General features: G+C 48.5%; 63 protein-coding genes, 2 pseudogenes and 2 riboswitches (1 of these 67 cut by a window edge). Of the genes and pseudogenes, 62 read left to right on the top strand and 3 right to left on the bottom strand.

Annotated features, from left to right (window positions below; all coding sequences use genetic code 11):
* The 7 genes and pseudogenes from JDF658_RS14600 to JDF658_RS08230 form a co-directional block, all read left to right on the top strand.
* A partial coding sequence (locus JDF658_RS14600; protein ID WP_200805659.1) for a hypothetical protein occupies positions 1-196 on the top strand: 196 nt, incomplete at its 5' end.
* A 238-nt stretch (positions 197-434) separates the two neighbouring features.
* Positions 435-1,964 (top strand): IPT/TIG domain-containing protein, encoded by a 1,530-nt coding sequence (locus JDF658_RS08205; RefSeq protein ID WP_079907161.1) that lies wholly within the window; start codon positions 435-437, stop codon positions 1,962-1,964.
* 70 nt (positions 1,965-2,034) lie between these two features.
* On the top strand, positions 2,035-4,053 hold the full coding sequence (locus JDF658_RS08210) for an IPT/TIG domain-containing protein (RefSeq protein ID WP_079907163.1): 2,019 nt from the start codon (positions 2,035-2,037) through the stop codon (positions 4,051-4,053).
* A 74-nt stretch (positions 4,054-4,127) separates the two neighbouring features.
* Positions 4,128-5,279 carry a homocitrate synthase gene (gene nifV / locus JDF658_RS08215; RefSeq protein WP_078666109.1) on the top strand — a complete coding sequence of 384 codons (1,152 nt, stop codon included), beginning with the start codon at positions 4,128-4,130 and terminating at the stop codon, positions 5,277-5,279.
* Entirely contained in the window at positions 5,269-6,270 is a 1,002-nt protein-coding gene (locus tag JDF658_RS08220) for an isocitrate/isopropylmalate dehydrogenase family protein (RefSeq protein ID WP_078666108.1), read from the top strand. The genes nifV and JDF658_RS08220 overlap by 11 nt, the downstream gene beginning before the upstream one ends.
* Before the next feature lie 102 nt (positions 6,271-6,372).
* A complete protein-coding gene (locus tag JDF658_RS08225) occupies positions 6,373-6,588 on the top strand; it encodes a hypothetical protein (RefSeq protein WP_078666107.1) in 216 nt (71 codons plus the stop codon).
* Between the two features lie 12 nt (positions 6,589-6,600).
* Positions 6,601-6,828, top strand: a pseudogene (locus tag JDF658_RS08230) (thioredoxin family protein); the annotation flags it as partial.
* Here JDF658_RS08230 and spoIIR read toward each other — a convergent pair.
* A complete protein-coding gene (gene spoIIR, locus JDF658_RS08235; protein ID WP_078666105.1) occupies positions 6,825-7,418 on the bottom strand; it encodes a stage II sporulation protein R in 594 nt (197 codons plus the stop codon). The pseudogene JDF658_RS08230 and the gene spoIIR sit on opposite strands and share 4 nt — an antisense overlap.
* 43 nt (positions 7,419-7,461) lie before the next feature.
* On the opposite strand from spoIIR, the gene JDF658_RS08240 reads away from it, so the two are divergent.
* The 54 genes and pseudogenes from JDF658_RS08240 (at position 7,462) to nikC (ending at position 54,799) form a co-directional block, all read left to right on the top strand.
* On the top strand, positions 7,462-8,172 hold the full coding sequence (locus JDF658_RS08240; RefSeq protein WP_078666104.1) for a tyrosine-protein phosphatase: 711 nt from the start codon (positions 7,462-7,464) through the stop codon (positions 8,170-8,172).
* A gap of 200 nt (positions 8,173-8,372) precedes the next feature.
* Positions 8,373-9,563, top strand: a complete 1,191-nt coding sequence (gene metK / locus JDF658_RS08245) for a methionine adenosyltransferase (RefSeq protein ID WP_078666103.1) — start codon at positions 8,373-8,375, stop codon at positions 9,561-9,563.
* 143 nt (positions 9,564-9,706) lie between these two features.
* On the top strand, positions 9,707-10,846 hold the full coding sequence (locus tag JDF658_RS08250; RefSeq protein WP_079907165.1) for a sensor histidine kinase: 1,140 nt from the start codon (positions 9,707-9,709) through the stop codon (positions 10,844-10,846).
* Positions 10,847-10,858: 12 nt separating this feature from the next.
* On the top strand, positions 10,859-11,506 hold the full coding sequence (locus JDF658_RS08255; RefSeq protein ID WP_078666101.1) for a response regulator transcription factor: 648 nt from the start codon (positions 10,859-10,861) through the stop codon (positions 11,504-11,506).
* 49 nt (positions 11,507-11,555) lie between these two features.
* On the top strand, positions 11,556-12,005 hold the full coding sequence (locus JDF658_RS08260) for a glycosyltransferase family A protein (RefSeq protein WP_079907167.1): 450 nt from the start codon (positions 11,556-11,558) through the stop codon (positions 12,003-12,005).
* Positions 12,006-12,082: 77 nt separating this feature from the next.
* Positions 12,083-12,244, top strand: a complete 162-nt coding sequence (locus JDF658_RS14235) for a Flp family type IVb pilin (RefSeq protein WP_107754147.1) — start codon at positions 12,083-12,085, stop codon at positions 12,242-12,244.
* 83 nt (positions 12,245-12,327) lie between these two features.
* Positions 12,328-12,414: riboswitch (cyclic di-GMP riboswitch) on the top strand.
* A 119-nt stretch (positions 12,415-12,533) separates the two neighbouring features.
* Positions 12,534-12,695 carry a Flp family type IVb pilin gene (locus JDF658_RS08265; protein ID WP_078666099.1) on the top strand — a complete coding sequence of 54 codons (162 nt, stop codon included), beginning with the start codon at positions 12,534-12,536 and terminating at the stop codon, positions 12,693-12,695.
* 76 nt (positions 12,696-12,771) lie between these two features.
* A complete protein-coding gene (locus JDF658_RS08270) occupies positions 12,772-13,275 on the top strand; it encodes a prepilin peptidase (protein ID WP_159071977.1) in 504 nt (167 codons plus the stop codon).
* 11 nt (positions 13,276-13,286) lie between these two features.
* A complete protein-coding gene (locus JDF658_RS08275; RefSeq protein WP_200803498.1) occupies positions 13,287-13,676 on the top strand; it encodes a TadE/TadG family type IV pilus assembly protein in 390 nt (129 codons plus the stop codon).
* A 12-nt stretch (positions 13,677-13,688) separates the two neighbouring features.
* Entirely contained in the window at positions 13,689-14,603 is a 915-nt protein-coding gene (locus tag JDF658_RS08280; protein ID WP_078666096.1) for a TadE/TadG family type IV pilus assembly protein, read from the top strand.
* 11 nt (positions 14,604-14,614) lie between these two features.
* Positions 14,615-15,358, top strand: coding sequence for a Flp pilus assembly protein CpaB (cpaB, locus tag JDF658_RS08285; RefSeq protein WP_078666095.1), 744 nt, complete (start codon positions 14,615-14,617; stop codon positions 15,356-15,358).
* 17 nt (positions 15,359-15,375) lie between these two features.
* Positions 15,376-16,584: a response regulator gene (locus tag JDF658_RS08290; RefSeq protein WP_078666094.1), complete on the top strand. Its 1,209-nt coding sequence runs from the start codon at positions 15,376-15,378 to the stop codon at positions 16,582-16,584.
* Between the two features lie 16 nt (positions 16,585-16,600).
* Positions 16,601-17,341 (top strand): annotated as a pseudogene (locus tag JDF658_RS14795) (CpaF family protein); the annotation flags it as partial.
* A 3-nt stretch (positions 17,342-17,344) separates the two neighbouring features.
* Positions 17,345-19,357: an ATPase, T2SS/T4P/T4SS family gene (locus JDF658_RS14800; protein ID WP_278308111.1), complete on the top strand. Its 2,013-nt coding sequence runs from the start codon at positions 17,345-17,347 to the stop codon at positions 19,355-19,357.
* A gap of 15 nt (positions 19,358-19,372) precedes the next feature.
* Positions 19,373-20,332 (top strand): type II secretion system F family protein, encoded by a 960-nt coding sequence (locus JDF658_RS08300; protein ID WP_079907171.1) that lies wholly within the window; start codon positions 19,373-19,375, stop codon positions 20,330-20,332.
* 12 nt (positions 20,333-20,344) lie between these two features.
* Positions 20,345-21,280, top strand: coding sequence for a type II secretion system F family protein (locus JDF658_RS08305; protein WP_079907173.1), 936 nt, complete (start codon positions 20,345-20,347; stop codon positions 21,278-21,280).
* 16 nt (positions 21,281-21,296) lie between these two features.
* Positions 21,297-21,650 (top strand): DUF192 domain-containing protein, encoded by a 354-nt coding sequence (locus tag JDF658_RS08310; protein ID WP_079907174.1) that lies wholly within the window; start codon positions 21,297-21,299, stop codon positions 21,648-21,650.
* A 75-nt stretch (positions 21,651-21,725) separates the two neighbouring features.
* On the top strand, positions 21,726-23,444 hold the full coding sequence (locus JDF658_RS08315) for a diguanylate cyclase (RefSeq protein ID WP_159446592.1): 1,719 nt from the start codon (positions 21,726-21,728) through the stop codon (positions 23,442-23,444).
* A gap of 1 nt (position 23,445) precedes the next feature.
* On the top strand, positions 23,446-24,204 hold the full coding sequence (gene codY, locus JDF658_RS08320; protein ID WP_078666088.1) for a GTP-sensing pleiotropic transcriptional regulator CodY: 759 nt from the start codon (positions 23,446-23,448) through the stop codon (positions 24,202-24,204).
* Positions 24,205-24,207: 3 nt separating this feature from the next.
* Positions 24,208-25,329 (top strand): GGDEF domain-containing protein, encoded by a 1,122-nt coding sequence (locus JDF658_RS08325; RefSeq protein WP_078666087.1) that lies wholly within the window; start codon positions 24,208-24,210, stop codon positions 25,327-25,329.
* Between the two features lie 65 nt (positions 25,330-25,394).
* Positions 25,395-26,699 carry a DEAD/DEAH box helicase gene (locus JDF658_RS08330; protein WP_078666086.1) on the top strand — a complete coding sequence of 435 codons (1,305 nt, stop codon included), beginning with the start codon at positions 25,395-25,397 and terminating at the stop codon, positions 26,697-26,699.
* Complete coding sequence (locus JDF658_RS08335) at positions 26,692-27,438, top strand: ComF family protein (RefSeq protein ID WP_078666085.1); 747 nt, start codon at positions 26,692-26,694, stop codon at positions 27,436-27,438. The genes JDF658_RS08330 and JDF658_RS08335 overlap by 8 nt, the downstream gene beginning before the upstream one ends.
* Complete coding sequence (locus tag JDF658_RS08340) at positions 27,413-27,787, top strand: hypothetical protein (RefSeq protein WP_078666084.1); 375 nt, start codon at positions 27,413-27,415, stop codon at positions 27,785-27,787. Before JDF658_RS08335 ends, JDF658_RS08340 begins: the two co-directional genes overlap by 26 nt.
* Before the next feature lie 119 nt (positions 27,788-27,906).
* Positions 27,907-28,206: a flagellar biosynthesis anti-sigma factor FlgM gene (flgM, locus tag JDF658_RS08345; RefSeq protein ID WP_079907177.1), complete on the top strand. Its 300-nt coding sequence runs from the start codon at positions 27,907-27,909 to the stop codon at positions 28,204-28,206.
* Between the two features lie 16 nt (positions 28,207-28,222).
* Entirely contained in the window at positions 28,223-28,729 is a 507-nt protein-coding gene (locus JDF658_RS08350) for a flagellar protein FlgN (RefSeq protein ID WP_078666082.1), read from the top strand.
* 4 nt (positions 28,730-28,733) lie between these two features.
* Positions 28,734-30,641 carry a flagellar hook-associated protein FlgK gene (gene flgK / locus JDF658_RS08355; RefSeq protein WP_159446593.1) on the top strand — a complete coding sequence of 636 codons (1,908 nt, stop codon included), beginning with the start codon at positions 28,734-28,736 and terminating at the stop codon, positions 30,639-30,641.
* Between the two features lie 13 nt (positions 30,642-30,654).
* Positions 30,655-31,530, top strand: coding sequence for a flagellar hook-associated protein FlgL (gene flgL / locus JDF658_RS08360; RefSeq protein WP_078666080.1), 876 nt, complete (start codon positions 30,655-30,657; stop codon positions 31,528-31,530).
* Positions 31,531-31,579: 49 nt separating this feature from the next.
* A complete protein-coding gene (locus tag JDF658_RS08365) occupies positions 31,580-32,140 on the top strand; it encodes a DUF6470 family protein (RefSeq protein ID WP_078665878.1) in 561 nt (186 codons plus the stop codon).
* Positions 32,141-32,151: 11 nt separating this feature from the next.
* Positions 32,152-32,625 carry a flagellar assembly protein FliW gene (fliW, locus tag JDF658_RS08370; protein ID WP_079907181.1) on the top strand — a complete coding sequence of 158 codons (474 nt, stop codon included), beginning with the start codon at positions 32,152-32,154 and terminating at the stop codon, positions 32,623-32,625.
* Positions 32,597-32,821: a carbon storage regulator CsrA gene (gene csrA, locus JDF658_RS08375; RefSeq protein ID WP_078665876.1), complete on the top strand. Its 225-nt coding sequence runs from the start codon at positions 32,597-32,599 to the stop codon at positions 32,819-32,821. Before fliW ends, csrA begins: the two co-directional genes overlap by 29 nt.
* Positions 32,822-33,021: 200 nt before the next feature.
* On the top strand, positions 33,022-33,846 hold the full coding sequence (gene hag / locus JDF658_RS08380) for a flagellin Hag (protein ID WP_079907183.1): 825 nt from the start codon (positions 33,022-33,024) through the stop codon (positions 33,844-33,846).
* A 77-nt stretch (positions 33,847-33,923) separates the two neighbouring features.
* Complete coding sequence (locus JDF658_RS08385) at positions 33,924-35,708, top strand: motility associated factor glycosyltransferase family protein (RefSeq protein ID WP_159446594.1); 1,785 nt, start codon at positions 33,924-33,926, stop codon at positions 35,706-35,708.
* Positions 35,701-36,039 (top strand): hypothetical protein, encoded by a 339-nt coding sequence (locus JDF658_RS08390; RefSeq protein ID WP_078665873.1) that lies wholly within the window; start codon positions 35,701-35,703, stop codon positions 36,037-36,039. Before JDF658_RS08385 ends, JDF658_RS08390 begins: the two co-directional genes overlap by 8 nt.
* Complete coding sequence (locus JDF658_RS08395; protein ID WP_079907186.1) at positions 36,039-37,343, top strand: motility associated factor glycosyltransferase family protein; 1,305 nt, start codon at positions 36,039-36,041, stop codon at positions 37,341-37,343. Before JDF658_RS08390 ends, JDF658_RS08395 begins: the two co-directional genes overlap by 1 nt.
* Positions 37,336-38,346 (top strand): UDP-N-acetylglucosamine 4,6-dehydratase family protein, encoded by a 1,011-nt coding sequence (locus JDF658_RS08400; RefSeq protein ID WP_078665880.1) that lies wholly within the window; start codon positions 37,336-37,338, stop codon positions 38,344-38,346. Before JDF658_RS08395 ends, JDF658_RS08400 begins: the two co-directional genes overlap by 8 nt.
* A gap of 19 nt (positions 38,347-38,365) precedes the next feature.
* Positions 38,366-39,400: an N-acetylneuraminate synthase gene (gene neuB / locus JDF658_RS08405; protein ID WP_200805660.1), complete on the top strand. Its 1,035-nt coding sequence runs from the start codon at positions 38,366-38,368 to the stop codon at positions 39,398-39,400.
* A gap of 14 nt (positions 39,401-39,414) precedes the next feature.
* Positions 39,415-40,545, top strand: a complete 1,131-nt coding sequence (gene neuC / locus JDF658_RS08410) for a UDP-N-acetylglucosamine 2-epimerase (protein ID WP_242946635.1) — start codon at positions 39,415-39,417, stop codon at positions 40,543-40,545.
* Between the two features lie 14 nt (positions 40,546-40,559).
* The gene (locus JDF658_RS08415; RefSeq protein ID WP_159071973.1) at positions 40,560-41,198 is read left to right on the top strand and encodes an acetyltransferase; all 639 of its coding nucleotides are present in this window, start codon (positions 40,560-40,562) and stop codon (positions 41,196-41,198) included.
* A 5-nt stretch (positions 41,199-41,203) separates the two neighbouring features.
* Positions 41,204-42,319, top strand: a complete 1,116-nt coding sequence (locus JDF658_RS08420) for a DegT/DnrJ/EryC1/StrS aminotransferase family protein (protein ID WP_078665868.1) — start codon at positions 41,204-41,206, stop codon at positions 42,317-42,319.
* 92 nt (positions 42,320-42,411) lie between these two features.
* Positions 42,412-42,756, top strand: a complete 345-nt coding sequence (locus JDF658_RS08425) for a flagellar protein FlaG (protein WP_079907189.1) — start codon at positions 42,412-42,414, stop codon at positions 42,754-42,756.
* A 20-nt stretch (positions 42,757-42,776) separates the two neighbouring features.
* On the top strand, positions 42,777-44,270 hold the full coding sequence (gene fliD, locus JDF658_RS08430; RefSeq protein WP_079907191.1) for a flagellar filament capping protein FliD: 1,494 nt from the start codon (positions 42,777-42,779) through the stop codon (positions 44,268-44,270).
* An 18-nt stretch (positions 44,271-44,288) separates the two neighbouring features.
* On the top strand, positions 44,289-44,705 hold the full coding sequence (fliS, locus tag JDF658_RS08435) for a flagellar export chaperone FliS (RefSeq protein ID WP_079907193.1): 417 nt from the start codon (positions 44,289-44,291) through the stop codon (positions 44,703-44,705).
* The gene (locus JDF658_RS08440) at positions 44,692-45,042 is read left to right on the top strand and encodes a hypothetical protein (RefSeq protein ID WP_078665864.1); all 351 of its coding nucleotides are present in this window, start codon (positions 44,692-44,694) and stop codon (positions 45,040-45,042) included. Before fliS ends, JDF658_RS08440 begins: the two co-directional genes overlap by 14 nt.
* 123 nt (positions 45,043-45,165) lie before the next feature.
* Positions 45,166-45,450, top strand: coding sequence for a zinc-ribbon domain containing protein (locus JDF658_RS08445; RefSeq protein ID WP_078665863.1), 285 nt, complete (start codon positions 45,166-45,168; stop codon positions 45,448-45,450).
* A 264-nt stretch (positions 45,451-45,714) separates the two neighbouring features.
* Positions 45,715-46,299: a DUF6305 family protein gene (locus JDF658_RS08450; protein WP_078665862.1), complete on the top strand. Its 585-nt coding sequence runs from the start codon at positions 45,715-45,717 to the stop codon at positions 46,297-46,299.
* Positions 46,300-46,311: 12 nt separating this feature from the next.
* A complete protein-coding gene (locus JDF658_RS08455; protein WP_079907194.1) occupies positions 46,312-47,640 on the top strand; it encodes a HAMP domain-containing sensor histidine kinase in 1,329 nt (442 codons plus the stop codon).
* Positions 47,615-48,226 carry a two-component system response regulator gene (locus JDF658_RS08460; protein WP_079907196.1) on the top strand — a complete coding sequence of 204 codons (612 nt, stop codon included), beginning with the start codon at positions 47,615-47,617 and terminating at the stop codon, positions 48,224-48,226. Before JDF658_RS08455 ends, JDF658_RS08460 begins: the two co-directional genes overlap by 26 nt.
* Positions 48,227-48,269: 43 nt before the next feature.
* Positions 48,270-48,620, top strand: coding sequence for a nucleotidyltransferase family protein (locus tag JDF658_RS08465; RefSeq protein WP_159446595.1), 351 nt, complete (start codon positions 48,270-48,272; stop codon positions 48,618-48,620).
* The gene (locus JDF658_RS08470) at positions 48,617-49,093 is read left to right on the top strand and encodes a hypothetical protein (RefSeq protein WP_079907200.1); all 477 of its coding nucleotides are present in this window, start codon (positions 48,617-48,619) and stop codon (positions 49,091-49,093) included. Before JDF658_RS08465 ends, JDF658_RS08470 begins: the two co-directional genes overlap by 4 nt.
* Before the next feature lie 128 nt (positions 49,094-49,221).
* Positions 49,222-50,217, top strand: a complete 996-nt coding sequence (locus tag JDF658_RS08475) for an ABC transporter ATP-binding protein (protein ID WP_079907201.1) — start codon at positions 49,222-49,224, stop codon at positions 50,215-50,217.
* A gap of 3 nt (positions 50,218-50,220) precedes the next feature.
* Positions 50,221-51,201: an ABC transporter ATP-binding protein gene (locus JDF658_RS08480; RefSeq protein WP_079907203.1), complete on the top strand. Its 981-nt coding sequence runs from the start codon at positions 50,221-50,223 to the stop codon at positions 51,199-51,201.
* A gap of 42 nt (positions 51,202-51,243) precedes the next feature.
* Complete coding sequence (locus JDF658_RS08485; protein ID WP_079907265.1) at positions 51,244-52,857, top strand: ABC transporter substrate-binding protein; 1,614 nt, start codon at positions 51,244-51,246, stop codon at positions 52,855-52,857.
* Between the two features lie 68 nt (positions 52,858-52,925).
* On the top strand, positions 52,926-53,930 hold the full coding sequence (locus JDF658_RS08490) for an ABC transporter permease (protein ID WP_079907205.1): 1,005 nt from the start codon (positions 52,926-52,928) through the stop codon (positions 53,928-53,930).
* A gap of 11 nt (positions 53,931-53,941) precedes the next feature.
* The gene (nikC, locus tag JDF658_RS08495) at positions 53,942-54,799 is read left to right on the top strand and encodes a nickel transporter permease (RefSeq protein WP_079907206.1); all 858 of its coding nucleotides are present in this window, start codon (positions 53,942-53,944) and stop codon (positions 54,797-54,799) included.
* A gap of 61 nt (positions 54,800-54,860) precedes the next feature.
* On the opposite strand, the gene JDF658_RS08500 is transcribed toward nikC, so the two are convergent.
* A complete protein-coding gene (locus JDF658_RS08500; protein ID WP_078665853.1) occupies positions 54,861-55,532 on the bottom strand; it encodes a hypothetical protein in 672 nt (223 codons plus the stop codon).
* A 68-nt stretch (positions 55,533-55,600) separates the two neighbouring features.
* Positions 55,601-55,688, bottom strand: a riboswitch (cyclic di-GMP riboswitch).
* A gap of 130 nt (positions 55,689-55,818) precedes the next feature.
* Here JDF658_RS08500 and JDF658_RS08505 point away from each other — a divergent pair.
* A complete protein-coding gene (locus JDF658_RS08505; protein ID WP_078665852.1) occupies positions 55,819-56,289 on the top strand; it encodes a peroxiredoxin in 471 nt (156 codons plus the stop codon).
* On the opposite strand, the gene JDF658_RS08510 is transcribed toward JDF658_RS08505, so the two are convergent.
* Positions 56,278-56,831, bottom strand: the 3' portion of a protein-coding gene (locus tag JDF658_RS08510; RefSeq protein WP_078665851.1) for an inorganic phosphate transporter. Its footprint extends 439 nt past the window's final position; the window shows 554 of its 993 coding nt (coding positions 440-993); the start codon falls outside the window, past its right edge; its stop codon occupies positions 56,278-56,280. The two genes, JDF658_RS08505 and JDF658_RS08510, sit on opposite strands and share 12 nt — an antisense overlap.

Here is a 56,831-nt window from a genome sequence, read left to right on the forward strand (position 1 = left end):
GTTGCCTGTTAATCCCCGGTCGAAAAACAGAGCTCGCATCCATTTCACTGATCCCTATTTACCGGATGGACTTTATCCGGTTACCATTATCGCTGCTGGTGCTGGCGATGATGGTAACCTTTCGGCCCGCACGGTGATAAAGGTGGTGATTAAGGGCAGTATACTGGAAGGAATTAAGAGCAGATTGACATATTGAGAGTTAAGGGACAGGTTTCGACAGTATATCGACAACCTGTCCCTTATTATTCGGTATAGGTTGGGAGAGCAAAGGCAATGATGGTGAAAAATGTCGCAAGAAAAAATGTCATCTCATACCAACTTCGACAAAGAAAATCAGCCCCGTAAGGTATAATTCCTTATGGGAAGGAGGTGAATAGAGGGAAGTGATTGATTGCATAAACCGGAGTTTTAAAGTTTTGAAAGGAGGAGCGCGGATGAGAAAAGGGTGGATTCTTTTGCTGATGACCGCATTGCTGCTGGTCATTGGCAGTGGCACGGCCTTGGCTGCGGCCTTTACTATGCCTTATGTGCCGCAGAATGAAGGTTTGTATGATACCACCTGGGAGTTTTTGAGCCGTCCTGATTGTGAACAGTGTCACGGCTCCAACCTGGCCGATCGCCACCATAGTATTGACTTTGTTAAAATCGAAGGTAATTGTTATCGCTGTCACGGGTTTGAAAATGGCACCATCCAGCCGGTGCCCCGGGAATGTACAACCTGTCACACCGAAAGCCCTCACCACAAGACCGTAGATGCGATTGAGGGCCGGTGTACTGCTTGTCACGATCCTAATGTAGTTAGTGACTTTGGTTCCAAACCACTGCCTACTTATGATGCATCCTTAATCACTCCGGCCATTGCTGATTGCCGGAATTGCCATGCTACCAATGCTTCGGCTGATTTACCCAAACCGATCTTCAAGCCTGGCCCGGTAGATGACCCGAGTGAAAATAGTACTCACCATTATGTAGCTAATGCGGGTATAGATTGTGCCAAGTGTCATTTCGGCAATGTCAGCGCCCCCGTGCGGGATTGTGAGCAGTGCCATGATATCGGCACTTTGCACACCATTAAAGGCCACACTGTTGATGAAACTGGTAACATGCTGGTGGAAAGATGTCAGGGGTGCCATTCCAATTTGATTGCCGAAATGGCTCCGCCCCAGCCAGTTGCTGTGCCTACTATCGACAGTTTTGATATTTATGAAGGACCGATACTGGCCAAGGTAACTGTAACCGGTACCAACTTTGGTGAATTTATTAAAGGTTATTCCAAAGTAATGTTTGGAAATGCTGAGGCTCCGATTGACTACTGGACTGATGACCAGGTAGTCTTTACTGTGCCCATGGTTAACTCAGGCAAGTATAATGTGCGTCTGGTAAACATGAAAGGTGAAAGTCCGCAGTATCGGGTCTTTACTGTTTGGGCCCGTCCGCAAATCAATAACATCGCTCCGGCAGATGTAGTGTACAAAGCCGGTGGTGAGGTGACTATCACCGGTAAGAACTTCCTGGTTCCGGCAGTGGACAGTGTCAAGCTGAGCTATGGTGCTACTCAGATACCGGTAGAATTTACGGTAGTGGACAATAACACCATCAAGTTCACTGTACCGACTACCTTGAGTCCTGGTTCCTACAGTGTGAGGGTATCCAGCCCGGCCGGAGAAGCTTCCGGGGCTATAGGTGGTACCAATATATTGAATGTCTGGGGTGTGCCTTATCTGGGTTCGATCAGTCCTACTACCGCTAAAGTCGGTTGGACAATATCCGCTATTGGTTACAATTTTGGGGCGCAACAGGGTGCCAGCCAGATCCTGGTTGACGGGGTGCCTGTACCGGCTACCTTCTGGAGTTCTACAAAAATTCAGTTCAAGGTACCCGCTGGGCTTACAGTAGGATATCACAAAGTAAAAATTAAAACTTTTGGTGGCGTAACCGCAGAAAAGACTTTCAAGGTTTACTAAATATTTCAGCCGCACTTCCTCTGTGAAGTGCGGCTTTTCCCCTTAGCTAGTCAGGAAGGCAGGGATTTAAATGAAAAGAGCAATTTTATTTTTATGTACCTTAATTTTATTTCTTCTAACCGGACAAGCCTGGGCCCAAACTACCCAGCAGCTGGGCTTTCCGGATCGTACCTATGGTGCACTCACAGAAATGGACTGCCGCAGTTGTCACGGCAGTACTACGCAGAACCGGCATCATTTGAGCTTGAAAGCACTGGTAGTTACCTGTGATTACTGTCACCAGTCTCAGGAGGGGAAAATAACCGCAGTCAGTGATTGCAAAATCTGCCATGTGAAAGACAGTCACCATCTGACTCAGGAAGCCCAGTTGGGTCAATGCACTGCCTGTCATTACGGGGATGTGGTAGATGACTATGGGTTAGCAACAACAGCAGTCACTGATGCGGATATCAATAAATGCCGGCTGTGTCATACAGAAGGGTTGACTTCTTTACACCATGAGGAGGGATTACAGCAGTGTTCCTGGTGCCACAGCAGCAATTCCGGGGGCATATCAGTAAGTCGCTGTCTTTCCTGCCATCAGTCCAGCAAGCTGCATCTCCTGCACGGTGGGGAATGCAACCAGTGTCATGGTAGTGGCACATCTCTGCCGGACCCGGAATTGCCCCAGCCCCGGCCGGTTCTGGTGCAAATAAGCGCTACCGAAGCCAGTCCTGGAGCAATTCTAAGCCTGAATGGAACCGGTTTTGGTGGTTCAGGCTGGGTACAAATAGGGCCACTAAAGGCAGAACTCTTACAGTGGTCGAATAACTATTTGCAAATCCGCCTGCCTGATCTCAATGCCGGCAATTATCCGGTAACAGTAGTTAACAGCAATGGCAGCAGCAATCAGCTCAATATTACTATCCTTGCGCCTGCGGTAGCAACCCGGCCGGAAATACATGGGATGCCGGATAAAACTTATGAAGAAGTAGGGGAAGAAGAGTGCCGGAACTGTCATGGTACCTCCACTGCGGACCGTCATCATCTGGCGGCAGCAGCTGATCAGCGGGATTGTTCTGCCTGTCATTTGCTGACGGCACCGGGACAGGTAGAAGTGGTAAGGAAGTGCCAGCAGTGTCATGCCAGCAGTCCCCATCACCGGAGAAATGAAGCTTTGAGCGGTCAGTGTACAGCCTGCCACTTGCCGGCACTGGTGCAGGACTGGGATATTAACAGTAATGGGACCATTGTGGAGAATACGGCCATGATACCGGGTTTACGCAGTTGTGAACAATGCCATCCTTATCCCGGGCCAGGGCAAAACCACCATGGTACTGGTCTGGAAAACTGCAACCTTTGCCACGAAATCAAGGATAAATGGGCCATCCGGCGCTGTCAGGCCTGTCATCGGTCAGAATTGTTGCATGGCCAGGTTGGACATAAGCTGGCGGCGGATTGTGGCAAATGCCATGCTGGGGGTCTGGCTTCATCCCTGGCTGAGGCGATTGCACCAAATGCTACACCGGTAGTGCTACAAATAGAACCTGAACAGAGTTACGCAGGAGATACAGTTACAATCAGTGGGGCTGGCTTTGGAACCGGGCCGGGTCAGGTGCAGATTGGCAGCACTCTGGCTGCGGTCACCAGCTGGAATGAGAACAATATCCAGATCACAATCCCGTCCTTGCCTCCTGGTAGTTACCAGCTTACAGTGGTGAAGAACGGCGTAATCAGTAATGCCCGCGGGTTTACGGTACTGGAATGGGCCCAGTTGAGTGGTCAGGTGATGTCAGCCAGCCTTGCGCCCCTGGAAGAGGCGGTGGTTTATGTTGGCACCACCAGGTTGCGTACCAATGAGAAAGGTTATTTCAGTCTCGGCAAGCTGGCACCAGGGGTATATAATGTTACGGCCCGCAAGGAAGGGCTAACTGCCCAGCAAGTTGTCAGCCTGGTCGCAGGGGAGAAAAAATCCATTCAGATGATTGCCAGCAAGAAAGGCTGGACATCAGAAAAAGGAACATATTACAGGGGAACAATCGCCAGGAAAAATACTGTATACACCAATGCACACAACGATGTTTCGACAAAATGGACTATAAAAAAATAGGCCAATCCCTTGATATTCTCCTTCGCTACCATTATAATGTTTGATATACAACAGTTTTACTGGCGAGGGAGGGTATGACGGTGGTAAACAGAAAAATTTACATTGTGGATACCACATTGCGGGACGGGGAGCAGACGGCGGGAGTAGTATTTGCTAACAAGGAAAAAGTACGGATTGCCCGCATGCTGGATGAAATCGGAGTGGACCAGATTGAATGCGGGATTCCGGTTATGGGTGGCGATGAAAAAGAAGCGATTAAGGAAATTTGCCGACTGGGTTTGCGCTGCAGTGTTATGGCCTGGAACCGGGCGGTAGTGCGGGATATTCAGGAATCCATTGATTGCGGTGTGGATGCAGTGGCTATTTCCATTTCCACCTCGGATATTCATATCAAATACAAGTTACAGACCTCCCGGGAATGGGTACTGGAAAACATGGTCAAGGCCGTGGAATATGCCAAAAGTCAGGGAGTTTATATTTCTGTTAATGCTGAGGATGCCTCCCGGACGGACATGGACTTCCTGATTCAGTTCGCCAAACTGGCCAAGGAAGCCGGGGCCAACCGCCTGCGTTACTGTGATACTATCGGCATCCTGGATCCTTTTACTACTTACAATAATGTCAAAACTCTGATCGACTCTGTAGGCATTGATGTGGAAATGCATACCCACAATGACTTTGGCATGGCCACAGCCAATGCCCTGGCCGGGGTGAAGGCGGGAGCCAACTACGTGGGCGTAACGGTAAACGGACTGGGCGAAAGAGCCGGTAATGCCGCTCTGGAAGAAGTGGTTATGGCCTTAAAAATCCTCTATGGAATCGATCTTAATTTTAAAACCGAGCGCTTCCGTGAATTATCCGAGTATGTGGCCATGGCTTCCAACCGGGAATTGCCGGCCTGGAAAGCTATTGTCGGTACCAACATGTTTGCCCATGAATCGGGGATTCACGCTGATGGTGCATTGAAAAACCCCCTGACCTATGAAGTCTTTAAGCCAGAAGATGTGGGTCTGGAACGGCAGATTGTGATAGGCAAACACTCCGGTACTGCTGCCATCAAGAAAAAATTTGCCGAATATGGGGTTAACCTGTCAGAGGAAGATGCCGCTGCTATTCTGGAAAAGGTACGGGCCACGGCGGTGGAACTGAAACGGTCCCTGTTTGATAAGGAATTGATCTTCATCTATGAAGAATATCTGGAAAAGAGGGAGCGCGGTGAGTTATAAAGTTGTTTTGTTACCTGGAGACGGGATAGGTCCCGAAGTAACAGCAGCGGCAGTGGAGGTGCTGGAAGCTACCGGGGTGGATTTTGAGTGGATTGAACTGGAGGCAGGGGCGGCAGTACTTGAACGCGAAGGTACCCCCTTGCCCCAGCGAGTTATCAATCAGATTAAGGAAATTGGTCTGGCCTTGAAAGGGCCAATTACTACCCCGGTGGGAACGGGGTTTCGCAGTGTGAATGTAACCTTGAGGCAGGAACTGGACCTTTATGCCAATGTACGCCCGGCCCGGAATCTCCCGGGGGTACCCAGCCGTTATACCGGGGTTGATATTGTCATCTTCCGGGAGAATACCGAGGACCTTTATGCTGGCGTGGAACACCGGGTGGGCAAGGATGCAGCTGAAAGCATTAAAATCATCACCCGGGAAGCCAGTATCCGCATCTGTGAGGCGGCTTTCAGCTTTGCCCGGCGGGAAGGCAGGCGAAAAGTAACGGCAGTGCATAAGGCCAATATCATGAAATTGAGTGATGGGCTCTTTCTGGAATGCGCCCGCCAGGTGGCGGCCCAGTATCCAGAGATTGAATTTGAAGATGTGATTGTGGATGCGGCCTGTATGAAGCTGGTGCAGGCGCCGGAGCAGTTTGATGTAATGGTGATGCCCAACCTTTACGGGGATATCGTTTCTGACCTCTGTGCTGGTCTGGTAGGCGGTCTGGGAGTGGCTCCCGGAGCTAACCTGGGGGTAAAGGCCGCTGTTTTTGAAGCTGTCCATGGCAGTGCGCCTCAGATTGCTGGCCAGAACCTGGCTAATCCCCTGGCTTTGATTTTAAGTGGCGCCATGCTGCTGGGCCATCTTGGCGAAGTGGAAGCTGCCCAGAGCGTGAGAACAGCAGTAGCCCGGGTCCTGCAGGAGGGCATTAAAACCCCGGATCTGGGCGGGCGAGCCGGAACCAGAGAAGTGGGCCGTGCCATTGCGGAAGCTTTAAAAAAGTAGACTATTAAGTAGACTATTTTTGGACTATTACCCCTCCCTGGACACAATTTCGTAACAGTTTCAGGTTAAAATGAAATTAGTTCAAGGAAGGGAGGGCAAGGCATGAACAAGGAACGCTGGCTGGCCCTGGTGATCGTGCTGGTAGCCATCATCGGCAGTATTGCTTACCTGGAAGACTGGTTTAGTATCGGCGGGCAAAAGCCGGTTGAAAAGCAGAAACTGACAGCCTTTCAGGTAACTTCTAATCCGCTGCAGACCTATGAACGCTGGTACAAGGAAAAACGGCCGATGGTGATCAAATTTCATGCCAACTGGTGACCGGCTTGCAAACAGATGGAGCCCGTGGTTTTGGCTCTGCAGAACAAATATGCAGGTCAGGTGGAATTCCTGATTGTCAATGTGGATGACCCGCAGGGGCAGCAGCTGGCAGCCCAGTTTGGGGTCAGTGCTATTCCAGCCTTTTTCTTCATCAATAGTCAGCAACAGGTAGTTGCTTCAGTAGTGGGGGCCCAGAGTCAGGCTCAAATGGAAGAGTATGTAAAGAAAATCATCCCCTAGCTCATGCGGGCCAGGGGATGATTTTTCTGCCTTTCCTGCCACCATTCCAGGATGCGGGAACGCAAACGGGGTGGAGGAGAGGGGTTTTCGGCAATACTATGACTGAGATCAACAAAACACAAAGGAGGGAAGAGCACACACCACCAGTTTTTACCCTGGGCCTGTCCTAACAAAACCCGGAGAGCCAGATAGCGGCCGGCCGGTAGATTGAAAGTTCCGTAGCTCTTGCTGGGAAAAGGGAAACGGCCGATTTCCACCCGGGCCTGATAAGGAAATTGTTGCGCTGCCAGGGTTTGATTGGCAATCCTGATAATTTCGGGCTCAGCTGCTATGACGATGGCCTGAGCCTGCTCCAGGCTGGTGGCCCTGACCAGGCGAGGAGTAAGATAGGCCAGGATGGCATCACGGACTTTCAGCTTAACTGCCTGGTCGGCAGTCTGATCGCTATTGGCGATAACGTGCAAACGCAAGAGCTGCTGGGGTGGGCCAACGGGGTTAGTTGCTGCAGTATCTGGCTGAAACAGGAAAATCCACGGTATGAGGAAAAAGCTAAGCAGTAAAAGCCAGAGTAAGGTTTTTTGGCTGTACATATTTTTTCCTCCTGTGATAGAATAAGTTCAGGGGGGATAGAGATTGATTGATCTTCACTGTCATTTGCTCCCTGCCTTTGATGATGGCGCCCGGGATTGGACGGAAACTCTGGAAATGTGTCAACTGGCCATTGGAGCCGGAGTGAAAATAATAGTGGCAACTCCCCACTGGCGGGAAGTTAAACGCCATGGCAGCCAGCGCATGTATCAACTGGTGGCAGAATTGAATCAGCGTCTACAGCAGCTGGACTGGCCCCTGGAAATCAAGCCCGGTTGTGAGGCTATGCTGAGTCCGGAATTGCCAGCAGCCTGGCGGCAAGGAAAACTGCCGGGGCTGAATGGAGGAGAGAGACTGTTGCTGGAACTGCCCTGGGATTATTTAGGGCATAACTGGCTGGAACAGATCTATCAATTGCAGCTGGCTGGAGCCAGTTTGGCTATTGCTCATCCGGAACGGACGCCAGCGCTGGCCTGTGATTGGTCCAAAATTCAGCGCCTGGCCGAGCTGGAAGCCGGTTTTCAAATCACCGCGGGCAGCCTGCTGGGGGCCTTTGGCACAGAAGCGGAAAAAATTGCCTGGCGGGTTTTGAAACAGGACTGGCCGGTAGCGGTAGCCGGAGATGCCCATGACGCCAGTTATTATGTCATGGCCCGGGCTTATGAAATGGTAAAGGGAAAACTGGGCCAGGCCAAAGCGGAGGCTGCCTTTATTTTCGTCCCCCGTTCCTGGCTTGGCGGGGCGGATGCTTCCTGAGCAGGCTTTCTAAGGCCTTCAGTTCTTTTTCTACTTCTTTCAGGACAGCGGTTTTTTTCATTTTCAGTTCCTCCTCATGTTCACTTTCTGATGAAATTATTGCCGCTTTAAAAGGGGTTTAAACAAAAATTTTTTAGTTTGACATAAGAGGTAGCATTTGTTATGATAAGTTATTGGAAATGAAAAAGGAGGAATGCACAGTGGCCAAGCGTTTGTTTACTTCTGAGTCCGTTACTGAGGGACACCCGGATAAAATTGCCGACCAGATTTCCGATGCGGTGCTGGATGCCATTCTCGCTCAAGATCCCAATGCCCGGGTGGCCTGTGAGACTTCGGTTACAACCGGTCTGGTACTGGTTTCCGGTGAAATCACTACCAGCTGTTATGTAGATATACCCAAAATTGCCCGGGAAACTATTCGGGAAATCGGCTACACCCGGGCCAAATTCGGTTTTGACTGCGATACCTGTGCTGTAATCACTGCCATTGATGAACAGTCCCCTGATATTGCCATGGGTGTGGACAAGGCTTTAGAAGCTAAAACCGGGGAAATGACCGATGAGCAGATCGAAGCCATCGGTGCTGGCGACCAGGGGATGATGTTCGGTTATGCTACCAATGAAACCCCTGAATTTATGCCTTTGCCCATCAGCCTGGCCCACAAGCTGACCCGGCGGCTGGCAGAAGTGCGCAAGAGCGGGCTTTTGACCTACCTCCGTCCCGATGGCAAAAGCCAGGTTACCGTTGAATATGAAGATGACCGGCCGGTACGGGTGGATACTGTGGTCATCTCCACCCAGCACAGCCCGGATGTGGATCTGGAAACCATCAAACGGGATATGATTGAACATGTTATCAAACCGGTGATCCCGGCCGAATATCTGGATGAAAATACCAAATACTTCATTAACCCTACTGGCCGTTTTGTTATCGGTGGTCCGCAGGGGGATGCCGGTCTGACTGGCCGTAAGATCATCGTTGACACCTATGGCGGTATGGCCCGGCATGGTGGTGGCGCCTTCTCCGGTAAAGATCCCACCAAGGTTGACCGTTCTGGTGCCTATGCTGCCCGTTATGTGGCCAAAAACATCGTAGCTGCCGGGTTGGCGAACAAGTGTGAAGTGCAGCTGGCTTATGCGATTGGTGTGGCCAGGCCAGTATCCATCATGATTGAAACCTTTGGCACGGGCAAATTGCCGGAAGAAAAGCTGATTGAACTGGTGCGCAAGCACTTTGACCTGCGGCCGGCGGGTATTATCAAGACTCTGGATCTGCGGCGGCCCATTTACAAACAGACTGCTGCCTATGGGCACTTTGGCCGCAATGACCTGGATCTGCCCTGGGAGCGCCTGGACAAGGTGGAAGTCCTGCGGGCTGATGCCGGACTCTAGTTATTGCAGAAGAAATTACCCCGGGTGAGGGCCCGGGGTTTTCTTTTGGGACTATGGTCCTAAATTTTTTGGGACTGGTAGCAGGAATCCGTCTTTTTTAAGCGAATCTATTGATTAACACGAAGTAACAGGGGGAATAGCCCATGCCATCCCTGGAGGCACTGGACAAAGTTGTAAAAAATACCCTGCAAGCTATCGAAAACAGCAAACAACAAATCTACGATATTGCGGAAACAGCCCGCAAGGAAGTGGTACGGCTGGAACGGGAACTGGTCCTGCTGGAAAACCAGGTCAATGATGTAATTAAGGCGGTAGATATACTGGAATTGAAAGTCAAGCAGGCCAGGTTACGGCTGGCAGAAGTGGATAGCAGCCTGGGCAAATATTCAGAAGCGGAAGTAAAACGGGCCTATGATACTGCCAGTGAGCTTCAGACCCAATTGCTGCTGTTACGGGAACGGGAAAACCAGCTGCGCTCCAAACGGGACCAGCTGCAGGTGACATTGAAAAACATGCAGCAAACGGTAGCCAAGGCGGAGAATCTGGCTTCCCAGGTGGCTGTGGTCATGGATTTCCTTTCGGGAAGTCTGAATGAGGTCAACAATCAGTTAGAAGGGCTGGCACAAAAACAAAACCTGAGTATCCGGGTGATCAAGGCCCAGGAGGAAGAAAGAAAACGGGTGGCCCGGGAAATCCATGACGGACCGGCTCAGGCCATTGCCAATATTGTTTTGCGCATGGAATTTTGTGAGAAATTGCTCGAACTGAAGCCAGACAAAGTTAAAGGGGAACTGCAGAGTCTGAAAGAGCTGGTACGCAATACCCTGCAGGATATTCGTAAAATCATTTTTGACCTCAGGCCCATGGCTTTAGATGACCTGGGTCTGGTTCCGGCTTTGCGTCGCTATCTGGAGGATTATAAGAGCAAATATAATTTAAACACGGAATTTATCTTCTTTGGTTATGAAAGGCGCCTGGATAATGCGGTGGAAGTAGGACTGTTTCGCGTGGTCCAGGAAGCCCTCAATAATGTCTGGAAACATGCCCGGGCCAGCAAAGTTATAGTGCGGCTGGAAATGGGCCGGGATAGTGTTAACATCCTGATCAAGGATGATGGCCAGGGGTTTGATGTGGAACAAGCCCTGGCCAACAAGCAACGGGAGAGCCTGGGTTTGACCAGTATGCGGGAAAGGGTGGAACTGTTAGGAGGCACTTTCATCCTGCGCAGTCGACCAGGGCAGGGGACGGAGATTCTGCTGAAAGTACCGCTCAACGAAGGATAGGGAGGTTTAGCTATGGGGATAGTGAGGATTTTGCTGGTAGATGACCATCCTCTGATCCGGGAAGGCTTACGCAAGGTACTGGCTCTAGAGCCCAACCTGGAGGTGGTGGGGGAAGCGGGAGATGGGGCGGAGGCAGTGGCGAAGGCCCGGGAATGTCTTCCCGATCTTGTTTTGATGGATATCAACATGCCCCGTACTGATGGTATTCAGGCTATCCGCCAGTTGAAACAGCTGATGCCCCGGGTGAAGATCATCGCTCTAACAGTAGCGGTGGATGAACGGGCACCGGAGGTGATTAAGGCCGGGGTAGCAGGCTACCTGCTCAAGGACATCAGTGCTGATAACTTGCTGGCGGCAGTGGCCACAGTAACCGGGGGTGGAACCGTGATTGCTCCGGAGGTAATGGAAAAAATCAGCCACATGATGACCCGTCTGCAGGAACAACAGCTTTTGCAACAGCTTACCCGACGGGAAAGGGATATTCTGGGCATGGTGGCTCAGGGTTTGACCAACCGGGAAATCGGGGAAAGGTTGTTCATCAGTGAGAAGACTGTAAAAAATCATCTGACCCATCTTTTTAAAAAAATCGGGGTGGAAGACCGGACCCAGGCGGCGCTGTTTGCTGTGCGCATGGGACTGACCGAGGAACCCAATTCCTGAAGGCAGCATATCATGGCATAGACAAAAATCCCGGAGTGGGGTGGATTATATGTCATGGTGGCTGCCCTTTTTCTGTTTGCTGGGCTTAGTGGGCTTGCTGCTGTGGGGACTGTTTTACAGCCGCCGTCAACAACGGCAACCACAAATGAATGGGATTTCCGTGGTGCTATTGACCAGGAATAATGTGACTAATCTGGAAGGGGTGGTACGCTGGCTGCTGCAATACGAGTATCGTTATCACTGGTTGCTGCAGATTATCATCATTGACCAGGGGTCCTGGGATCAGACTCTGGCCATTGCCGATAAACTGGCGCGGGAACATTTTAATCTGCTGGTAGTAGAGCAAAAGTGGTTTCCGCTCATATCGCCTCGCCGTCTGGCCTATCTGGCAGCCCGCTACCAGCGGGTGGTTTTTCTGGATTTGCGGCAGCGGCAACAGGGGAAACGGGAATTGCAGACATTGTTGCGAATTTTTAATGAGCAGGCTTTTGGGACTTAAGATCCATAGACTAATACCCCTTCATTTATGTATACTAAAAGTAGGAGCCTGAAAGGCGAAGCGGAGGAGGGACCGGTATGGGAAAAGTTCAACGGTTTTGGCGGGAGGAGAAGGGGCAGGCTTTAAGTGAGTACACGCTGATTATCTCTCTGGTTGCAGCAGCTCTAGTATTATCTTTAATATTGTTTAAAGATAAAATTAAACCTTTGTACGAAAAAAACCATTTGTCTGGGACCTAAGTCCTAGAAAAATTAAAGCTGCGGTCCCATAGACATTTGTCCTAATTGGGTATATACTAAAATCAGAACAAGGCAATAAGACACAACGATAAAGGCAAACCCGGTGAAAGCCGGGGGCGCAAAGCCATGGGTCTAAGGCGTATAAGCGCTATGACTGCCAGGCTGCCGAATTGTGGAAGGTCGGTTTGTGACCCCCTTTCGCCGGGCAGCCGGTAAAAGGGGGTTTTTAGGTGTTGTGTCTTATGCATAAGGGTGAAAAAGAGCGAAGTTTAGCAAGGAGGGATTTGGTATGAACATCATCAAAAGATTGTGGAAAGAGGAGTCTGGTCAGGCAATGACCGAGTATGGTCTGATTATTGCTTTGGTGGCGGCGGCTCTGGTTGTAACGGTAATAGCTTTCAAGGATAAGATTAAGGCGGTATTTGAAGGACTAAGCTTTAGTGCTAGCTAAAAAAACCCCAAGGCCCTACGCGGTAGGCCGAGTGCCTCGGTGTAGGGCCCTATTTTTCCCGGGCGGAGGGATGAGTTTGTTCTGGGTTATCATCACACTTGCCATTTATTATGACTGGCGCTATCGGCGCATTCCCAACTGGCTGGTACTGTATACCCTGCCTCTGATCTGGGGCTGGCACTATTACCAGGGCGGTTGGCCTGAATTGAAAGGCTCTTTGCTGGGCTGGCTGGTTGGTCTGGGTCTACTAATCCTGCCCTTTCTGGTAGGTGGAATGGGTGCAGGAGATGTGAAATTCCTGGCGGCCATCGGTGCCTGGGCAGGGGGAAAAGTGGCGTTATATACTTTTCTGGCAGGGGCCATTCTAGGGGGACTTTGGCTGTGTGGCCGACTCCTCTGGCAACAGGGCTGGGCCGGGTTTAAACAAACCTGGTCTAAAGCAGGTGCCAGGCTGTTTGTTGGTCTCTTTACCGGCCAGTGGTGGAAGGAAGAAACCAGCCAGACAGATCCGACGGCTATCCCCTATGCCATTCCTCTCAGCCTGGGCTATTTACTGGTGACACTCTGGTTAGGTAGGTGAGGAAAATGGGGATGGGAAGAAAAAGAGGGGAAAGGGGACAGGCACTGGTGGAAATGGCCCTTGTTCTGCCTCTTTTATTAATGTTGCTCTTTGGCATTATTGAATTCGGTCGCATTTTCCATGCCTATCTGACGGTGAACAATGGGGCCCGGGAGGGGGCGCGTCTGGCAGTGGTGGGGGCCCAGGATACAGCTATTATCGCCAGGATTAAAGATACAGCTGTGGGCCTGGATAGCAGTAAACTGCAAATCACCATCGCTCCTGCCTATAGCAATCGCCTGCGGGGGCAACCGGTAACGGTGCAGGTTTCCTACCCGGTACAAATCTTTGCCCCCATTATCGGTGAAATTATCGGTAACCCCTATACAGTAAGTGGCAGTGTGCAGATGCGGATGGAGTAGGGGGGAGGAAAGATGAAGAGCAAAGAGAGCGGAGAAAGAGGGACGGCAATCGTGCTGGTGGCCCTGGCTCTGACGGGGCTGCTGGGGATGGTGGCGATGGTAGCTGATTTTGGCCAGTATTATCTCTGGGAAAACCGCCTGCAGACCATGGCCGATGCGGCGGCTTTGGCCGGGGTGCAGGAATTGCCGGATCATCCGGATGCAGCTGTGGCGGTAGCAGAACAATATCTGGCTGCCAATGGTGGTACAGAGTTACTTACGAAAGAGATTACCATTGGAGCTGATAACAAATCCATTACTGTGAATTTGAGCAAAGAAGTGAATTTTGCTTTTGCTCCGGTGCTGGGAGTAGAAAAAGGGCAGGTCAGCAGACGGGCGACAGCCCGGGTAGCCCCTGTTAAAGCCATGAAGGGTCTGGCCCCGCTGGCAGTAAAACAACAGAATTTTGTTTTTGGCCAGGAATATATCCTCAAAAACGGGGGCGGTGCTGGTGATAATGGCTGGTATGGGGCTGTTGCTTTAGGTGGACGCGGGGCTTCAACTTATGAAGATAATTTAAAATACGGTTACCAGGGAGTTATCGCTATTGGAGATATAATCGAGACGGAACCGGGGAATATGTCAGGGCCAACCCGACGGGGCATTCAGTACCGGCTGGGGACTATGACCGATAACAGTACCCCGGATAACATTGATCCCAACAGCCCCCGGCTTTTATATGTACCGGTAATTGACGATATACCCAAAAACGGTCGCTCTACCGCCCGGGTGGTAGGGTTTGCGGCATTTTTATTGAAAAATGAATTGCCCGGCAATGGCAATGATTGCCAAATAAAAGGTTATTTTGTCAGGGTCATTGTACCAGCAGAGCAACTGGATGACACTAGTGCTGGTTTCGGGTTATATGGGACCAGGCTGAGCGAGTAGGGGGAAAGAGCATGACACCGAAGAAATTGTTTGTTCTGGCTTTAATCTGCGGGCTGGGGGCAGCTCTGGCCACCAATTATTATTTGCAAACCATGAAAAAACAGATCAATAATGTAGTAACCGGCGAAGTAGTGGTTGCCAGGACGGAAATACCGGCCAAAACTGTGATCACCCAGGAGATGGTGGAAAAAAAGGTGTTACCGAAAGAGTATATTCATGCTCAGGCGGAACGGGATCTGAAAAAGGTAGTAGGCCGGATTACTCTGGATCGGATTGTGAGCGGGGAACAGGTTTTGGGGCCAAAACTGGTAGGCAAAGATGCCTACAAAGAAGGGCTAGCCTACACTGTACCTAAAGGTAAACGGGCCCTTACTATTGGAGTTAATAACATTACCGCATTGAATGGGCTGCTCAAACCCGGAGACCGGGTGGATGTGATTACCGTAATGAGTGTGCCGGTTATGGAAAACAACCAGGTGGTAGAGCGGCCTCTCGCCAAAGTTTATCTGGAAAATGTGGAGGTGCTGGCTGTTGACAGCCAGCTCACATCTGAGCTAAATACCCTGGAGCAAAAAGCGGAAAAAAGCAAAACCGATGGGGTAAAATCTGTGACCCTGGCGGTGACACCGGAGGAAGCGGCCAAACTGGCTCTGATTAACCGTAACGGGGTCATTCAGTTAGCCCTGCGTTCCCCTGTGGACCAGGATAAAAACAATGTGACTCCGTATCTTTCCACTGATTACAAGCTGAGATAGCGTGAGGGGGAAATCCCATGGGTAAGATCAGGATTATGATTGTGGATGATTATGCCGAGACCAGAGAAAATGTTAAGCGGCTCTTATATTTTGAAGACGATATGGAAATTGTCGGGGAAGCAGGAGACGGGAAAGAAGCGGTAGAAAAAGCGGAAAAACTGCGCCCGGATATTATCCTGATGGACATCAATATGCCGGTAATGGATGGGATTGAGGCTACAGAAACCATCTCCCTTCGGGTACCTACGGCGGCTATCATCATCATGTCAGTACAGGGGGAACAGGAATATCTGAAAAAAGCCATGATGGCCGGGGCCCGCGAGTATATGATCAAGCCTTTTTCCAGTGATGAATTGACAGAAACCATTCGCCGGGTGTATGACCTGGAGAAAAAGCGACGGGTCAACTTACATGTTGAAGATACGGCGAAAAAGCGGGAACCCCAGGTGGTAGTCGTTTTCAGTACTAAAGGTGGGGTGGGCAAGACTACTATTGCCACCAACCTGGCAGTAGCACTGGCCCAGGAGAGCCGGGGCAAAGTGGTACTGGTGGACCTGGATTTACAATTTGGCGATGTGGCGGTAATGATGAACATTGTGCCCAGACGGACCATCACCGAGCTGGTGCAGGAAATTGCTCACCTGGATAAGGAGACCATGGAAAGTTATTTGATCGAGCATCCCTCCGGGATCAAGGTTTTGCCAGCACCCAGCCGGCCGGAATATGCTGAGCTGGTGATTGCTGCTCATGTGGAGAAGATTATCAATCAGCTGAAGGAAGAATACGATTACATTATCATCGATACACCGCCCTTTTTCCATGAGACCAACTTGACGGCCCTGGATATGTGTAATCAGATTTTGCTTATCCTGGCCCTGGACCTGCCGACTATCAAAAATGTCAAACTCAGTCTGGAAGTACTGGATTCCCTGCATCACAAAGGCAAAGTTAAACTGGTGCTCAACCGCTCTTCTGGCGATATTGGCATCAATTATCAGGATGTGGAGAAAAGCCTGGGCATGTTAATTGCCGCCCATATACCCAGTGATGGCCGGGTGGTGGTGGCAGCGGTTAACCGGGGAATTCCCTTTGTGGTCTCTGATCCCCGTACCAAAATCTCTCAGGCCATACGCGACCTGGCCCACCTGGTAATCAGTGATCAGGGGTATCAGGAGGATTTGCAGAAAAAAGAGAAGAAAGGGGTCTTTTCCAGATGGTTTGGCTAAAGGAAGGTGAGACAGAATGTCCCTCTTGAAGCGTCTGGAAAAAGAAAAGGGCAGTGAAGGGGAAAAAAGCCGGGAACACAGCGGGTTTAGTGGAGCTTCCGCTCCTAAAGTTACCCGGGACCCCTATGCTGATTTGAAGGTACGCATTCATAAGGAAGTTATCAATGAACTGGAAGAAGAAATCAGCAAGGGCGGGAAAATGGAAGACCTGGATGAAGCTAAACTGGCCCAGCAAATTGAAGATGTGGTGCAGACTTTCCTGGATAAGGAGGCAGCCTTCATCCCCCGGCAGGACCGGCAGAAAATCGTGCAGGAAATCATCGATGAGGTGCTGGGGTTTGGTCCCATCAACCCCTTGATTAATGATCCTACTGTTTCGGAGATCATGGTCAATGGGCCCAATCAGGTTTATGTAGAGCGTAAAGGGAAACTGGAATTAACGGATATTAAATTCAGGGATAATGACCATGTTTTGCATATTATCGAAAAAATTGTAGCCCCTATTGGCCGTCGGATCGATGAATCCATGCCCATGGTGGATGCTCGTTTGCCGGATGGATCCCGGGTGAACGCCATTATACCTCCCCTGGCCTTGAAGGGGCCGACCATTACTATCCGGAAGTTTTCCAAAGACCCCTTGAAAATTGAGGACCTGATCCGGTTTGGCACTCTGACAGTGGAAATGGCCAAATTTCTGGATGCCTGTGTTAAAGGGAAACTGAATATAGTGGTTTCCGGGGGTACGGGCTCGGGGAAGTGTATGCTTGGTAGAACACCGGTACTCTGGAGTGATGGCTGGAATTCTATCGGGAAAAAAGTGGACGAGGCCATGCTGAAACAGCCTCCATATACTGATGGAGATGGCTGGGAATATGTTGATACAAATTTAAAAGTCTTGTCTTTTGACTGGACAAAGGGTGAATATAAATTAGCGGAAAATGTTAGATTATGGCGTCATCGGGCACCAGATCAGATTTACAAGATCAAAACGGCAACTGGAAGAGAAATTGAGGTTACTCCAGAACATCCATTTTTCACTCTGGTTAATGGAAACATAACGGAGATAAAAGCAAGTGATTTATCTACAGGACTGATGATAGCTGTGCCGTCTTATCTTCCTATTCATCCTGAAAAAGTAAATATTTTAGATCAATTAATGGAATCTAATGGACTATATGTAAAGGATGATTTTGCAGATATTAAACCCATTTTAGCCCATGAAGAACTAAAAAAATTAGCTAGAAAACTAAATAAAAACTATTCTACTGTCCGGGAATGGTTTAAGGAAAATAATATTCCGATTAAATTTTGGTGGTTAATTAGAAAACATTTTAATAAAACGGAAGAGATAAATAGGGTTATTGTTAAAGCAAAAACTAGTAATGAAACAATTAATATTTCGCTTGATAAGTTTAATACAGATATATTCTGGCTACTTGGGTTACTTCTTGCTGATGGTCATCTAGGAAAAAAGTATCTTGAAATTCATGGAAATAATGTGGATTTACTGGAACAGGCACAAAGGATTGTTAAGGAAAATTTTGAAGTCTATGGGCAACTGGAATTTCCCAGAAACAGAACGCCGAGAATTAGATTTTATTCAAGTGCCCTGGTTGAAATTTTTGAGGGTTTGGGAGTGCCAAGAGGCAAAAAAGCAGATAAAATTAAGCCTCTACCATGGTGGTATAAGCTTGATAATGATAGTTTATCCGGTTTTATTAGTGGGCTTTGGGACGGCGACGGATATATAGGGAAAAATGCTCTGGAATATAGCAGTAAAAGTCCTGAATTAATAGAATTTATTAGACAGGCACTGCTTCATTATGGAATAATTTCTATCTACCGACGTAAAAGGGAACATCATTATGCAATTATAAGCGGTTTAGATAATATAAAAAGATTTTATGAATGTTTTTCTTTAAAAAACCGAAAAAAATTACAACACTTAACATTTTTGGCCCAAAGTCCAATTGTTTCAAATCAAAAAATAGGGCAGATTGCAAGTTATCCGGTTTTCTGGGACAAAATTATTGAAGTTGAATTAATTAAAAATACTGAGCCTTATGTTTATGATATTACAGTAAGTGATTTGCACAATTTTATAGCTGGTACGGGTGGGGGGTTTATTACCCATAATACCACTACCCTGAATGTCCTCTCCTCCTTTATCCCCAATGATGAGCGGATTATAACTATTGAAGACGCAGCTGAGCTGCAACTAAGGCAGGAGCATGTAGTTACCCTGGAAACCCGCCCCCCCAATATCGAAGGTAAGGGAGCTATTACCATGCGCGATCTGGTCCGTAACTCCCTGCGGATGCGTCCGGACCGGATTGTGGTGGGGGAGGTGCGCAGCGGTGAGGCCCTGGATATGCTGCAGGCCATGAATACCGGCCATGATGGCTCCCTGACCACAGGCCATGCCAACTCTCCCCGGGACATGCTGGCCCGGCTGGAGACCATGGTCTTGATGGCAGGGATGGAATTGCCAGTACGGGCGATCCGGGAACAAATTGCCTCAGCTATTGATGTTATTGTTCAGCAAAGCCGGCTCAGGGATGGCAGCCGCAAAATCACTCACATTACGGAAGTAGTGGGTATGGAAGGGGATACCATTGTGCTGCAGGATATTTTTGTCTATGAGCAAATGGGTGTAGATGATAAAGGCAAGATTATCGGGCGGCATCGGGCCACCGGCATCAGGCCCAAGTTTATGAGTAAACTGGAGGCAGCGGGTATCCATTTGCCTGAGGATATCTTTATCAATCGTTAGCAGGAGGTGAGGGCTATGGCAAGTTTGATTTTATTACTGACTTTTATCAGTGTGACTGCCTTTGTATGGGCCCTTTTCCTCTTGCTGACCAGAGAGCAGCGGGCACTGGCGGAAAGGCTGACCGTTTATACCAGTAAGTCTATATACGGGCGACGGGAGAAAAAAGAACGGCCGACTCTGAGCTGGAAGGAATTTATTAACCAGGGAGCCAAATTGTTTGCAGCCCGGGAGATAGCAAAGAAATGGGAAGCGGAGATGATCAAGGCCAATATTCCCCTGCGGGGAGAAGAATTTGTCTTTATTAATCTGTTAACTACGGTAGGTGGGGGGCTGGTGGGCTGGTTGCTGGCCAGAAATATCAGCGGAGGCATTATCCTGCTTATGCTTGGTTTTTTGCTGCCCCGCCTGCTGGTCAATTCTCGCAAAGCCAAACGCGTGCACATGTTTGATAACCAGTTAGGGGATGCGCTGCTGGTTATGTCCAATTCCCTGCGGGCCGGGTTTTCCTTTTTACAGGCGATGGATATGGTCAGCCGCGAAATGCCGGCCCCCATTTCCGAAGAATTTGCCCGGGCTTTGCGGGAGATGTCCCTGGGTACCACTACCGAGGAGGCGCTGGAGAAGATGACCCAGCGTATTGAGTCTGAGGACCTGGATCTGGTAGTTACTGCTGTTTTGATTCAACGGCAAGTAGGGGGTAACCTTTCGGAGGTGCTGGAAAGCATAGCCAACACCATTCGTGAACGGGTGCGGATCAAGGGCGAAATCAAGACCCTGACGGCCCAGGGACGAATTTCCGGGATGATTATTTCCCTGTTGCCGGTGGCTGTGGGAGGTTTTATTTTCCTCATCAACCCGGAATACATGATGCCTCTTTTTACCAGTCCTTTAGGTTGGAGCCTGATTATAGGCGGGCTGGTTTCCCAGAGTATTGGCATGTTGATTATCAAAAAAATCATTAATATTAAAGTGTAAGGGGGGTTGGGCATGGAGTTATTGATTTCTCTATTAAGTGGTCTTTCCTTTACCCTCCTGAGTTATGTTTTTCTTTTTCACCTTTACAGGGATAAGATTACCGTTCAGTCCCGTTTACAACAGGTGGGTTCCCTGTTGAGCTGGCGAAAAAAGTACCTGGATGAGAAGTTATCCCAGCCCTTTTTTGAGCGGGTGATTCGCCCTCTGTTAAACCTGGTGGCGGAAAAGCTGCCCAAAGGGACAAGAGCTGCTGATAGCAAGCAAAAGCTGGATTTGCAGAAAAAATTGTTGATGGCAGGGAATCCCTGGGATTTGACAGCAGGGGAATACCTGGCCCTGCAGTATGCCATGATGATTGGGCTGGCTCTGGTTTGCTTTTTCCTGGCCCTGCCCTCGGGGGCAAGCCCGCTGGTGCTGGTGCTGGCTCTGTTGCTTGGCGCAATCCTGGGTTATTTGTTACCCAACTATTACCTGGGGGTACTGGCTACCCGGCGCCAGGAAGAAATTCAGGATACCCTGCCGGATATTCTGGATTTGTTGACCGTTAGTGTAGAAGCGGGTTTGGGGTTTGATGCCGCTCTGGTTAAAGTGGTGGAGAAAAGCAAAGGGGTACTGGCAGAGGAGTTTTCCCGTTTGCTGCAGGAAATTAAGATGGGCAAGCCGCGGCGAGATGCCCTCCGGGATCTGGGGTTGCGGTCAGGAAACGAGGACTTGCAAACACTGGTAGGGGCTATTATCCAGGCTGACCAGCTGGGGGTTTCCATCGGTAATGTCCTGCGTTTGCAGTCAGCGGAAATGCGGGGGAAACGCAAGCAAAGGGCGGAGGAAAAAGCAATGAAGGCCCCGGTAAAAATGCTAATTCCGATGGTTCTCTTTATTTTTCCTACCCTTTTCGTAGTATTGCTGGGTCCGGCAATAATGCAGATGATGAAGACCATGGGCAACTGACAAGCGGGGTGACTTTATGGAACTGATCAATGTGACCAATCAAACCCAGATTGCCAGCCGGGTGCAAATAGCTGATACCTTCTGGAGGCGATTAGTTGGCCTTCTGGATCGCGAGAAGATGGCACCCGGGGAGGCCCTGGTTATCAGGCCCTGTCAGGGTGTGCATACCTGTTTCATGCGGTTTCCTATTGATGTAGTTTTTCTGGATGATACCAATCGGATTGTGCATTTGATTACGGGCATGCCGCCCTGGCGCTTTAGCCCGGTGGTCAGGGAAGCAAGAGCGGTGGTGGAGTTGCCGGCAGGAACCATTGAACAGCTGGGCTTGAGAAAAGGACATGTGTTGCGCTTACTCGGAAGGATTATCTAAAATTATCTACAATTTAGCAGGAATTTTATGGCTATATGTCGAATGAAGTTAGAGCGAATTAAGGGAGGTGGCCGGATGAAGCGGCATACGAGCCCCTGGTTTGCCGTGTACGGCCTGATGGTGATTTTGCTGGGAGCAGCAGCTCTGGGGCTGATGCTACCGGGGCTGAAAGCTGATGACTGGCAGTCCTATGTTATTCTGCTGGCCATGGGCATGTTTCTGGAGTGGTTTGTGATTTCTACACCAAATGGGGACTTTTCCCTGAGTTTTGTGCTGGTGTTTGTGACATTTATCCTCTTTGGCACTCCCGCTACAGTTTGGATTTCAGCTCTGGCTACGGTTTTCGCCCGGGGGATTGTCAATCACGGCCATTCCATGAAAACGGTTTTGTTTAATGGCGCTCAATATGCCCTTTCGGCTTTACTGGCCGGGATTGTCTATGAACAGGCAGGCGGCCAGATAGCGCCTCAGGCGGACAAGTTGATGGCCTCCAACTGGTTACCGCTGGCAGCGTATGTTGTAACCTATTTTGTAACCAACCATCTGCTGGTCAATATCTATGCGGCCAGAGAACAGGCTCGGGCCCTTTATCCCTACTGGCGGGATGTATTCAAACTGGAGCTGTTTACCTGTGCTCTTTCCATCTGCCTGGGGGCACTAACAGTATTGCTCTATCGGGTAATCGGCAGTGCTGGCGTTTTTTTGCTGTTAGGGCTGATTATTCTGGTCAATGCCCTGTTGAAAACTTATTTTGAACTGGGACTGGCTCACCGTGAGTTAAAGGCATTGCATGAAATTGCCTTACAGGCTTCGCTGACTCTGAAAACCGGGGAGCTATTGCATAAAATTTTACATCAGGCACTGAAGGTGGTAAAATATCATACAGCAATCATTTATCTCTGGCGGGAGGAGCTGGAACAACTGGTTCCCCAGGTAGTGATCAGCAATAATCCCAATTACAAAGCCTGGTTGGAAAATACCACCGTTGAAGCCGGGGATGGCCTAATTGGCCAGGTTGTGCGTACCCGGCAAACGGTAATTGTTTATGATTGCAAACGGGATAAGCTGATCCGGCGCATGCCGGGGATCTACCAGATTATGCGCTCTCTCCTGATTTTACCCATGGTAGCTGATGATAAACTGGTAGGTGTGATGGTACTGGGTAAGAGAGAGCCCTTTGGCTTTAAAGAAAACCAGAAACAATTGCTGACCATCATGGCAGGGCAGGCAGCCCTGGCCACGGAGAGGGCCCTGCTTTATGAAAAAATCGAAAATATGGCCATAACCGATGGCTTAACCTGCATATATAATCACCGTTATTTTTATGCCCGGCTGGAGGAAGAATTTCAACGGGCCAAGCGCTATCATCATCCTTTTTCCCTGTTGCTGCTGGATGTGGATCATTTCAAGAAATTCAATGATACTTACGGGCATCAGGCCGGAGACAAGGTGTTGCAGCGGGTAGCAAAAGTACTGACCCGGGAAACCAGAAGGTCGGATGTGGTAGCGCGATATGGGGGCGAAGAATTTGCTGTGCTCCTGCCCAACACAGAACTGGCCAATGCCGTGCGGCTGGCCAACCGGATTCGACTGGCAATTAAGGGAGAACCGGTGGAGATCGGCAGCAACCGCCCGCTGGTGAGTGTCACTGTCAGTATTGGGGTAGCACAGGCGCCCGTTCATGGCCACGAACCAGGGGAGCTGATTGAAGCTGCTGACCGGGCCCTCTATCATGCCAAAGGGGCAGGGAGAAATAGGGTTAGTACTGCTGAGGAAGCAGAGGAGGTAGATTAAAGTGGGAAGTCTGTTACAAAAGACCAGAGCGATGAATCGTCTCATCCAAAAAACAGCAGGTCAGCCGGTGGATTTCTGGGAGATGGCTCGCGTGCTAGCCCGGTTGACGGAAACGCGATTCTGGATTATTGGCCGGCGCGGTAAGCTGCTGGGGTGGTCAGATGCTACCGGGAGTGGGGTAAACCCTCTGGAAGCATATATTGAAGCTGATGGCCATCTGCAGGATGCCTTAAATGAACAATTCCTCAATTATAACCGGACCGAAATAACCGCTGGTGGCCAGGAAGGCTGGGTTAGAGCAATTGTCCCGGTTTTCGGTGGTGGTGACCGACTGGGGACCCTGATCTGTGAAAAGGAAGGTCAGGAATTCACTGATGATGATCTGATCCTGGCTGAATATGCTGCAACTATTACCGGAATTGAAATCATGCGCCTGAAAAATGAGCGTCTGGAAAAAGACACCAGAGATCGGGTGGCTATTCAGACAGCTATGGAAGTTTTGTCCTATTCGGAAATTGAGGCATTACGCTTTATTTTCCGTGATCTGGCCGGGGAAGAAGGGTTTGTGGTAGCCAGCAAACTGGCGGAAAAATACCATTTAACCCGTTCCGTGATCGTCAATGCCCTGCGCAAGCTGGAAAGCGCCCGGGTTATTGATTCCCGCTCCCTGGGTATGAAAGGTACATACATCAAGGTATTAAACCCCTACCTGCTGGATTATTTGCGTTTACATGACCCCATGGAAGCCGAGGAGGAGTAATCAATGCAGAGAAAGGTTGAGCGCAACCTGTGGATTATTACCGGGGTGACCAGTTTTCCTTTCGTTATTCTAGCTCTGGCCAACCCGGATAAGGTGGTATTTCCCCACTTATATATACTGATGGCAGTCGCCGGTATTTTCAACGGCTTATTTGTGCCATTCTTCTTAATGCGGGGGGAAGGTAACTGGTTGCGCTACACTCTGGCCATTGGGGGTAATTTGCTGATTTCATATTTCTGGATTAATTTTACCGGTGGGGTGGAAAGCATCTTTTATCCTGCCTTTTACCTGTTGCCGATTGTAGCAGCTACTTTGTATGCCGACTTCCTTGGCGCGATGGCAACAGCACTGGTAGCCGGTGGCTTATCTATTTATGCCAAAGGCCAGGCAACAGGCTGGAAGGTGACTATGTGGCAGGATACGCGGATGCTGGCCCAGATTGTGCTCTTTTTCCTGGTTGCCGCCATTGTTGGTTATCTTTTGAAAGTACAAAGGGAACAATTCCGCCGTAACCAGAAGATGAATGAGGAACTGGAAATCGCCTATAGTCAGCTGATGGCTTCCCACGACCAGTTACAGAGTTACACTAATATTATTGAGAAAATGAACCGGGAAATGGAGCAACTGGCCATTACCGACGAGCTGACCGGTTTATATAACTATCGTTATTTCCAGATGACACTGGATAAGGAATTGAAACGCAACCGTCATTCTTCTTTAACCTTGATTATGCTGGATATAGATGATTTCAAAACCTATAATGACCGCTACGGGCACATGATGGGTGATAAGATGCTGGCCGAGGTGGCCCGGACCATTAAAAGCCTGGTCCGGGAAATAGACACCGTAGTGCGCTATGGCGGGGAGGAATTTGCCGTTCTCCTGCCAGCCACCAGAAGTGAAGAAGGTTTCCAGGTGGCGGAAAAGCTGCGCCAGGCTATCGCGGCTTTAAGGGTGCCGACAGCAGATGGGTTGCAGACCAGTATCACCGTCAGTGCCGGGATTTCCTGTTTCCCGGTCGATAGCTTGAACAAGTCGGAATTGATCAGTCATGCTGACCTGGCCCTTTATCGGGCTAAAGAAGATGGACGAAATTTAAGCCGTATTTATGAGAAATTACAGTAAGAGCAAGGCCGGACGCTGTCCCTGCCGGGAGCAGCGGCGGCCTGCTTTTGTAAAGGGGTAGGGGGATGAAGGGAGAAATCCAGCCGGCGGGACGATTGTTAACAACCCAGGAGCTGAAGAAAATCGGTTTAACACCCCAGCAGGCCCAGGCTTTAGGAGCGGTAAGACTGAAGGGGGAAGATGAGCAGGGCCGATGTCAGCGTTGCGGAGCAGTGTTAACTGATCCTGCTTCCTGCCCTCTTTGTCGGGCAAGCCATGGCTGGTGTGAGGCCTGTGCAAATATGGGATTAATTACTTCCTGCACGGACCTGTGGTTGTTTCCCGCCGGGGAGCTAACCCCACCACAACCTGCTTTCAAGGTAAAGCTGGATTTTACCCTGACTCCGTTTCAGAAGCGGGCAGCGGCGGGAATCCTGGACTGGTTGCGGTTTTCTCCGGAAAAACAGGCCCTGTTATGGGCCGCCTGCGGGGCGGGGAAAACGGAAGTAATATTCCCCGCCCTGGCCCTGACTTTGAACCGTGGTCAGCGGGCCTTACTGGCAGTACCGCGGCGGGAAATTGTGGTGGACCTGCAGGAACGGATTAAAAAGGCCTTTCCGGCAGTTGATCTCACCTTTCATTATGGGGGACAACCGGAACTGGCCAGAACGGGGGCTCTGGTGGTTGCTACCACCCATCAGGTGTTGCGCTTTCGCCATTGCTTTGCCCTGGTGATAGTCGATGAAGTAGATGCCTTTCCCTACCGTCAGGATGAACGGCTGGCGCTAGGAGTAGAGCGTTCTTTGTCGCCCGGTGGCAAAATGCTGACCATGACAGCTACTCCCGACCTTAAAGACGTGGAGAGAAGGCGGCAGGCGCGCACCCTCTTTTATTTACCCCTGCGCCATCACGGGCAGCCGCTGCCGGAACCGGAAGTACGCCCTGATAGCCGGGAGGAATTGCTGCTCTGCCTGAAGCAGGCGGGGCCCTGGCTGGTGTTCGTGGCTTCGGTTCGCGAGGCCCGGGAGTTAAGCAACTGGTTAAAGGAACAGGGAATTGCCGCCAGTGGGGTATGGGCGGCGGACCCGGCGCGGGAGGAGAAAATAGCCGCCCTGAAGACAGGGCAATTGCAGGCTCTGGTAACTACCACCTTGCTGGAAAGGGGAATAACCATTCCCGGCGTAAATGTAATAGTCTGGCGAGCTGACCGGGAAAGGATTTTTGAACGGGCAGCCTTGATTCAGATCAGTGGCCGGGTGGGCCGTACTGCCGACCGCCCCGGCGGTCGGGTAATCTGGCTGGCAGCACAGCAAACGGGGGCAATGCGGGAGGCCCTGGAGAGTATTAGATACTTGAACCGAATAGGCAGGGAAGGTGAAGGAAATGGGTAGACTTTTACGTCCTGTTATTAAAGAAATAGGCCGCTGGCTGTTTCCCGAGGAATTACCCTGCCCTTTTTGCGGCACAGTAGGGATGAAATGGCATCCCTGTCCTACCTGTCGCCGCCAGTATAAACTGATGCGGCAACAACAGCACTGCCCCCGCTGCGGCCGCCTGGGCTATCAGGGATTGTGTCCGGCTTGCCAGAGCAAAGGCTATTTTCAGGTCGCCAGAGGTACTGGCCCTTATGGGGGGATATGGCAAAAAGTCCTCTATGAGTTCAAGTACCAGGGCCGTCGCTCTCTGGGCTGGCATATGGCCCACTGGCTGGCAGAAACGGTACTGGCGGAGCCTGGCTTTAAAGGCAGCCAGCTGGTAGTACCGGTACCTGTGGGACCGCAAAAAATCCTGGAGCGCAAGTTTAACCAGAGTGCTGTTCTGGCGGAGCATCTGGCCTGGTTTTTGCATTTACCGGTAGAGGAGGTTCTAGTGAGGACCAGGGATACCAGACCGCAGAGTAAACTGGGGCGGGTAGCCCGTTTATATAACCTGAGAGATGCTTTTAGTCTCATCAACCCTGATGTGGTAAGGGAGAGAAAGATAATCCTGGTGGATGATGTCTTAACCACGGGAGCGACAGCAGAGGAATGCAGTCGTATTTTACTTGCTGCAGGCGCCAGGGAGGTCAATGTCATCACCTGGGCTACTGGCCAGGGGGAGGTGGATGAAAATGGAACTAAAAAACTGTGAAGAGTGTGGCAAACTGTTTATGTCCGCCGGGGCTTTGCGTTGCCCGGAATGTTTGGACAGAGAGGAAGCAATTTTTTCCCGCATCCGGGATTATGTTTGGGAACATCCCGGAGTAACCGTGGATGATGTAGTTAGAGAACTGGGGGTAAAACCGGAAAAAGTGCTGGCTTATTTACGGGAAGGCCGTCTGGCCATCAAAGGCCTAACCTGTCAGAGATGCGGGGCGCCTATCAACATGGGGCGAATATGCCAGCGTTGTGCGAAAGAACTGGAACAGAATGTGAACAGGACAATCAAGGGACATAAAGCCAAAATGCACACTGCCAGCATGAGAAGAGAGAAAAAATAAGAAAACGAGAGGAAGAAAGAAATATTTTAATTTTATGGCCAGGAATGCAAATTAAGGTCTTGGCTTTTTTCTTCGATTAATTGACAGGACAATTTTTGCATTTAAGGTCGGTGAAGGATATGATAATCTCCAACCAGCAAATTCAATATATTTTAAAAGCCTATGGTCAAAAACCTGTTAATAAGGGAACAGTTAAAACTGGCGGAACGGCAGCCGGGGAGGGGCGGGACCAGGCCCAGCTTTCTCCGGAGGCGAAAGCGCTGCAAGCTGCCCTGGCGGCAGTAAAAGAGGCACCGGAGGTCAGGGAGGAAAAAGTGGCGGAATTGAGGGAAGCCGTTCGTTCCGGTACTTATAACGTGTCAGCGCAAGAGATTGCCGATAAAATGCTGGGACGGTTACTGGTAGACGAGTTGGTCTAGGAAAGGTGGTGGCCCCATGGCAACAGCAGCCGGGGTTCTGCAGGAATTGACACAGGTGCTGGCCGGGCAGAGGGATGTCTACGGCCGGCTTTTGTCATTGGCCAGAGAAAAACAGGAAGCGCTGGTGAGAGGGGATTTGCCGGTTATTGAGCAAATCGTGGCTCAGGAAGAACAGCTAGTGGTTCAGGTTGGAAAATTGGAGGAAGCCCGCAATCAACTGGTGGAAGCGCTGGCAACTGAACTGGGGCTGGAAGACCGGCAGCTTACTATTTCCAAACTGCTGGAACTGGGGGCTGGGGATACTTCCCGCCTGCAGGGGATTGCAGCGGAGCTGACCCATGTCCTGGAGGACCTGGGCAAAGTGAATGAACAAAACAAACAACTGTTGCAACAGTCCTTGAAGTACCTGGACTTTACCGTTAACCTGCTGGCCGGGCAGGAGGATTTGCCGGTCTATCATGGCAAAGAGGGAAATAACCCGGGAGAGCGGCCCCCGGCGCGATTATTTGACAAGAAGGTGTGAGGAGATGCGGAGCACATTTTTTGGACTGGAGATAGCCCGTTCAGCCATCCAGGCCCAGCAGCGGGCCCTGGATGTAACCGGTCATAATATTGCCAATGCCAATTCCCCCGGCTATACCCGCCAGGAAGCGGTACTGGGGGCGAAAGCGCCCTATACGGTACCGGGGATGAATCGCCCCACTTCACCGGGTCAGGTAGGAACCGGGGTAGCAGTAGAGGAGATCCGGCGTTTGCGGGATGGCTTTATTGATGCCCAGATCCGCACAGAGAATAAAAACCTGGGCTACTGGGAAGCTAAACGGGATGCGTTGCAAAAAATCGAGGTCATACTGAATGAACCTTCTGATGCCAGTTTGCGCAATGTTCTGGATCAATTCTGGCAAGCCTGGCAGGAGCTGTCCAAAAATCCGGAGAGCCTGGCGGTGCGTTCTGTTGTCCGCCAGCGGGGGATAGCGGTGGCGGAAACCTTTAACCATCTGGACCAGCTCTACCGGGAGCTGCAGTCTGACCTGAATGATAATATCAAGGTCAAGGTACAGGATATCAACTCCATCGCCCAGCAGATTGCGGAAATTAACCTTCAAATCTTGCCAATTGAGGCTCAGGGAGACCGGGCCAATGACCTGCGGGACAAGCGGGATCTGCTGCTGGACAAACTGGCCAAAATCGCTGATATTCGCATCAGTGAAAATAAACTGGGTCAGGTAAATGTATCTATTGGCGGACGGGAGATCGTAACCGGCAGTCAGGTTTCCTTGCTGCAGGCAGTAGCCAATCCGGCCAATAATGGTTTTGTGGATGTGGTCTGGGCTGATGACCGGCAACCGGTCAGATTCAGTGCCGGGGAAATTCAGGGCTTGCTGGAGGCCCGGGGTTATTCCGATCCATCCACAGGTGAGTTCAAGGGGATTATTCCCGAGTTGCGGAAAGAACTGGATATGATGGCTAAAACCATTGTGGAAGAGACCAATAAGCTGCACCGGGGCGGTTATGACCTGACCGGAAATCAGAATAACAACTTCTTCAAACCCTATGTGGAAGGGGTGTATCCTCCCAGTGGAATTTCCTTGGCCCAGGCTATGCAGGTGGATGATGCCATTCTGGGCAGCCTCAATGCCATTGCGGCCGGCAACACTCCGGAAGCGGGGGATGGCGAAAATGCTCTGGAGATTGCTCAATTGAAACATAAACAGCTAATGGATTTGACCAAAGGTCAAAGCGGGCTGCTCAGCACCTGGCAGACAGAAAAGCCCTACGCCACCCGAGCCGATGGGCTCACATCAGTCGCCTATTCCGGCACAACTAATATCCTGGGCGGACTGTTTAATTTAGCGGATTTCCAGCCCAATGCAGCCCTGGTCTTTAAACAGGGTGACAAATCCTTTATTATCAGTATCACCGACGGCGCCGGGGCAGACGCCCTGACTCCGGCTGGAATAGTGACAGTCAATGATTTGCTGGCCAAAATCAACAGTGAGGCTCTGGCTCAAGGAATGGATCTGACAGCTTCTCTGGAGGAAAAACCCCCTGCCTCTGGCCAGTATGTACTGGAAGTAAAGGCAGGAAGCAAGGGGCTGGATAAACAAATCACCATTGAGGAGCGCAATTTCCAGGGGGCTGCTACCTTTGGCTGGGCCAATGCCAATGTAACTGGCACTGTGGATGATTTCTATCGCTCCCAGCTGGGAAAAATAGGGGTAGACAGCCAGGAAGCCAGCCGTATGGTGGAAAACCAGCAATTGCTGGTGGATCAGCTGGAAAACCGGCGCCAGTCCCTGGCCGGAGTGTCCATCGATGAAGAGATGACCAATCTGATCCGTTTCCAGCATGGCTATAATGCGGCTGCCCGGCTGGTAACGGTAATCGATGAGATGCTGGATAAAATCATCAATGGCATGGGGGTAACCCGATAGGAGGTGAAGGGTTGTGCGCGTAACTAACCAGATGATGATCAATACCTTCCGTAGAAATCTCAGCAGCAGTATGCGGGAAATGGACCGCCTGCAGGAACAACTGTCCAGTGGCCGCCAGATCAACCGCCCTTCTGATGATCCGGTAGGTTTAACCTATGCCCTGCGGCTGCGGACTAATCTGACGGAAAATGACCAGTATCAGAGGAATGTTTCTGACGGCCTGACCTGGCTGGAAAATACAGATAGCGCCTTGAATGAGGCCGGCCAGGCTTTACAGCGGGCCCGTGAGCTCGCCGTCTATGGGGCCAATGGAACCCATAGCCAGGAGTCCCTGGATGCCATTGCCAGGGAGGTGGCTCAGATCCGCCAGCACCTCGAGGCGGTGGCCAATACGGAGGTAGCCGGCCGCTATCTCTTCGCCGGCACCAAAACTACTACTAAGCCCTATGACAATGGGACCTGGCAGGGCAATACAGCGGTGATGAAATATGAAATCGGTCCGGGAGTTACGGTGCCGGTGAATGTTAGCGGGGCCGAGGTGTTTGGAGATAATACCGACAGTGTGTTTAAGGCGCTATCAGATTTGGAAAGCAAACTGCTGGCAGGGGACACGGCCGGAGTGTCGGCCCAGATTGGGGTTATTGACCAGTGGCTGAACAAAAATCAGTCGATTCGGGCTGAAGTAGGAGCGCGGACCAATCGTTTTCAACTAGCCCAAAGCCGACTGGAAGATGGTTATATAAACTTCAGCACGCTTTTAACCAAGACTGAGGATATAGACACTGCCAAAGTAATAACTGAGCTTAAAATGCAGGAAGAAGTTTATCGGTCAGCTCTGGCGGCCGGGGCCAGGATTATTCAGCCTACATTAGTGGACTTTTTGCGCTAATTTTAAGGCCAGTGGTTAACACTGGCTTTTTTTAAAGGAGTGGTGAGCCATGCAATTCCGCATAACTCATGTATGGCCACGAATTGAAATAAATGCCATTCCGGCACAGCAACGGCTGGAACAGATACCGGCTAGGATTGAGATTACAACTCAACCTACCAAAACGGAAATGGTAGGGGAGCCTTTTCGGGTGGAAATCAATCAATATCCCTGTTTTGCTGAAACTGGATTGAAGAATGTGTTTGATCTTACGCGAGATGAGGCGGAGCGGGCTAAACAGCTGGTATTAGAGGGCATTGGAAGGCGGGCAGAAGAAGGAGATGAACTGGCCGCTATTGAACATAAGGGTAATCCCCTGGCCGAGCAGGCTGAGGCTGTTGCTAATCCACCGCCGGCAGAGTTCAACATTGCCTTCATTCCTCAGTCACGACCGGAAATCACTGTTAGTGGAGGTAAAAAGCTTTTGATCGAACCGGGAAAGGTGGAAATTAGTTTTCGGCCGGGACAGGTAATCCATGATTATCAACCGGGCAAAGTGGAAATCTACCTGGCCCAGAAACCAGAGTTGCAAATAGAATTTATCGGTAGCGTTGTAGACATACGCAAATAGGGGGAATTGGGATGGAAATTACCACCAAAGCTTTTGGCGTCATTAAAATAAATGAGGAAGATATTCTTAATTTTATTGGCCCTATTCTGGGTTTTGAAGATATCAAACAATATGTGGTGTTGCATGACCAGAACAACCCTGGTCCTTTCTTCTGGCTGCAGGCGGTAAACAGTCCGGAACCGGCCTTTGTGGTAGTAGAACCTGGCACAATTTTAGCAGACTATCATCCTGTTTTCCCGCCGGAAGAACTGGAATTACTGGAAATTGAGGAACCGGCGGATTTGCGGGTTTTATTGATTGTCCGGATTCCGGAAAATATTAAAGAAATCAGTGTGAATTTAAAGGCGCCTGTACTAATAAATGCGCGCAAAGGGCTGGCCAAACAGGTTGTGCTGGAAGACAAACGCTATTCAGTGCGCCACTATTTGCTGCCAGCCGCTCAAGGGGGTGAAACCCGTGTTGGTACTGAGTCGGAAAGCAGGTGAGTCCCTGGTTCTGGGGGAAGGGATTGAAGTAAAAGTGGTGGAAATCAAGGGGGATAGAGTGAAACTGGCCATCTCTGCTCCCAGAGAAATTGGGGTCTGGCGGAAGGAGGTTTATGAAGCGATCGTAGTTACCAACCGGGAAGCTCAGGGGGTAAATTTAGAAAGTTTGGCGGAGATGCAAAAAATCTTAAAATAAGTTGTCAATCAGAGTAATCAGGAGATATTTTTTTATAAACAATCTAGAATGCATATATTTTATGAAATACGATGTAAATAAAAATTATCATCTTACGATAATATTATTGAGCAAATCACCCACCGTCATAGCGGCCGGATGACGGCGGGAAAAATTTCGGCATGGATGCCGAAAAATAATTTCAAGGAGGATGAAAATTTATGAGAATTAATCACAATATCTCTTCTCTGAACACCTATCGGCAATTGACCACTAATACTGCCGCAGCTTCCAATTCTATTGCCAAACTTTCTTCCGGTCTGCGCATCAACAAAGCCGGGGATGATGCTGCCGGTCTTTCCATCTCTGAAAAAATGCGGGGTCAAATTCGGGGTCTGCAACAGGCTTCCCGGAACGCCCAGGATGGTATCTCCCTGATCCAGACTGCTGAAGGTGCTTTGAATGAAACCCATTCTATCCTGCAGCGGATGCGGGAACTGGCTGTACAGGGCGCCAATGACACTAACGTTACTGCAGACCGCAGTGCCATCAAGGATGAATTGTTGCAATTGAAACAGGAAATTGATCGTATTGCAGCTAATACTGAATTTAACACCCAAAAACTGCTCCAGAAGAATGACTCTTATATCTTCCAGGTTGGTGCCAACTCTTCCCAGAACATCAAACTGGTTATTAATGCGATGAATGCATCGGCGTTGGATACAAATTTAACTTCGGCTAAAATCAATGGTTTGTCTACTTACGGTAACTTTTCTTCCTTTATAACAATTGTTAATAATGCCATTACCAAAGTATCAACCGAGCGTTCTAAATTAGGTGCCTACCAGAACCGTTTGGAACACACCATCAACAACCTGGATACCAGTGCTGAGAACCTGACAGCTGCTGAATCCCGGATCCGTGATGTAGATATGGCCAAGGAAATGATGGAATTCACCAAGAACAACATCCTGACTCAGGCTGCTCAGGCAATGCTGGCGCAGGCCAACCAGCAGCCGCAAGGGGTTCTGCAGTTACTCCGGTAATAAGTTTATGATTGATACTAAAATAGGCAGCCTTTACAGGTTGCCTATTTTAGTATTAGTTTTAAGGAGAAATGGAAATGGGAGAAATAATCAAACTAGAAAATAGTCAATTTAAAGAGTTTCAAATCAATATACTGAACAGTAAAAAAGGTCAACCTTATGTAATTGTCAATGGCTTGTTTTTGCACAGCCGCTATGATCCAATTAAAGAGGCTCAACGTTGGGCAGAAGTTCATTACCAAAAAAACCATTTACACATTTTATTCGGTTTTGGTGCAGGGTATTTTGCTCAAGAACTTTTGCGACACCTGGATGAAAATGATTTTTTGCTGATCATAGAACCTGTTGCTGAACTCTTTCTAGAAGCAGCTAAATTTATTGATTTACACCAGTTTTATGCGCATGAGCGCGTACTTATTTTGGTTGGATTTGAACGCATGGAAATTGAACGTCATTTGCGCTTTATAATTAATCTGCAATATGCAGGTCGAGTGGAAGTTTTATGTTCTCCCAATTATGACAAACTTTTGCCTGAGGAAAAAAATCAACTGGAAAAACTGGTTTTGGAAGTAAGCAAACTGGAACTGGTAAATTTGAATACTATCAAGTATTTTGCCCAAACCTGGCAGGATAATTTTTTGTCTAATCTCTATTTTTCCTGGAAATCAATACCTTTTCGGCGTTTGGCAGGAAAACTGGATTGCCCTGTGGTAATTGCTGCGTCAGGGCCATCTTTAAATAAACAGCTCGAATTATTAAAGAAAATTAAAGATCAAGCATTAATTATAGCTGCAGGGTCAACCATTAATCCTCTGTTAAGCGGGGGAGTTAAACCCCATCTGGTAGTAACCATTGATGGCAGCACAGCTAACCTGAAACATTTTGAAGGGATAGAAATTGATGATATTCCCTTATATTATGCTTTGATTGTGCATAAAGAGATTCCGGCAAAACACAGGGGTATAAAAGTGGTTTTTAATAGCGATAACCAGCAACTGGCAGAATGGGCTGACCAGGTTTATGGAGAGCCTCTGGGCTATATCAGAGGCGGTCCTTCAGTAGCCAATTTTTGTTTTGACCTGGCCAGACAGATTAGTTCGGGGCCGATTTGTTTTATTGGCCAGGACCTGGCCTATACAGGCAATAAATCCCATGCAGAAGGAAACAAATATTTTAAAGAAGTACAGCTGGAACCGGAAAAAGTGGATGGTAAAAAATATTTGCGTACTAAAGGTTTTTATGGAGAAGAAGTTATTACCGATTATCCTTTTCTCAACATGAAGAAACAATTTGAAGACCAGCTGCTGACCATGCGAAAAGTCTACGGGGACCTGCGACCGGTTTATAATGCTACTGAAGGTGGAGTTTACATCGAAGGAATGGAACACATTAGTTTTAGAGAGTTTATCGAACGCTATTGTAACCGGGATGTCCGTGCTCACCTGGCCAGTCTCTATTTGCAAGATATTGAACCGGAACAGGTTAGGGACAGGATTGAGAAAAGTTACGAGGAGGAAATGGTTAAACTAAAACAAGTAGAGCGATTATGTCATAAGGCACTTGACTTATTAAAGGGGGTTTCCCGGCAAACTGAACATGTTAATGCCAAAATTCTGACTAAATTGGATAAAATAGATGAGGAATTGAATGAGTTGTTAAAGAGTAATTTAGTACATTTTGCCATTATGCCGGAAATTTTCCGCATCAATCATCTCTATCTGGAACCAGCCAGGGAAACGGCTGTGGAACGGACTAAGAGAATTCTGGATAAATCAGAGGCTCTTTACCGTTCCATCAATAAGGCTGTTATTTATGTTACTGAGATTATTGAAAAACTAAGAGAGGATAATGCAGATGAATAAAGAAGATTTACTAAATGAAACCATGGCCAGTTTGGCGGAATATCTGCCCAAATTGATTGCAGGTTGTCAAAAAATTGCCGAGCAATTTCATACTGCTGATGAAGCCAGTGCCATGCAATTACTGCCGGCAGCCATTGAAGGATTAGAGTGGGTTATCACTGCTGTAAGTGAATTGCAAAAATTTGGCCTTTTGACAGAGATTGATCCAAGCAAATTAACTATGCATTTTTCGGAACTGGAGTCAGCTCTCGCTAACCGCGATTATATTCTGCTGGGCGATCTGCTGGAATATGAGATTGTACCAGTCCTGGAAGAGTGGTTGGATAATTAATGAGCATTACCTGGGAGAAAATTATAAGCAGAACTGGTTTGCCGACGGTAAAAATCAGAGAGGGAAATAAGGAAATCTATTTACACAGTAAATACGACCCTTTACGTGAAGCCGAGCAGTGGGTTAAAGGCTGGACAGAGATGATGACCGGTCACCCTCAGGCCCTGGTGGTAATCGGGCTGGGGCTGGGTTATCATGTCCATATTCTGGCTGAACAATACCCCGATTTTCCTATAACAGTATGGGAATTTAACCCGCACTTCTATAATTGGATAAAAGAACAACACCTGCTCAGACTGTCCGAGAGAGTTAAAATCTATTGCAGTGAAAATATAGAAGAAATAAAGAATATATTATTACCTTTGCTTCTGGCTCCTGAAAATATGGTTTTTATTCACAATCATTCTCTGGCCCTGATGTCTGAGGCTCTGTCACCAGTTAAAAAAGTCCTGGAAAGTTATCTTTTACAACAGAGAGCTTATAAAAATCAGAAAAAGTTACTTGAAGAAAATTTTGCTCACAATCTTACTTTAAACGATCCTGGTCTTACAGCTTGCAATAAATTCATCAACGGCAGCCCTGTTCTTCTGGTCTCGGCAGGACCGTCTCTAACCAAACAACTCTCGATTTTAAAAGAAATTGCTGCAGAAGGCTCTATTAAAATTGCGACAGTGGGTACAGCCCTGAAGCCCCTGGTTAAGGCAGGTATAATACCGGACCTGGTAATGATTTCTGACCCCAATGAAAAAATTAGTGAACAATTTAATGTAGAAATTAATTTACCACTTCCACCTTTGTTTTATCTTTCAACGGCAAATCATTCTGTAGTGGCCAGTTATCAGGGGCCAAGGTATATTGTCTGGCAAAAAGGGTTTGTACCTGCGGAACTGGAAGCAGAGAAACGCAATCAACCCCTTATTTTAACCGGTGGCTCAGTAGCTACCTGTTTGCTGGATCTACTGGTGAAATTGGGTGCATCCTCTGTTGGCCTGGTTGGACAGGACCTGGCTTATACAGACGGTTACAGTCATGCAGCAGATACGGTGGCGGCACGGCAGATAATCGCGGATCATAGCTTACTCTGGGTAGATGGTTATGATCAGCGGGGTAAGGTACCTACTTCCCTCAATTTGTTTTCTTACCTCAAATGGTTTGAGAATTATGCCCTTATGTTTCCTGGAAAGGAATTACTCTGGAACTGTACGGAAGGCGGAGCATATATTCCTGGTTGGCGGCATGAACCACTGGCGAGTTACTGGCGTTTTGCCTTAAGGAGGCGGCAAGAGGATGGAAGAGATTTATAAAGGAAAACGCATCCTGGTGACCGGGGGAACAGGCACGATTGGCAGTGAACTGGTCAGGCAGCTTTTGCAATTTCAGCCTGAAGTTATTCGCCTTTATAGTCGGGATGAATCGAAACAGTTTGAACTACAACATGAGTTTCGTTCACATACCAATATCCGCTATTTACTGGGGGATATCAGGGACAAGGAAAGACTCAAACGGGCTATGGAAGGGATTGATGTTGTTTTTCATGCGGCGGCTCTGAAACATGTTCCTGCCTGTGAGTATAATCCCTTTGAGGCAGTTAAGACCAATGTCCTTGGTACCCAGAATATTATTGAATGTGCTCTTGATGAAGAAGTGGAACGGGTAATTGCCATCAGTACAGACAAGGTAGCTAATCCTACCAATACCATGGGGGCAACCAAACTATTAGCAGAGAAACTCATGGCTGCTGCCAATTACTATAAAGGAGCCAGGAAAACTGTTTTTGCCTGTGTGCGTTTTGGCAATGTTATGGGGTCCAGGGGGTCAGTCATTCCTTTGTTTATCCAACAGGTTGCCCGGGGTGGACCTTTAACTATAACTGATCCGGAGATGACCAGGTTTATGATGTCCATTCCCGAGGCAGTGGCACTGGTCCTGAAAGCAGGAGAAATCGCTCGGGGCGGGGAGACCTTTATTCTGAAAATGCCAGCTTTAAGGCTGGGAGATCTGGCGGAAGTGATAATCGAAGAGGTTGCGCCAAAACATAATTATACAGCCAGGGATATCAGAATCGAGGTTATTGGTTTGCGAGCTGGAGAAAAACCCCATGAAGAATTGATGACAGCTGATGAGGCTACACGGGCAGTGGAACTACCCGGTATGTTTGTTATTTACCCCAGTATCGATCCGGCCAGTTATAATACCGAAGGTCAGTATCAGGCCTATCGTTCCGATGCCGGACCCTTGCTGACTAAAACAGAGATTAAAGAAATGTTATATCGATTAGGTTTACTGTACAAACGGGCGACTGACTGAGAGTCAGGAGGAAATGCGCATGATTGTATTAAAGGATAGGCAAATTGGGCCCGAACAGCCAGTTTTTATCATTGCTGAAGCAGGGGTTAATCACAATGGAGACCTGCAATTAGCGAAAAAAATGATAGATGTGGCAGCTGCAGCAGGGGCTGATGCTATCAAATTTCAAACTTTTAAAGCAGAGAAACTGGTGACCAGAAATGCGCCAAAAGCAGATTACCAGAAGAAATCTACTGAAACCGGGGAATCCCAGTTTGCTATGTTAAAAAAACTTGAGTTAAGTGAACAGGACCATTATGAGCTGTTTGCCTACTGTCAGGCTAAGGGAATCCGTTTCATGTCTACACCTTTTGATGAAGAGAGTTTGTTATTTCTACATTCGTTAGGGGTGGAGTTGTTTAAGATCAGTTCCGGAGATTTGAATAACCAGCCTTTTTTGCATAAAATCAACTCCCTTGGCAAACCCGTTATTTTATCTACGGGGATGGCTAATTTATCAGAAATAACCGAAGCGGTTCAAATACTTTCCAACTGCCCTCTTGTTTTATTGCATTGCACAACTGCTTATCCAACTCCTGTAGAAATAGTAAATTTGCGAGCGATCAACTTACTACAAGAAAAGTTTGGGCCGATGGTAGGATATTCCGACCATACACTGGGGACGGAAGTAGCAGTAGCTGCAGTTGCCCTGGGAGCGTTCGTTATCGAAAAGCATTTTACTATGGACAAAAACCTGCCGGGCCCAGACCAGCAGGCTTCCCTCAATCCCGAGGAATTAACTTTAATGGTACGGCAAATCAGAAATGTAGAAAAAGCACTGGGCAACAAAAGGAAGGAATGTACAGAAATAGAGACGGCCAATAAACTTGTAGCACGAAAGAGTATCGTTTCCAGTCAGTTTATTCCCAGCGGGGTGACTATTCGAGAAGATATGATTGCTATTAAGAGACCGGGTACTGGGATTGAACCAGGGTTATATAGCAAGGTCATTGGCAGAAAGGCAAAAGTGGATATTGCACCCGATCAGCCATTGACCTGGGATATGCTCGAATGATTTTGAGGTGAATTATGAGGAAAATTGCTGTAATTACCGGCACCAGAGCCGATTATGGTATTTATAAACCGATTTTGACAGCTATCAGCCAGCACCAGGAATTAAGTTTGCAGTTAATAGTAACAGGTATGCATTTGCACACCCGTTTTGGGCGGACTATTGAACAAATCAGGCAAGATGGTTTTGCCATAGCAGCGGAAGTACCCATTCTCTCTGAAACGGACGGTCCAGACGAGATGGCAAAGGCTATTGGTCGGGCGATTCTGGGGTTGACAGAAGCAATAGGTCAGCTTGAACCTGATTTGGGACTGGTACTGGGGGACAGGGGGGAAATGCTGGCTGCAGCCATTGTTTTTTCTCACCTGGGTATTCCTGTTGTCCACTTACATGGTGGAGAAGTTTCAGGAACGATCGATGAGTCGGTCCGTCATGCAATTACCAAACTGGCCCATATTCACTTTCCTGCCACTGAAAGCAGCAGAGAAAGACTGATTAAAATGGGGGAAAAACCGGAAAATATCTATGTCGTCGGAGCAGCCGGGTTGGATTATATTATCAATAAACAATATACCGCCAGAGAAATTCTCGTACAAAAATATCGGATCGATGAGAAAAGGCCTTTGCTACTGGTTTTACAGCATCCGGTCAACTGGGAATATACTGAGGCAGGCTGGCAAATGGAACAGACAATGCGGGCGCTGGAACGGCTACAGTTGCCAACTATTCTCATCCATCCCAATTCCGATGCCGGGCACCTGCGGATGCTGGAAATAATTAGGCAATACCAAAATAGGGCCTGGCTGCAAACCTTTCCCAGCATCCCTTCTGCCGATTTTCTGGGTTTAATGCAGATTGCTGCTGTGTTGATAGGAAATTCCAGCAGTGGAATTATTGAGGCCCCCAGCTGCGGTTTACCGGTTATAAATATTGGATCTCGTCAAGCTGGTAGAGAGAGAGCAACGAATGTGATTGATGTCGATTATAATGAGGAAATGATTTATGCTGCTATTATAAAAGCACTTAAAGATGGGCGTCGAACTTATGATAATCCATATGGAGATGGTAAAACCGGCCCAAGAGTTGCAGATTTACTGGCCAGAATTGAGATAAATCGGGATTTATTAAATAAACAGATAGCCTATTAATGGTGGGGGTTAAAATGGCTAAGTTGATTATTGTAGGAGCTGGTGGGCATGGGCGGGTGGTGCTGGATATAGTTTTAGCACAATCCCAGTGGGAGGATATTGTTTTTGTAGACCAGAATCCGCAATTGTTCGGGCAAAAAATAAAAAATATACCTGTCATAGGTAATATCGAAAAATTGCCGGGATTAAAGGAGGCTGGCTATACAGACTGTATAATTGCTATCGGAGACAATCAGGCGCGGGCGCAAATGGCTGAACAAGCAAAAAAAGCTGGACTGAAATTCATCAATGCCATTCACCCATCAGCCCTGATTAGTGTTACTGTCAGAATGGGGGTCAATAATGTAATTGCAGCTGGCAGTATTGTTAACACCGATGTGCAAATTGGTTCCAATGTAATAATCAACACTGGAGCCATAGTTGAACATGATAATATAATTGAAGATAATGTACATATTTCGCCTGGTGCTAGATTGGCTGGTAAAGTCCAGGTTGGCCGGGGTGCCCATGTTGGTATTGGTGCTACCGTTATTCAAAACATAAAAATTGGGGCAGAGGCGGTGATAGGAGCTGGTGCTGTGGTGATTTCCGATGTTCTGCCCAGATCTACGGTAGTGGGGGTTCCGGCCAGACAGCTTGAGAAACGGAGGTAAACTAGATGAAGATACCGCTTTCAGCTCCGGATATAACGGAGAGGGAAATAGACATGGTTGTGGAGGTCTTACGCTCAGGGCAATTAGCTTTAGGGCCCAGGATGATTGAATTTGAAACCCGGATGGCAGAATATACAGGCGTAAAACACGCCATCGCTGTTAACAGTGGTACTAGTGGCTTGCATTTGGCAGTTAGAGCATTGGGGATCCAGGAAGGGGATGAGGTAATTACTACCCCTTTTAGTTTTGTTGCCAGTGCCAACTGCCTGTTATTTGAGCGCGCTCGCCCTGTGTTTGTGGATATTGAACCTGAGACATATAATCTGGACCCAAACAAGATTGAAGCTGCCATAACTGAAAAAACCAGGGCTATTTTACCGGTCCATGTTTTTGGACAGTGTTGTGAAATGGATAGAATCCGAGAGATCGCTGCCAAATACAATCTCACGATTATTGAGGATGCCTGTGAGGCAATAGGAGCCGAATATAAAGGCAGAAAAGCAGGAAGCTTTGGGGAAGCAGCGGTATTTGCTTTCTATCCCAACAAACAGATGACCACCGGTGAGGGTGGGATTATCGTAACAGACAGGGATGATATTGCCGAACTTTGCCGTTCTATGCGCAATCAGGGCCGGGGTAAAGAGGGACGCTGGCTGATACATGAACGATTGGGCTATAATTACAGAATGGATGAGATGAGCTGTGCCCTGGGTTTAGCTCAGTTGAGCCGGATTGAGGAGATTATGGCCAAGAGGGAAAAAGTAGCACAGGAATATAATATGCGATTAAAAGAGCTGGATGAAATCAAGATACCTGAAGTAAAACCGGAAAATAAAATAAGCTGGTTTGTTTATGTGATTACATTAGCGGAAAATATTAACCGGGAGTTATTTATGCATGAATTGCAAGCCGAAGGGGTTGCCTGCCGGGCTTATTTTGAACCCATACATTTACAACCTTTTTATTGTGAGACATTTGGATACCGCAAAGGGGATTTTCCTGTATGTGAAAAAATAGCCAGCAAAACTGTAGCCCTACCTTTTCATAATAATTTATCTGAAACTGAAATCGATTATGTAGTCAATGTTATAAAAAAAGCCATTAGAACAGCTAAAAAATAATGAGAATAAGAGTTATTTAAGCCAGATGGCATTTGTTTTTTTTGGGTTGTTTACGATAATAAATTTAAGGATAATTGTGCGGAGGGATTATCATGAAGATTGATAATCGGGCGCTGGTTAATAATGTTAATAATATTGAGCCAGCCAGGATTAATAAAGAAGCGAAGTTGCCGGAAGAAAGTCAACAGCAAACTGATATGAAGATTGAAAACCAGGAGCAAATGTTGCAACTGGTTATAGAAAAGGCAAATAAAGTTTTGGAAGGATCAGAAAGACATTTTGAATATGAAGTACACAAACCGACTAATCAAGTGGTCATTTCGGTGATTGATGATAAAACAAAAGAAGTTATCCGGGAGATTCCACCCAAAAAATTACTGGACATCATCGCAAAACTCTGGGAGCTAGCCGGAATTATTGTAGACAAAAAGGCCTGATTTGAAAGTGGGTGAATACCATGAGCGGTAACTTGCGGATTGGAGGTCTGGCTACAGGCCTGGATACAGATCAAATCATCAAAGATTTAATGAAAGCAGAACGAATACCAGTGGATAAATTAAAACAGCAGAAACAGATTATCGAATGGAAAAAAGAAGATTATCGCAGTTTGAATTCGGCACTGGCTGCATTACGTAATGAAGTTTTTAACTTGAAACTGGAAGGGACTTTTCGGGCCAAAAAAGCTACATCTGCAGATGAAAAGGTCGTTCAAGCCTATGCTAGCTCAGCAGCAGTTGTAGGTAATTATAAAGTAACTGTGCATAGTTTGGCCCAGGGAGCAAGCAAATCATCAACAGCGGCACTGGGGGTTGCGGCTAATCCCAGTCAGAGTCTGACAGCGGTTAATTTAACTTTTCGATTAAATGGTAAAGATATTACAATTAATGCCGGTGATAATATTAATCAAGTTGTGAGCAAAATTAATGCTGCGGGAGCAGGGGTTAATGCTTCTTATGACACTACAACAGACAGACTTTATTTGGTAACTACTGCTATTGGAGCGACAGCACAAATCGATTTTTCCGGTACAGTAACAGGCAGTGACGGTGCCAATTTTTTAACCAATACTTTAAAACTCAATGTATCCCTTGATGCTGCAAATAATGATACAACGAAAGTCATAGGGAAAAATGCGATAATTGATTTTAATGATGCAACCAATTTAACCTTTGGCAGCAATCAGGTTACAATCGCTGGTATAACCTTAAATTTAAAAAGCGAATCTGCTACACCGGTTAATATTAGTGTTAATGCTGATGTTGATTCGGTAGTAGCCAAAATAAAAAGTTTTGTTGACAAATACAATGAAACTATTGAGCTTTTTAACAAAAAGTTTTCGGAAGAGCGTTATAAGGATTACCTGCCTTTGACTGACGAACAGCGGCAACAGCTCTCCGAAACTATGCAACAAAAATGGGAAGAAAAAGCCCGAAGCGGCTTGCTGAAAGGAGATAGTTTAATAAGTTCTGCGCTGGGTGGGATGAGGAGTGTGTTAAGCAGTATTATCCAGGGCCTACCCAGTAGTTTCAACCAGTTATCCCAGATTGGTATTACTACTGGCTTATATCAGGAAAATGGCAAACTTTATTTGAACGAGTCGAAATTAAGAGAAAAACTGAATACCAACCCTGATGATGTGATGAACATTTTCCGTAAGGATAGTACAGTAATAGCGGAAAAAGGGATAGCCATACGTTTATATGATGAGATCAGCAACCAAATTAACAAATTTTCAGCTAAAGCGGGGTCAATTTACACATATAGTTTGGTTGATAATAGCACCCTTGGAAAAGAACTTAAAGAAATTAATAACAGAATTAGCGCAGCAGAAGATCGTTTAAAAGAAAAAGAAGACCGCTACTATCGACAATTTGCAGCTTTAGAGCGGGCTATTAACATGATGAACGCACAAAGCAGCTGGTTAGCTTCCCAGTTTGGTGGCGGAAAATAGAAAGCGGGGGATTAAGTAATGACAGTAACCAATCCGTATCAACAATATCTTGATAACCAAATAAACACGGCAACCCCGGAAAAACTCCTTTTAATGCTTCTGGATGGAGGGATCAGGTTCTGTCAAAAAGCTGTTCAGGCAATAGAGCTGAAGGATATCAGTGAAGCTCATACCAACCTGGTAAAGGCCCAAAATATAGTCCTGGAACTACTGGCAACCCTGGACAGGAGTTATCCCATTGCGGAAAATTTAGCAGCTCTTTACGATTATATGAATCGTCGTTTAATTGAAGCCAATATTAAAAAAGATGCAACTATCATTAATGAGGTTATTGGTTTTTTCAAAGAACTGAAAGAGGCTTTTGCCCAGGCTGCCCTGATTGCAAAAAACAACAATAACAGCATGGTCCGAGGTGGCCTGAATGTGGCAAAATGAGATAGAACGGGTGCTGATCCGTCTCCTCGATTTAACAGAAGAGATCATCACTCTATTGTTGAATAAAGAAATAGATAAACTGGAAGGCTTATTGACGGAGCGCGGAGATTTATTGCAATGGCTAGGAAATGTCCAAGAAAATAATATTTCTGCTTACAGCGATCTCATGACCACAATCAGAGAGAAAGATCAGGCGATGCTGGAGCTGGCTTTAAAGACAAAAGAGGAACTGGCCAGTCAGATAAAATTTCAGCAACAGGCCCGAAAAGCTGTCTGGACTTATGAAGCGGATAATAATTTCATTCCCGATGCCATTTTCTTTGACCGCAAAAAATAATTCCTCTTTCCTCTTGCACTTTCATCAATTACCAGCTATAATAAGATTATACCTTTGCTTGAGTAATAGCCATATTACCTGGGCGAAGGGAATAATACCTATTCAGGAAAGAGGGATTTCTACATGTACCAAGACAAGACTCTCGTGTGTAAAGACTGTGGGCAGGAATTCGTTTTCACCGCTGGTGAACAACAATTCTATGCCGAAAAGGGTTTCGAAAACGAACCCCAGCGCTGCCGTTCCTGCCGGAACGCTCGCAAAAACAACCGGACCGAAAGACCTCAGCGGGAAACCTATGCTGCTGTTTGCGCTGAGTGCGGTGCCGAAACTCAAGTTCCCTTCATGCCCAGAGAAGATCGTCCTGTCTATTGCCGTGACTGCTACTCTGCCAAGCGGGCTGCTCTGTAAGTAGCGCCTGTGCTGTTACAATAAACGGGATAACAAGGGAAGAACGACCCGGAGTTTTAGCTCCGGGTTTTTTCTTTCGACAGAATTTTTGTAGCGAAAAAGTTGTCCTAAAAGTTTTCCACAGAAAAAAGGTTTGAAATAACAGTTATCCACTGACTTATCCACATTATCCACAGGTTTTTATTCACAACCGGGCAGGAAGAGACCAGTCGATAGCGAAAGAAGAATAATAATGTCATTAAAAATGTCGAAAGAGGTTTTAAGATGTCAGCAAAGGTTACTTACTGGAAAAAGTGGATGGTAGTTTTCTTTTTACTTTGCTTTTATGTCCTGGCTGGCTTGTTTTTCTGGTCGGAAAAAGGAATATCTGCGCCTGAAGCAACAGAAATTCCCCATTTACCGGTGCCCATTGCCAGGGAACCGGTACTGGTAACCGGCCTGGGACAGGGGCCAGGCGGAGTAATAATCAACCGCCTTACATCTGTCTTGAATATTGACCATACCTTTCGATATAAAGCGGAATACAGGGATTTAACCGGTTATAAAACCCTGATCGTTGTTATTGATTACAATGTTCACAGCATGAAGGCGGCTTATACGGACTGGCAGGAAGAGAGGCAGCGGGTTTTGAATCTGGTGGCGGTGGCCAGAGGGCAGGGGATGAGGATAATTGGAGTTTTGTGCCAGCCGGGGCCGGATTTAACCGCCATCTGGCCCTATCTTGATTATTTGCTGGTTATTGAAATAACACCCGGGCAAGATTGGCAACTGGAAACCTATCAAGGACTTTTAAGCCGGGTATCCAGTTTTGAACAGGCCAAAATTCCTCTCAATGCAGTTTTTCGCTAAGGAGGCAAACTGATGGCGAAAAAGATTCTGGTGATATGCTTTTTAATGCTTGCCCTGGTAGGACCGCCTCTGTTTCAACCTCTGGCAGAGCTGGCAGTGAACTATTATGAAAAGGCCGGGATAAGCGGAGAGGGTATGGTGCTACTGGGGCTGGCTTATGGCTTTTTATATTACTTTCTGCTGGACCTGGTACCTATGCTCTTGTCCTTTACCCTCTGGAAATTAAGCTGGCCCCTGGGGAAAAAGGTGGCGGCCATAGTGGCGTTCCTGGCCTTTATAGGGGCGGAAAGCTATGCTTATTTTTTAGGGGGTGAGACTCCACCCTGGTTTTTAACCCTGGCCATCTGGTTCTGGAGTTTTGCACTGGTCATGGTAATAACTATGGCAGATTATAAACCGCCTTTAACGGTATTATTTTTGATGCCGTTAAGTTTAGCTACCATGGAATGGCTGCGCTTTTGGCCCCTCTGGCCGCAGGGGCAGTTAGCCTACGCCCTGGCCGAGGTAAGCAGTTTTCTGGGTGATGCCACAGCCATCAGCCTGATTCTGGTGAGTCTGGCCATATTGACTGCATTGCTGACCATAGTGGCCACCCAGTTACAGGCTATGTACTATCATAGTTATAAGGCCGCTGTTCAATCAGGGGAAGAACGCTTACGCTGGCTGGAATTGCGCAATTTACAGGAAATGCACACTCTTGTGCATGACCTCAAGACACCCTTGACTACTATTGCTGGCCTGAATTCTCTGGTGGGTCTTCTAACGGTACAGGAACAAATCCGGGAGTACAGTGAAAAAATCGCCCAGGCGGTGGATAATGCCAGTGCCATGGTTTCGGAAATCCTGGCAGAGGCTAAAAGAACCAGGATTTCCGTAGGAGATCTGGTCAATTACATCAGGGCCCATGTATTGCCCCGTTATACCGGGCAGACGGTGATTTTTGATATCCAGGGAGCAGAGCGGGAATTAGCGATTAACCATATTCGCATCACCCGGGCCTTGATCAATATCCTGGAAAATGCCTTTGAAGCCACTGCCCATCAGCCGGATGCCCGGATTAAGTTCAGCACCAGAGGGCATGACGGCTGGGTGGAATTTATTATCGAAGATAACGGTCCGGGCATGGAACCGGAACAGCTGGAAAAGATCTGGGAGTGGGGGTTTTCCACCAAAAAACAGCCATCGGGGTTAGGGTTGTTTTTTGTCAAACAGGTGATAACTCAACATCAGGGGAAAATTGAGATCAGCTCAACAAGAGGTCAGGGGACAAGGATAAAAATATTGCTACCGGAAGAGCGGGAAGGAGGTAGTTTGCTTGGCCAAAATCCTGATTATCGATGATGATGCCGCTATTCGCTATACTGTCGGGGAAATTTGCAAATTTGCTGGCTGGGAAGCGATAGAAGCGGAAAATGGGGCTCGCGGGCTGGAGCTGTTCACCCGCCATCATCCGGATCTGGTGCTGGTGGATTACCACATGCCGGCCTTAGATGGCCTGGAAACGGTAACCCGCCTGCGGGAACTCGACCCCTATACTCCGATTATCGTGCTGACAGTGGATGAGCGGCAGGAAATCTGTGATGCCTTTCTGGCTGCCGGGGCCAGCGACTTCGCCCTCAAGCCCATCAAGGCCCCGGATCTGATTGCCCGCCTGCGGGTGCATCTGCAGTATGGCCAGCTGCGACGGGAACAGGCGGTGGAGCTGCCCAAGGGCATGAGCGCCAGCACCCTGGAGGTGATCGCCGCCTTTCTGCGGCGCCAGACGGAACCCCTGACCATAGAGGAAATCCAGACCGGAGTAGAGCTGGCCTATCCCACGGTACACCGCTATCTGATGTATCTGGTGCAACAGGGCAGGGTGGTCATCTGCTGTGATTATGGCCGGGTTGGCCGTCCCAGAAATAAATATATTTGGCAAAGGGACTAAAGCGTGGCATAATAATAGTAAGACTACTTCTGGAGATGATATTATGCCAGGACAAGAATTTTTGCCCGATTGGGATGAACTGAAAAAAAAGGAACAAAAACAAATTGAAGAGTTACAACAGTTGGGCTGGCAGAGAGCAAGAATTATTGCTGACTATTTAAAACAACAATGGCAGGTAGAAAAAGTCTGGGTGATCGGCTCACTGGCTCAGGGGAGATTTGGCAGCCATTCGGATTTGGATCTGGTAATTAGTGGATTTAAAGATCAGCAACGATATTTCAAGGTCCTGGATGATTGCCTGAGACTGGCAGATCCCTTCAGTGTAGATCTTTTATTAGCGGAGGAACTGCCTCCCGGCTGGGAGAAGCACCTGCGAAATGGGGTGGAAATATGACCGGGCGTTATCGCATTGCTTTAGCCAGAATTGCCGATGAACTGGATAATCTTGATCAAGTATACGAGCGCTTTCAAAAAAAGCAGGAGAAAAAAAATGCCTATGAACAAGATGATATTTGCTCTATTTTTGGCTTAATTTTACATGACTTTTACAATGTACTGGAAAATATTTTTCTAATTGTTGCTAGAGACATCGATGAAAGTATTCCTCAGGGCGGAAATTGGCATAGGGACCTGGCGGAACAGATGTGTCTTGCTATACCGGAAATTCGACCGGCCCTGTTATCAAAAGATCTGGGCGAGAAACTGGCGGAATACCGGAGCTTTCGTCATATTATTCACCATACCTATGGCTTCCAGCTGGTCTGGAGCCGTATGGAGCATCTGGTCAATGAGTTGCCGGAAATATACCGGGAAGCCAAAAAACAAATTATTGAGTTTATAAAATATTTCAGTCAGCCTGGCCTGTAACTACAGGCTTTTTTCTTTTCTAAGATAAATATGAGAAAAAATAGCAAAGTATTTATATTTATGCCATAATAGCAGCAAAGAAACAAAGGTGTAATAGAGCAGAAAGATTGTATACAGGAGCGGCGAAAATGAAGACAGAGGAAATTTTGCTGGAAATCAAGGATTTGCGCACATATTTCTACACTCCGGAAGGGGTGGTCAAGGCGGTAGACGGGGTCAATCTCAGGCTCAACAAGGGCGAGACCCTGGGGGTAGTGGGAGAATCAGGTTCCGGAAAATCCATTACCGCTATGTCGATCCTGGGGCTAATCCCCAAACCGCCGGGTAAAATCGAGGGCGGGGAGATCTGGTTCAATGGCGAAAACCTGCTCACCAAATCGGAAAAAGAGCTCAGGGCCATTCGGGGTAATGATATTGCTTTCATTTTCCAGGACCCGATGACCAGCCTTAATCCCCTCTTGACTGTGGGGGAACAGATTGCAGAAGCTATTCGTTTACATCAAGGGCTGGGTCGCAAGGAGGCCTGGGCGAAAGCAGTGAAGATGCTGGAACTGGTGGGTATCCCGGAAGCGGAACGCCGGGCTCAGAGTTATCCTCACCAGTTCAGTGGCGGGATGCGGCAGCGGGCCATGATCGCCATGGCGCTTAGCTGTAATCCGAAACTGTTAATTGCTGATGAACCTACTACGGCCCTGGATGTAACCATCCAGGCCCAGATTCTGGACTTGATGCAAAAACTGAAAGAGGACTTCCATACCTCTATCCTGCTTATCACCCATGACCTGGGGGTAGTGGCGGAGATGTGTGATGATGTCCTGGTGATGTATGCCGGGCGCCCGGTGGAATATGCCCCTGCTGAGGTTCTGTTTGCTGAACCGAGACATCCCTATACCTGGGGCTTGCTGGGTTCTTTGCCAGACCTGGAGGCCGAGGAGAAAAAGCCGCTGGAGCCCATTGAAGGCGGACCGCCGGATTTGCGCAATCTGCCAGAAGGATGCGCTTTTGCTCCTCGTTGTAAGCACAAAAGCTCCCTCTGTGAGAAGAAAAGGCCGCAGTACAGGGAACTGGCACCGGGCCACCTGGTAGCCTGTCATCTCTATGCCGAGGAAAAAACGGAGGTTTAAGCCATGACCCAGCCATTACTGGAAGTAATCGATTTGCAAAAACATTTTCCCATTACTAAAGGTTTTATCCGGCAGAAACAGGTGGGGGCGGTGAAGGCGGTAGATGGTGTTTCCTTCAGTGTGGCCAGAGGGGAAACCCTGGGTTTAGTAGGGGAATCGGGTTGTGGCAAATCCACTACCGGGCGTTGTGTTTTGCGGTTATTAGAGCCCACAGGCGGGAAAGTGTTGTTTGAGGGTCAGGACCTGCTGGGACTGAGCCGGGAAGAAATGCGGCAAAAACGCCGGGAAATGCAGCTGATCTTCCAGGATCCATATGCAAGCTTGAACCCGCGCCTGACGGTAGGGGAGATTATCGCTGAGCCCCTGCTGGTTCACGGGCTGGCCGATCGTAGAGAGGCGGCCCGGGAAGTCAAGAGGCTGCTGGATGTCGTGGGATTGCCCCATTACCATGCCGAGCGTTTCCCCCATGAGTTTTCCGGCGGGCAGAGACAGCGTATCGGTATCGCCCGGGCCCTGGCTGTTAAGCCCAAACTGGTTGTTTGCGATGAGCCGGTATCAGCCCTGGATGTATCCGTGCAGGCTCAAGTAGTTAACCTGCTGGAACAATTGCAAAAAGAGTTTGGCCTGACCTATATCTTCATTGCCCATGACCTGAGTGTGGTAAAACACATCAGTCACCGGGTGGCAGTAATGTATCTGGGCCGGATTGTGGAAATAGCTTCAGCCGGGGAGCTATACCGCAATCCAATGCATCCTTACACCCGGGCCCTGCTTTCCGCCATTCCCTTACCTAAACCGGGCCGCAAGGCGGAACGCATTATCCTGCAAGGGGACGTGCCCAGTCCGGTCAACCCGCCAGCGGGGTGCAATTTCCATACCCGTTGCCCGCTGGCCAGAAAGAGCTGCCGGCAGGAGGTACCACGTTTGCAGGAAGTGGGACAGGGACATCAGGTTGCCTGTCCGGTAGTAGTGGGCAGTCATTGAGGTCAGGCAAATATCAATATGAGGAGGTTGAGAGTTGTGAAAATGCGGAAACTGTGGTCCCTGGCCCTGGCTGGTGTGCTGGCTTTAAGTACTCTGCTCAGCGGCTGCGGTGGCGGCAAAAGCGCCGACAACGGCGGCAAACCGGCAGGGGAAGAGAAGAAAGAAAAAACCTTCATCTTCGCCAAGTCCGGTGACCCCGTCGGTCTGGACCCCATCAATGTTACCGATGGTGAATCCATCTATGTTACCCAGCAAATTTTTGACACTCTGGTAGAATACAAGCAGGATAGCACTGAGATCCAACCGGCACTGGCCGAGTCCTGGGAAGCTTCCAAGGATGGGCTGGAATGGACTTTCAAACTGCGTCAGGGAGTTAAGTTCCATGATGGTACGCCCTTCAATGCCGAAGCTGTCAAATTCAATTTCGATCGCTGGCGCGACAAGAACAATCCCTATCACCAGGGAGATTTCGAATACTATGCCGCTATGTTTGGCGGTTTCCCCGGCATCATCAAGGAAGTTAAAGCTGTAGATGAGTATACCGTCAAGTTCATTCTGGAAAAACCCAATGCTCCTTTCCTGGCCAACCTGGCTATGGCTGCTTTCGGTATTTCCAGCCCGGATGCCATCAAGAAATACGGTCAGGACTACTTCAAAAACCCGGTGGGCACCGGTCCCTTTAAGTTCGTGGAATGGAAAAAGGATGACAAAGTAGTCCTGGTTAAGAATGAAGAATACTGGGGCGAAAAAGCTAAAGTTGACAAGGTTATCTTTCGCACCATCCCTGATAACAGTGCCCGGCTGATGGAACTGAAAGCTGGCACTATTGATGCTATGATCGGGGTGAACCCCGATGATGTAGAAGGAATCAAGAATGATCCCAATCTGCAGTTATTGCTGCGTCCTTCTATGAACGTAGGCTATCTGGCCATGAACACCGAGAAAAAGCCTTTTGATAACGTAAAAGTACGCCAGGCTATTAACCATGCCATCAACAAGCAGGCTTTGATCGATGCCTTCTATGCTGGTCTGGCCAAGCCGGCCAAGAACCCCTTGCCGCCTTCTCTCTGGGGTTACAATGATGAAGTGAAGGACTATGAGTATGATCCGGCTAAGGCCAAAGCTCTGCTGGCTGAAGCAGGTTTCCCCAATGGCTTCAAGACCAGGCTCTGGGCCATGCCGGTCGCCCGGCCCTATATGCCGCAGCCCAAGCAAATTGCTGAAGCCATTCAGAAGGATCTGGCGGCTGTGGGCATTCAGGCTGAAATCGTAACCTTTGACTGGGGTACTTATCTCCAGAAAGGGGAAAACGGGGAACACGAACTCTATCTCCTGGGCTGGACCGGGGATAATGGTGACCCCGACAACTTCCTCTATGTTCTGCTGGACAAGGACAACACTACCAAAGGTTCTGCTTCAAATGTTGCTTTCTACAAGAATGACAAGGTTCATGACCTGCTGATTAAAGCCCAGCAGGAATCCGACCAGAACAAGCGGGCTGAGCTGTACAAGCAGGCTCAGGTGCTGATTAAAGCGGATGCTCCCTGGGTACCGCTGGTTCATTCCACCCCGCCGGTTGCGGCCAGGAAAAATATCAAGGGCTGGGTACCTCATCCCACTGGTAGTGAATGCTTTAACACCATTGACAAAGAGTAAGCTGGTAAAGACAGAGGAGAGGCCGGTTGCGGCCGGCCTCTTGCTCTCTCTTTCAGGGAGGAAAATTCATGGCACAATATATTGTTCGTCGCTTGCTCCAGATTATTCCCGTCTTTTTTGGTGTAACCCTGCTGGCTTTTTCCTTAATCCATTTTATTCCCGGGGACCCGGCCCAGATCATGCTGGGCGAACGGGCTACACCCGAGGCGCTAAAAGAACTGCGAGAACAATTGGGTTTAAATGACCCTTTATATATTCAATACGGCCGTTTTTTAAGCCACATTCTGACTGGAGATCTGGGCCGTTCCATAGTTACCAATGAACAGGTAAGCAAGGAACTGGCTACTTTTTTCCCGGCCACCCTGGAACTGACTCTGGCGGCCATGCTGGTGGCGGTGATCGTCGGTCTGACTGCGGGTATAATTGCGGCAGTGAAACAATACTCTTTTTTTGATAATATCTCCATGGTAGGAGCTTTGTTCGGGGTTTCTATGCCCATCTTCTGGTTAGGTCTGATGCTGATCTACCTCTTTGCCCAGACTTTAGGCTGGTTCCCTCCTTCCGGACGCCTGAGCACTGAATATACTGTTCCAGTGATTACCGGCTTAATTACTGTGGACGCCTTGTTCAGCGGGGATATGGCTGCTTTTAGGGATGCCCTCTGGCACCTGGCCTTGCCGGCGCTGGCTCTGGGCACTATCCCCATGGCTATCATTGCCCGCATGACCCGCTCCAGCATGCTGGAAGTGTTGCGGCAGGATTATATTCGCACCGCCCGGGCCAAAGGGCTGGCGGAGTGGCTGATTGTGCTCAAGCACGCCCTGCGCAATGCCTTCCTGCCCGTTTTAACGGTAATCGGCTTGCAGTTTGGTTCCTTGCTGGGTGGAGCTGTAATGACGGAAACCATCTTCTCCTGGCCGGGAATTGGCCGCTATATCTATGCTGCCATAATGGCCAGGGATTTTCCGGTGGTGCAGAGCAGTATTGTTTTTATAGCCATGCTGTTTGTGTTAATCAATCTTCTGGTCGACCTGCTTTATACCTATATTGATCCCCGCATTCGTTACAGTTAAGGAGGAGCGCCATGAGCCAGAACAAAGGAGGACTATGGGCTGACGCCTGGCGTCGGCTAAAGCGGAATAAAGTTGCCCTGCTGGGTGCGCTGATTGTGGCTATCTTGCTGTTTACTGCTCTGGCTGCCCCGCTCATCGCTCCTTATGACCCCGTTCATGATGGGAGTTTGAAGGAGCGCTTGCAACCACCCAGCGCCAAGCACTGGCTGGGAACGGACAAGCTGGGCCGGGATATTTTTAGCAGGATTGTTTATGGTGCCCGCATCTCTGTTGAAGTGGGGGTTATTTCTGTAGGCATTGCTTTGATAGTAGGCACCCTGATGGGGGCGCTGGGCGGCTATTATGGCGGCTGGCTGGATTCCATCCTGATGCGTATTGTTGATATAATGCTGGCATTTCCCAGTGTCCTGCTGGCAATCGCTATCATGGCAGTGCTGGGGCCCAGTCTGGAAAATGCCATGGTGGCCATCGGACTGGTGAATGTGCCAACCTTTGCCCGGGTGGTACGGTCTACTGTTCTGGCGGTGAAAGCCACTGAATATATCGAGGCGGCCAAAGCTATCGGGGCCAGGGATGCTCGCATTATTTTCCGCCATATTTTGCCCAACTGCATTGCGCCCATTATTGTAACAGCTACCCTGGGCATCGGTACAGCTATTCTGGATGCCGCCGGCCTCAGCTTTCTGGGCCTGGGGGCTCAGCCACCTACACCGGAATGGGGGGCGATGCTGGCCGATACCCGGGATCTCTTGCTTAAAGCGCCCTGGGTGGCCATATTCCCCGGGATTGCCATTATGCTGAATGTACTGGGCTTTAATCTGCTGGGAGACGGTTTGCGGGACGCCCTGGATCCCAGGTTGAAACAGTAAAACGCATTGCCCGGTGGAGGTTAAATAACAAAGCCGCAGGCTTTGCCTGCGGCTTGGATTTTTACTGGGTAATGGAGGCATTAACAGTTGTAGTAGCCTGAGCAGTTTGATTCAAAGCTGAGGTAGCGGCAGCCAGTTCAGCTTCCAACTTTTTGATTTTAGCTTGTAATTCAGCGATTTTACGTTTGGCTTTTTCCGCTTTGGCTTTGGCTTTCAGTTCCTGTTTCAGTTTCTTTTCCTGGGCTTTTAATTGAGCCAGTTCCCGCTTGTCTTTTTTCTGTTCTTTCTTAATTTCATTTTCCCGTTTGACAATTTCCTTTTTCAGCATCCTGGCCAGCTCATTGATCCGGTGAATGCGTTTCACATAGGTCTTACTGTCTTTAGTTTTCTTGAAATCAGCCACTGCATCTTTTTTCAGACTATTGATAGCCTGGGCCAGAACCCGGATATCTTTTTTGCTGGTGATCAGCTTGTTCAGCTCAGCCTTGAGTGCTGTATCGGTCGGATTGTCCAGCAGCTTAACCAGCACCGCTTTTACCTGCAGAACCTGCTGCTCAAAAGGATTGACCTGGGTAGTAGTAGTGGTATTGCCATAGGTGTCGGAAGTAACAGTGGTCTGGGTTGTAGCATCAGTGGTAGTGGTGGTTTCCCCTTCAGCAAAAACAGCGGAAACAGGACCAAGAGCCAGGATTGCGGCAACAAAAGTGGCCAGGAATTTGTGTTTGATAGTCATAAGACATACCTCCTTTTAATGCTCAAAATTTTACCTCCTGCCAGAGCAGGAGGTAAATCGCCTCGCACTCGGGCAGCTGGCTGGCCTGGCAACGGAGTTGCGGTAGCCCCTTTAGCTTTGCGTCACCACCTTTCGATGGTTTTGCCTTTTTCCTTTTCGCTATATTATACGAACAGGCAATCATTTTTGGGGGGACCTAAGAAGTTTTTCTAAAAAATTTTTTTCGACAACAAAACAGGAAATCCTGCTCCAATGAGGAAAATAAGTAGCAGAGGAGGTTGAGAATATGGTAGAGATCGGCTTCAAGGCCCCTGATTTTACCCTGCCCGCTACCGGGGGACAGGAAATCACTTTATCCCAATTAGCTGGCAAAAAGGTTGTTCTTTATTTTTATCCTAAAGATAATACTCCTGGTTGAACCAATGAAGCGGTCGATTTTAATGACCGGATGGAGCAGTTTGCTGCCATCAATACCGTTATTCTCGGAGTAAGCCGGGATTCCATAGCCAGTCATGAGAAATTTGCGGCCAAACTGGGTCTGAAGTTTCCTCTGCTCAGTGATAGTAACGGGGAAGTATGTCAGTTGTATGAGGTATTAAAAGAAAAGAATATGTATGGCAAGAAAAGCATGGGGATTGAAAGATCCACTTTCCTGATCGATGCCGATGGTGTTATCCGACAGATCTGGCGCAAAGTCAAGGTAGCCGGCCATGCCGAAGCTGTCCTGGCTGCAGCCAGGGAGCTATCAGAGCAATAATTCCAGGGCTAGATAGACCCCGGCTCCGATCAGGCTGGTAGCTGGCAAAGTGAGAAACCAGGCGGTAATAATCTGTCGGGCCACCCCCCATTTTACCCCGCGAAAGTTTTTGGCTGTGCCCACTCCCATGAGTGCGGAAGCGACTACATGAGTAGTGCTGACGGGTAGGCCAAAGCGGGAAGCCAGCAATATTACCAGGGAAGAGCTAATATCCGAGGCAAAACCATTTATGGGTTCAATTTTAAAAATCCGCCCGCCCATGGTGCGAATTATTTTTTTCCCCCCTGTAGCGGTACCCAGGGCCAGGGCACTGGCGCAGGCAACTACTACCCAGAAGGGAACATGAAAAGTATCAATCATACCGGCGCTGACGAGAGCCATAGTGATCAGGCCCATGGACTTCTGGGCATCATTGGAGCCATGGGAATAGGCAGTCAGCGCTGCTGAAAGGATCTGTAAGCGACGAAAAACATTATTGGTCTGATGGGGATGAGAAAAGCGGAAGAGCCAGAAAAAACCCACCATTACCAGATAGCCCACCA

Source organism: Carboxydocella sp. JDF658, assembly GCF_002049395.1.
Taxonomy (GTDB): domain Bacteria; phylum Bacillota.

Excerpts from the sequence above, each read along its gene's own strand:
- JDF658_RS08205 (WP_079907161.1), top strand. The coding sequence starts at position 435 with ATGAGAAAAGGGTGGATTCTTTTGCTGATGACCGCATTGCTGCTGGTC.
- JDF658_RS08210 (WP_079907163.1), top strand. The coding sequence starts at position 2,035 with ATGAAAAGAGCAATTTTATTTTTATGTACCTTAATTTTATTTCTTCTA.
- nifV (WP_078666109.1), top strand. The coding sequence starts at position 4,128 with ATGACGGTGGTAAACAGAAAAATTTACATTGTGGATACCACATTGCGG.
- JDF658_RS08225 (WP_078666107.1), top strand. The coding sequence starts at position 6,373 with ATGAACAAGGAACGCTGGCTGGCCCTGGTGATCGTGCTGGTAGCCATC.
- spoIIR (WP_078666105.1), bottom strand. The coding sequence starts at position 7,418 with ATGTACAGCCAAAAAACCTTACTCTGGCTTTTACTGCTTAGCTTTTTC.
- JDF658_RS08250 (WP_079907165.1), top strand. The coding sequence starts at position 9,707 with ATGCCATCCCTGGAGGCACTGGACAAAGTTGTAAAAAATACCCTGCAA.
- JDF658_RS08255 (WP_078666101.1), top strand. The coding sequence starts at position 10,859 with ATGGGGATAGTGAGGATTTTGCTGGTAGATGACCATCCTCTGATCCGG.
- JDF658_RS08260 (WP_079907167.1), top strand. The coding sequence starts at position 11,556 with ATGTCATGGTGGCTGCCCTTTTTCTGTTTGCTGGGCTTAGTGGGCTTG.
- JDF658_RS14235 (WP_107754147.1), top strand. The coding sequence starts at position 12,083 with ATGGGAAAAGTTCAACGGTTTTGGCGGGAGGAGAAGGGGCAGGCTTTA.
- JDF658_RS08265 (WP_078666099.1), top strand. The coding sequence starts at position 12,534 with ATGAACATCATCAAAAGATTGTGGAAAGAGGAGTCTGGTCAGGCAATG.
- JDF658_RS08275 (WP_200803498.1), top strand. The coding sequence starts at position 13,287 with ATGGGAAGAAAAAGAGGGGAAAGGGGACAGGCACTGGTGGAAATGGCC.
- JDF658_RS08280 (WP_078666096.1), top strand. The coding sequence starts at position 13,689 with ATGAAGAGCAAAGAGAGCGGAGAAAGAGGGACGGCAATCGTGCTGGTG.
- cpaB (WP_078666095.1), top strand. The coding sequence starts at position 14,615 with ATGACACCGAAGAAATTGTTTGTTCTGGCTTTAATCTGCGGGCTGGGG.
- JDF658_RS08290 (WP_078666094.1), top strand. The coding sequence starts at position 15,376 with ATGGGTAAGATCAGGATTATGATTGTGGATGATTATGCCGAGACCAGA.
- JDF658_RS14800 (WP_278308111.1), top strand. The coding sequence starts at position 17,345 with ATGCTTGGTAGAACACCGGTACTCTGGAGTGATGGCTGGAATTCTATC.
- JDF658_RS08300 (WP_079907171.1), top strand. The coding sequence starts at position 19,373 with ATGGCAAGTTTGATTTTATTACTGACTTTTATCAGTGTGACTGCCTTT.
- JDF658_RS08305 (WP_079907173.1), top strand. The coding sequence starts at position 20,345 with ATGGAGTTATTGATTTCTCTATTAAGTGGTCTTTCCTTTACCCTCCTG.
- JDF658_RS08310 (WP_079907174.1), top strand. The coding sequence starts at position 21,297 with ATGGAACTGATCAATGTGACCAATCAAACCCAGATTGCCAGCCGGGTG.
- JDF658_RS08315 (WP_159446592.1), top strand. The coding sequence starts at position 21,726 with ATGAAGCGGCATACGAGCCCCTGGTTTGCCGTGTACGGCCTGATGGTG.
- JDF658_RS08325 (WP_078666087.1), top strand. The coding sequence starts at position 24,208 with ATGCAGAGAAAGGTTGAGCGCAACCTGTGGATTATTACCGGGGTGACC.
- JDF658_RS08330 (WP_078666086.1), top strand. The coding sequence starts at position 25,395 with ATGAAGGGAGAAATCCAGCCGGCGGGACGATTGTTAACAACCCAGGAG.
- JDF658_RS08335 (WP_078666085.1), top strand. The coding sequence starts at position 26,692 with ATGGGTAGACTTTTACGTCCTGTTATTAAAGAAATAGGCCGCTGGCTG.
- JDF658_RS08340 (WP_078666084.1), top strand. The coding sequence starts at position 27,413 with ATGAAAATGGAACTAAAAAACTGTGAAGAGTGTGGCAAACTGTTTATG.
- flgM (WP_079907177.1), top strand. The coding sequence starts at position 27,907 with ATGATAATCTCCAACCAGCAAATTCAATATATTTTAAAAGCCTATGGT.
- JDF658_RS08350 (WP_078666082.1), top strand. The coding sequence starts at position 28,223 with ATGGCAACAGCAGCCGGGGTTCTGCAGGAATTGACACAGGTGCTGGCC.
- flgK (WP_159446593.1), top strand. The coding sequence starts at position 28,734 with ATGCGGAGCACATTTTTTGGACTGGAGATAGCCCGTTCAGCCATCCAG.
- JDF658_RS08365 (WP_078665878.1), top strand. The coding sequence starts at position 31,580 with ATGCAATTCCGCATAACTCATGTATGGCCACGAATTGAAATAAATGCC.
- fliW (WP_079907181.1), top strand. The coding sequence starts at position 32,152 with ATGGAAATTACCACCAAAGCTTTTGGCGTCATTAAAATAAATGAGGAA.
- hag (WP_079907183.1), top strand. The coding sequence starts at position 33,022 with ATGAGAATTAATCACAATATCTCTTCTCTGAACACCTATCGGCAATTG.
- JDF658_RS08385 (WP_159446594.1), top strand. The coding sequence starts at position 33,924 with ATGGGAGAAATAATCAAACTAGAAAATAGTCAATTTAAAGAGTTTCAA.
- JDF658_RS08390 (WP_078665873.1), top strand. The coding sequence starts at position 35,701 with ATGAATAAAGAAGATTTACTAAATGAAACCATGGCCAGTTTGGCGGAA.
- JDF658_RS08395 (WP_079907186.1), top strand. The coding sequence starts at position 36,039 with ATGAGCATTACCTGGGAGAAAATTATAAGCAGAACTGGTTTGCCGACG.
- neuB (WP_200805660.1), top strand. The coding sequence starts at position 38,366 with ATGATTGTATTAAAGGATAGGCAAATTGGGCCCGAACAGCCAGTTTTT.
- neuC (WP_242946635.1), top strand. The coding sequence starts at position 39,415 with ATGAGGAAAATTGCTGTAATTACCGGCACCAGAGCCGATTATGGTATT.
- JDF658_RS08415 (WP_159071973.1), top strand. The coding sequence starts at position 40,560 with ATGGCTAAGTTGATTATTGTAGGAGCTGGTGGGCATGGGCGGGTGGTG.
- JDF658_RS08420 (WP_078665868.1), top strand. The coding sequence starts at position 41,204 with ATGAAGATACCGCTTTCAGCTCCGGATATAACGGAGAGGGAAATAGAC.
- JDF658_RS08425 (WP_079907189.1), top strand. The coding sequence starts at position 42,412 with ATGAAGATTGATAATCGGGCGCTGGTTAATAATGTTAATAATATTGAG.
- fliD (WP_079907191.1), top strand. The coding sequence starts at position 42,777 with ATGAGCGGTAACTTGCGGATTGGAGGTCTGGCTACAGGCCTGGATACA.
- fliS (WP_079907193.1), top strand. The coding sequence starts at position 44,289 with ATGACAGTAACCAATCCGTATCAACAATATCTTGATAACCAAATAAAC.
- JDF658_RS08440 (WP_078665864.1), top strand. The coding sequence starts at position 44,692 with ATGTGGCAAAATGAGATAGAACGGGTGCTGATCCGTCTCCTCGATTTA.
- JDF658_RS08445 (WP_078665863.1), top strand. The coding sequence starts at position 45,166 with ATGTACCAAGACAAGACTCTCGTGTGTAAAGACTGTGGGCAGGAATTC.
- JDF658_RS08450 (WP_078665862.1), top strand. The coding sequence starts at position 45,715 with ATGTCAGCAAAGGTTACTTACTGGAAAAAGTGGATGGTAGTTTTCTTT.
- JDF658_RS08455 (WP_079907194.1), top strand. The coding sequence starts at position 46,312 with ATGGCGAAAAAGATTCTGGTGATATGCTTTTTAATGCTTGCCCTGGTA.
- JDF658_RS08465 (WP_159446595.1), top strand. The coding sequence starts at position 48,270 with ATGCCAGGACAAGAATTTTTGCCCGATTGGGATGAACTGAAAAAAAAG.
- JDF658_RS08470 (WP_079907200.1), top strand. The coding sequence starts at position 48,617 with ATGACCGGGCGTTATCGCATTGCTTTAGCCAGAATTGCCGATGAACTG.
- JDF658_RS08475 (WP_079907201.1), top strand. The coding sequence starts at position 49,222 with ATGAAGACAGAGGAAATTTTGCTGGAAATCAAGGATTTGCGCACATAT.
- JDF658_RS08480 (WP_079907203.1), top strand. The coding sequence starts at position 50,221 with ATGACCCAGCCATTACTGGAAGTAATCGATTTGCAAAAACATTTTCCC.
- JDF658_RS08485 (WP_079907265.1), top strand. The coding sequence starts at position 51,244 with ATGCGGAAACTGTGGTCCCTGGCCCTGGCTGGTGTGCTGGCTTTAAGT.
- JDF658_RS08490 (WP_079907205.1), top strand. The coding sequence starts at position 52,926 with ATGGCACAATATATTGTTCGTCGCTTGCTCCAGATTATTCCCGTCTTT.
- nikC (WP_079907206.1), top strand. The coding sequence starts at position 53,942 with ATGAGCCAGAACAAAGGAGGACTATGGGCTGACGCCTGGCGTCGGCTA.
- JDF658_RS08500 (WP_078665853.1), bottom strand. The coding sequence starts at position 55,532 with ATGACTATCAAACACAAATTCCTGGCCACTTTTGTTGCCGCAATCCTG.